This window comes from Virgibacillus tibetensis (assembly GCF_036026595.1).
In the GTDB taxonomy this organism is placed as follows: domain Bacteria; phylum Bacillota; class Bacilli; order Bacillales; family Amphibacillaceae; genus Virgibacillus_P; species Virgibacillus_P tibetensis.
The window spans coordinates 634,386-692,056 of sequence record NZ_JARZFX010000002.1; the positions used below are offsets into that span (position 1 = coordinate 634,386).

Sequence of the window (57,671 nt, forward strand, 5' to 3'; positions counted from 1 at the left end):
GACACTCCACTGGGACTCGACGAAGTACATAGTATAAGCTTAGGATATAATTCTATTTTTCCCTGTGTTTTTTGCAATATACAGACGTTTGTCAGCTTCATCTAGTACATTGAGGATGTTATGATCGTAATCCTCCACCTCCACAATCCCCCCACTTATCGTTAAAGCGATCGTTTTACCATGATATGAAAACTGATGCGATTCTATATTTTTGCGAATTCTTTCCATAACCTTGATCCCCTCTTGCTTTTCTACTTTTCTTAATACTAAGAGGAATTCTTCTCCACCCCATCGAACAACCGAAGCATCACCTGGTACGCTCTCTCTTATAATAGATGCAGCTTGCTTTAACATACTATCACCTAATAAGTGACCATATGTATCGTTTATACTTTTAAAATTATCTAGATCACAAAATGCAACTGTTACTGAATAATCAATAGCCTTTGCTTTCTTTATTTCCTCTAGCAGAAGTTTTTCTCCGGATTGTTTATTGTACAAACCAGTTAGGTAATCTGTTTTTGATTCACTGATAGTTTTTCTAAGTTGCATTTGATAAAATAAAACCCCAAACCCTAGTACAAAGTAACTAACGGAGTTAACACAACCTTGCAACCAAACTAATAGTTCTGGATCCTTTGTAAATGCAACATGCAAAAATGTAAATACAGAAGCTAATATTGATATCAACATGATACTACGCTTTTTAAATCTTTTCACACTTGTAGCGAACGTAGTAATAATTGGTAAATAGTACATAGGATAGAAAGGGCTTTCTGTATGACCAGAATGAGCGATGATAAGAAAGATAACGCTTAAATGAATAACACTAATAACTAAAATCAAAAGAAGATTATTAGGAAGTTTTACTAGAATAGCAGGTAATATCATAATTACAAGAAATAGAAAAGTTAGCCACCAGGCATGAGAACTACCCCAAAAATAAATCACCACAAGAAAATAAAGAATACTTTGCACTACCGAAAATATCCCCATAGCATTTCTTTCATTAATACTCATAAGAGACCCACCTACCCCAAAAAGTATAAACAACAAAAAAAGACTTGTTTAACCGAAAAAGCCTAGAGTAAGTCCCTATACAACCGGCATCCTAGCTACCTTAGTTCAAATGAACGTTAGGCCTATGGTTTTGCGTCCCAGACTTTCGTACTGGTTTGCCCTTAATTCGGTAGGTCTATTATATCATTTATTACTAATTTTTAAAAATTTCGAGATTGCATATGGTGTGAGTCTGAAAGCATTGTGGACTGCGATGCCTGTACCATGGCCCACCCTCCAAAAATCATGCGATAGTAAAATAGTACCAACAAACACAAAACATGGGGGTGATCTTTTGTATTGTACAAACTGTGGAACAAAACAAGGTGAAGGGGCTAGATTCTGTCATTTATGCGGAAACTAGAATCTAACGTAGCAAAGGAAAGTAATACGCAACAGCAAGTAGTACATAAAAAAGCGCAGGATGTTGTTCAGCTGGAATCTACTTTCCAGGCCTTTTCTCCAAACGAACAACTGTCCGATGAGGAGTTAGTACGCCATTATGTTGGTCCGAAAAAGGTAGATTACTATACGGAGAAGTTCCCCATTTCCTCGCAGTTTAATATTAAACAAACTTCTTTTTGAATAAATTCTTTTTGTTTCGAACTGTACTATTATTGAAGAATTTATAGTTTATAAAGTTTATTACAATAAACAACATAGCAAATATTATTAATGGGTTTGTGAAACCACCTCTTACAAGATGGAATATCCAAGTTGCACTTACTGCCCACAACATAAAATGCTTAATTGATAGTTTTTTGTCCAAGATAGCGAAGAAAAATCCAAACAAAATCAGGATTACTAAGCCAACTAAACCAAAGTTAATATAAGCATCTCCTATTATACCTGGAGGTACGGACATCCCTTCTATATCAGGTTCTAACCAACTAGCCACAATTTGTTGTGTGTTTTCAGGTTTATCCCTCCATATTGATCTTGGGATAACAGAAAATAATAACCTATAGTAAGATTGACCATTTAAAAAGTCGTTATATAAAGGAACGTAATTAATTACATCCAAAACTCTTGTCGAATAACCTATATCTCCAGACATTATAGATGATTCTAAAAATAACTTTAAATCAAAGTCGAAACTTTCAATGTTTTGGCCAGGTTGTAAAAAACCTCGAAAAAACCTTGAAGTTATCGCAAGAAGGAAAACTAAGACACCTAAAAATAAAGTAATGATTTTAGGTGACAAGTAATTTTTATATTTATTGTATCCATATAATCCACTATAGTAATATCCAACTAAAACCGAAGCTGAATGAACAACTAGCAATGACCTCGTTCTAAAGAGCATAAATATTAGGGTTTCCAACAAAATGAAAATTAATATCCACTTTAGAACGTTAGAATGTTGCCTTGCTTTTACAGTAAAGAATACTAAGAAAAACAAAATTGATGTCATATAAAAACCATAAGTAGCCAGTAGCCGAAAAATGCTGGGGTTTTTAAGTTCTAAACGACTTAAATTCATTATATTTAGTGTTCCAGCATCTATAAAACAAAAAATAACACTTACAAATGTAACAACCCCTATTAAAATAATAACTTTTCGAACTGCTACTTTTTCTAAGTATATTTTTTTTAGTTTGATTTCCTTTCCGACTAAGACACAATTACCTATGCAAAAAAGTAAAATCCCTAATACTGACATTAATGTTAAAGTTTTCAATGATTCAAAACTGTATTGATAATAGTGATACTCTATCAAAAGGTTGTATATGGGCTGCACAAAAAACAACATTAAATAAAATAGTATAAAGAAAAACGTTGCTGAAAATAGTTTTATATATGCAACCATATACATAATAACTGGAAACAATGCTAATAAAAATGTAAAAAGCAAGGTCTTTTCGTCATGACTGTTTAATATATACAAGGAAATTATCGATGTGTATATCACTAAAAAAATAAGCATATAAATTTTCTTTCTTGTCATGGAGCCACATCCTTTTAAATGAGGTATTTTATAATGTATTTAAATAGAAATACTTACATTATTCCTCTCTCTTCGTTACCACTACCTCATTCTGAGTTAAACTATCATTTTCAATATCGCTTATATGGACGGTCTTCACTAGTTGATGAAACCCAACTGGAAGTTAGGACTTTACATCGACTTACATAGGTCTGCATCCAGATGTTAGTTCCCCTTATATAAGATATTGGTTTCCTTACAAACTTATGAGCAGTAGCCGATAACCAATACGGAGTTCTTCAATCTTGACGGTTATCCTAGCCTAAATTAGCTAATAAATTTTAATTTGTATTTCTAAAATTAAAAATAAAAATTGAAATCATTATAATAAATTTTAAAAGGTTTACAATTAGAATACCTACGCAAAAACCTATTAATCCATAAAGATTAAAGAGTGTAAAAACACTTATAAGATATACAACTACATTGCTTCCACTAATTAATAATTGCCAATTTATATTATTAAACCTTAGAACAAACGGTTGAATTACCGAACTCATAACACCTAAAACAGCACTTCCAGTAGTAATATATATCAATTCTAGAGACTCTGCTGCCCAAGTTGGATACAAATAATGTAACAAAGGATGACTAATTAGTATAGTTACAGAATATCCTGTTATCCCTACAATTACTGTAACGGCAATAATATATTTAAAACTTTTCATTGATATTTTATGCATACGAGTAATATAACTTAAAATCACACTGTTTACTGGAGCTATCATCATTGATATTATTTTTCCAAATATTGTCGCCGTGTAATAAATTGATACTGCCGATGGCCCAAGTAAAGGAAATAATAACAACTTATCTGAATAGGAAAGTATCGTTTTTAAAAAAATAGAAATGAATAACACAAAACTCTTGTAAGAAGTTTTTTTAAATAACTTTGTAGTTGTAAGGGTTTCTTTTAAAAGATTCGAGTTACGTGTAATATAGATTAAACTTAACCCTGAACCTATAATGAAAATAGACTGCCAATATCCTGTTAAATAAAATACCACTACACCAACTAGATAACCTGTTCCAAGGACTAAGTTATTCAACAAGATGGCTTTATAATTCAAGTTTAACCTGAAAGTTACTATAGTATATTCCCTTAATAAATTAGAACAAGATATTATAACCATTAAGATAATGCTAACAAGTGAAAAAGTCCCCTCATAATATACTGTTCCAAGGGTAACAACAATAGAGCTTATAATTATAGCACCAATTAGTAGTATATTAAAATCACCAATAGTTTTATTTTGTTTATACTCATTATCTAACAATAGTCTTATATTATTTAAAACATTTCCGAAAGGAAGACTCAATAAAGTAAAGAGACTTATTAAAGTAACTACTAATCCATATTGACTCCCTCCCAAGGTAGCACCAACTACCGGAAGTGCAACTAATTGGAGTATTACTAAAGGAATTGCAGTTGCTATGATATTTAATAAAGAGTCTAGGATAAATTTTTTTTGAGGCATAAAAGGTTCTCCTTCATTGTAAAATATAGACATTAAAATTATATATGTGTCACTACTTAGAATCAGTAATCATTTTTGAATCTTCTAAGCTTAAGAAGAAATCGACACGTCTAAATGAATTAGAAATTCGTAACCATAAAATATGCACTCAAAAACTTTCTTGTATGAGAAGTAAATGAATTCAGTACATTTAATATTGCGCTTCTTAAGACTGTAAACCCATTCGTGGTTAAGTACCTCATTAGCTACTGACATTATGATCGTGTGTCATCAAATGTCAATCCTCCTCGTTTTAATGAGTATATACTAATAAGTTAAATAGATAAATATCTAATAATGAATAGTTATTATTACAAAGAGGCAACCTTCAGACTCTTCTTTAATCATATTACTTTTCAAAAGCCTCTGTTTCTATAGAACCTTAGAATGCCATGCTTTAGCGACATTTTCCAAATTAAGGTATTATCTAATCGCTCAACACATCAGCTATCCTCTTACTTGCAAGACCATCACCATATGAATTATTTGATTTACTCATCTTTTCATATTCATCTTTGTCTTCAAGTAATAGCTTGAAAGTTTTATATATAAATTCTTCATCTATCCCTACCAGCCTCAATGTACCTGCTTCTACACCTTCTGGTCTCGCTGTCGTATCACGACACGCATTACTAAAACTGGTTTACCCAAACTCGGTGCTTCTTCTTGTATGCCCCCAATATCAGTCAAAATTAAATATGGCCTCGAAAGGAAGTTATGAAAAATCCAAGACTTCTAATCGCTCAATAATGCTTACTCTTTCACAGTTTCTTAAAACCTCATTAGCAGCCTCTCTAACAATTGGATTCATATGAATTGGATATATTACTTTAATAACAGGGTGTTCACCTACAATTCTCTTGATAGCTTTAAACATAATTCTCATAGGTTTTCCAAGGTTTTCTCTTCTGTGGGCCGTTATTATGATAAGCTTGCTATCAGCTAACCATTCTAATTGTTCATGAGTATAGTCATTTCTAACTGTTGTGTTTAAAGCATCGATAGCTGTATTACCAGTCACATAGATTGATGAAGGTTCTTTGCCTTCGTATATCAAATTTTCTTTTGACATTTCCGTTGGTGAAAAATTATATTTTGCTACAATCCCAACAGCTTGACGATTAAGATCTTCTGGATAAGGCGAATATATATTATACGTTCTAAGCCCAGCTTCAACGTGACCTACCGGAATCTGACAAAGGTAGTAGATGTATCCCCATGGACGAGAACTATATCAGGCTTAACTTCTTCCAAAATTGCTTTCATTTTCTCAAGGGTACTTATGGTCACACCGAATAATGTTTGATTCGCTTTCATGATTGATAGGTCATGATCACGTACTACTTGAAACGCAGTCAAGACCTGGTCTAACATTTCTCTATGCTGACCTTGACACAAACCACAGTATCCAATTGATCACGTGTTTAGTTCATTAACTAAAGGACATATTTTAATAGCTTCTGGTCTCGTTCAAAACATCAGACAAATCTAATAAGCCCCTTTTCTATATTGTAAGTTTTATATATTCATTGAGCAGTTTTTCACTATTTTGCTCGTAATAATAGTCTGATTTTATCCTCCGGCAATTCTTTTGATATAAACCGACTAATTCATGTGAATTAATTAACTTTAATAATACATCTTTTAATTCTTCCTTATCCTCATTTATATTACTTCCGATTTCGTATTGCTCTATAAAATTTCCAAGTACAGTTTCTTTTGTTCCGATTATAGGAATCTCACAAATAAGTGATTCATATAGTCTATTTGGTAAAGCAATTTTGACATTGTTTAACTTAGTATTATAAACAGCATATGTGCAATCAATTTTTTCATATAAACTAACAATTTCTTTTTCGTAATTATATGGGCCATATATTTCTACGAATTCTTTATCTTTCGAATAATCCTTTATTTCATTGTAGTGCGGTCCACTCCCTGCAATAAATACTTTCATAGTCTTGTCTACTTCTTCAACAACATCTATTAACATTTTAAGTTGTTCAATATACCTAACTGACCCTATAAAACCTATTGTGAAACTACCCTGCTGCTTTTTTTCATAGTTGTTAAATAATTTCTTTGTTGGAGCATTTGGTATAAATAGATATTTGTCAGCTTCGATAAATTCTGAAAAATACTCTTTCCAGAAATATGGAGATGTTAAAATTATTTTCGATATACTTGATGTAAGCCTCTTTTCTATTTTTTGTAATAGTTTAGCGAGGATTGTCTTTAAAGAATTAGCTTTTTTGATAAAAGTATATTTAGGAAGATCTGCTACTTCATATATTATCTTTGAATTGTTATTAAAGATCTTCTTATATAGAGAAGCTATATACAGCATATCTAAATTCGCTGCATGAATTATATCTGGTTTTTCATATTTTAATGTAGCTAATACAGTAATCATATATTTTACTAGCGGAATTAGTCTTTTGGTAGGTTTGCCTTGTGGGGCTTTTATGTTTTTCTTTATAACCTTATGTTGAGGATTTATTTCAAAAGCCTCTTTTTCTAATTGACCTCTATCCCAATATATCAAAGTTACATTAAAATCATTCTCCACTGCTTTAATCCTTTTTAGTATCCTTGGATTAGGAATATGTGATATTAATACAGCTACTTTTTTCAACATTTCCACCTTCTAAAAGCTTTAGTCAATATACTTTCCAAATTATAATTTATATGCTTTATCTATAGCACAAATATTTTTCGTATCAAGAACTAGCTTATCCTTTATAAGTTCCATATTATTTTTGACATGATCATGTCCTACCATAACCACGACTATCTCTATTTCATTTATAAAATCCTCAAAATTCATAAACTGGTGATCTACAATCCTTTCCTTAACGAGTGGATCAAACACTTTAACACCAAAGGCAAGATGCTCGTCCATTCTTTCCAATAATTGAAGTGTAGGGCTTTCTCTAGTATCATCAACATTTTCTTTATAGGCCAATCCGTATAAACCAACTTTTGAAATGTCTTTTATCCCATGTTCTCTCATAATATCTCTAATTCGTCCAAGCACGTGCCTAGGCATAGAATCATTAGTCTTTCTTGCTGTCAAAATAAGATTTGTTAAATCCGGATAGTCTCCAACTAAGAACCATGGATCCACAGAAATACAATGGCCGCCAACACCTGGACCAGGCTGAAGAATATTTACTCGTGGATGTTTATTGGCTATCCTAGTAATCTCATATACATCCATGTTATCTGTGCGACAAATCTTAGCTAACTCATTTGCAAATGCTATGTTAACATCTCTATAAGTGTTTTCAATAACCTTAGACATTTCCGCTGATCTGATGTCCGTTAAAACAATTTCTGACTTACAAAAACCAGAATATATTTTTTTTACTTTTCCACTTATCTCAGGATCATCAGCACCAATTGTTCTCGAATTATGCTCAAGTTCGTATATCATATTCCCCGGAGTAATTCTTTCAGGAGCGTGAACTAAATGTATGTCTACTCCTATAGTAAGTCCCCTTCTCTCTAGCTCAGGGCGAATATATTTATCTATAGTCCCTGGCGCTATAGTCGATTCAATAACTATTATAGCTCCACTTTCACAGTTATCAAGGACACTATTCACTGCTGAAATAACATACTTTGGATCAAGCTTCTTACTTTCTTTGTTGAATGGTGTTGGAACGGCAAGAATATACGTATGTGTCTTCTGATATTCCGTTGAAAATTCAATTCCATTAGAAATGGCCTCCTCAAAAAGTTCTCCTAATCCCTTTTCCTCAAAAGTGAGCTTACCTTCAGATAATGATTTTACTAGTTTATTGTTGTTATCAGTACCTACCACTTTGACACCACTTTTTGCGATCATTAAAGCCGTAGGTAAACCTATGTAACCAAGACCAATAATGTTGATCATATTAATACCTTCCTTCTTTCTTCTGAATTTACGCTACCTCAGTAATTTAGGTCTATATTAAATTTCTTACTACATTTTTTTTCAAAAATACCGCCTCTTACAATTACGCAATTAATCTCATCTCTTCTTAAGTAATATAAGCTCCTATAAGCTTTTTTAACTACAATATCGCCATCTGTTGTAATACTACATAAAAGTTGGCTCTCATCATAAAGTTCAAACCCTGTTGAAATTATCTTAACTTCAAATGGAGTATGGAAATAAAACTCACAGAACTCCCCATCACCAAATACTTCATCAACAATCGAATAACCCACATCAGTTTTTTCAATGTTTCTAGTATGTTTATAACCATTTTTAGAAATCATCGTTCCTTTAAATTGGCCTGAACTACTTTTAATGTTCTTTGCCCTACTCCAGTCAAGAGTTAAAAAAGCACCCTTTTTAGTCATTTGCTCTTTGTTATCAAACTTCACGGTATTGTGAGCAGCAGTTAATGATAACTTTTTGCCTTCTGAATCTGCATATGAGTAACTACCAGCATCGCATAAAATATTTTTACCTCTATGCCATAAATCGATGTGGAGCTGATCCATATGTGTAGGCCTCGTTTTATTGTCTTTCAAAACTACCATCAAAAAACTATCTTCATCGTATCTTAACGTATATAGACCCGCCTTTGGGTAACCTATAGATTCACGGTTCATTTCTACTTTCGGGATTTCATTAATATTATTGATATTAGAAAACCATAATAGTTCTTCGTCATACAATCCTTTATTATAAACTCTTCGGTTATCAATTAGTGTATTAATCGTATTAATTACTGGACGGAAATCTCGATAACTACAAGCTGTAATTGGAAAAATTAATGCCCCATCATTAGCTCCTCGATTAGGTACATCACCATCAGTATTTTGTATTTGGTATAACTGGCGTGCACTCTTCAGAACTAGTGATTTACTTTTTTCAGAAATATCCAGTTTGGTAGCTTCTCCCAATTTAATCACGCACTGAATTATTTGAAGTGCGAACCTTTGGTAGTTAACCGAATTTTGAATATACCCGCCATCTTTTGAAAACTGATAATCTATTTCTTTATCTAGAAGGTCATATGCCTTTTTTAAGGATTTGTAATCTTCAGCACACCAGCTGCCAATAATTAAACCCGTAATTTCAGTTAATGTGTGATTATTTTTGATGCAGTTCTTAGCATAAAAAAAATTCGATAACACCTTTTTATAACTTCCTTCAACAAGCTTTTTTAAATTATTTCCATCTTTTTCGTCAACCATACCGAATTTAGAAAAAACTGAATAGCTTATTAACGCTGCAATAACTCTAAGGGTTGCTTCTTGGCCACATTTATAATTAGGACCGTACGAATAAGGGTTTTCATCTAACCAATTTGCTAATTGTAAAGAAAATGCTTGGTAATATTTTTTCTTCTTAGTTATCAAGAATGCTCGATTAAGATAGAAAAAATGAGTAAATCTCGATGCTTCCCAGATAGCTTTTATATCACCACGTTCAGGATCAAAATCAGGGATCTGATACCACTTTTTATTACTAGTAACTTTCTTTTTAGTGAGAGGATTATAATGCCAATTTATAGGATTCCCGTAGTTAAGTTCGATAGTTGAAAACCCCGTTATCTTACCTTCGATTGCTTTATCTGCGATCGTTATAATCTCAGTCTTCTGTTCATATGTTAGGCTATTCACGAAGTTATCTATTGCAGCAACATTAAAATTATAGATGTCTACCCTTTTTACATTAACTTTTTTTTCAAATAGTTTTTCGCTTCCTGGTACTGTTCTCATCAACTTTAACTTAACTGAATATAATGAGCGGTTAATAAGCCAGGGAAAGCCATAATCCGTAATTATTGATTTAAACATAGCGGGACCTCGTTTCTTTACATCACGAAAAAGCATTAATGATGTAAATAGTTCTATATAAAAACAAAACCATTAATAGATATTTTTTTATAGAATGAACCTTACCTCATAAAGTTTATTGCTTTTTACTATTAGATATTACCTCAAGAAAACTCTCTGTTATTATTTGCACAGTATGATGCTCTTCTACATACGCACGTCCATTTTTAGCAAACTCTCTACCAAGAGTATCAATATTGTTATATATGTGTAATATTGTTTCTTTAAGTTTTTCGGGCTTATCAGGTTCTATTGTAATGCCAGCGTTTGCTTTTGTTATTAAACTTCCTCTAACATTAGAAGCAAATATAATTGGCTTTTCTGCTGCCATGTACTCATAAAACTTATTTTTGCTTATACCATATTTAAATGCTTCTCTCTCCATTAATCCACAAATTAAAAGGTTTGATTTTTTTAGTATTAAGGGTATATGATTTTTTGATTGACTATCTACCATTAAAACATTATCTAATTTGTTTTCTTTTATAATTTTATTGAGTCTAGTTTTCTCTGGCCCACCACCAACTACAACTAACTTGATATCTTCATGATCTTTTAAGAACTTTGCCGATTCAACAAAAGTTGATAGTCCTTCACTTTTCGAAAGTGCACCAGTATAAGTAACACAGAAACAATCATTTAATACTTCATTCAGTTCTGACGGAAGGTTGTCTTCAGAAGTACCTGCTAGCTTATCAAACTCCTCAATATCAAGACCGTGAGGGATATGGAATACTTTTTTTCTATCAGTGCCATATTTTTGCTCCATATACTCGTACGCATATGGTGCTGTAGTTATTATTGCATCAGCTAAATTATAGAATTTTTTTTCTAAAGACTCAAAATATGAGAACACTACCTTTTTCTTTATTCCTGTGAAGTCTTCGTACATACTTAGCGGCCATAAATCTCTAACTTCTACAATGAATTTCGCATTATACTTCCGGCTAAGTTTATATCCCGCATCCCATGCTAGGGGATGTACCGAAGAAGCAATTATGACATCCGGATTTACATTATAATTGTCGTAACTACTTGCTTTCTTTTTGTAATTAACATAATTCAGAAATCTCCCTACTGAATTTGTGTATGCTGGTTTCGTTTTTATACTTACAAACTTAAAGTTTTCATTATATCTTGTTTCTTTTACGTCTTCATCAAATCTATATTCTCTCTTCTTGTTATCGTATGATGAAGCTAGAACAGTAACATTATGACCTAATTCTGAAAGTTTTTTCGTTAGGTCATAATGTCTACCACCACCAGTTGAATCGGGAGTATTTGCATGATGATTTAAAATTACTATATTGTATACCTTTTCTTTAATCATTTGGAACCCGTCACCGCCTATAGTTTACATATCTGTTCACGATTATTTTATAAATTATTATATGCTAAATCATTATTTCTGATTTTTTTAGCCGGAACACCTGCGTATACACTATTTTTATCAGTATCTTTTAAAACTACTGCTCCCGCGCCTATAATAGAATTTTCACCTACTTTAGACATTCCAGTTACAATAGTACTTCCCATACCGATAAAAACTTTATCCTCAATTTTTATTGATGCACCTACTCCTGATAGTGTAGAAATTAAACACGCCGAACCTAATGTAGAATGGTGAGCTATTACTACATTGGGACTAATAATACAAAAATCGCCCACCTTAACTTTTGTCCATATATAGACATTGGCTTGAATGTATACTCCATTGCCAATTTCTGCACTTGGACTAATAACAGCCGTAGGGTGGATTAAAGTAGGTGTACTTCCACCTAATTTATTAATCTTTGTCATAATTTTATTTCTAGTTTCATTGTGACCTATTGCAACAATAAATTGTTTCCCTTTTATTGTGTGGTCACATAAATCTGAAAACTTCTCACTTATTTTAACTCCCATTATAAAAGTGTTAAGTTTTTGGTCGTCCTCATCATAAAAACCTTTGACTTTATATCCGACGACTTCTGCCAATTCACACATTGCTTCACCATATGTACCTGCACCAACTACATAAATTTCCTTGTTTAGCATATTTATATTTTCCCTTCATAATAAATCTTCCAAATAACAAATTCTATAGATTTTTGTTAGGTGATCCTCTGAACTTTTTGGGTTGTGCTTCACTATTATGAATTCCTTCTCGTTTAAACACCTTTAAGATTGTTTGAATGATTATCTTACAGTCTAAGATAAAAGAAACATTTTCAACGTATTGAACATCAAAATCAAATTTTTCCTCCCAAGTCAAAGCATTTCTCCCATTAACCTGTGCCAAGCCTGATAGTCCCGGTTGTACATCATGTCTATGTTTTTGCTTCTTATTATAATATGGCAAATAATCTACCCTTAGTGGCCTTGGCCCAACGATACTCATATCACCTTTTAAAATATTAAACAATTCGGGTAGTTCGTCAAGTGATGTAACTCTTAACAGTTTTCCAAACTTCGTAAGCCTCACACTATCTGGTAGCAACTCTTCATTCGCATTTTTCTCATCAGTCATCGTCCTAAATTTATACATTGTAAAAATCTTCTCATTCCGACCAGGTCTTTTTTGTTTAAATAATATAGGACTTCCAAGTTTTATTCTTACTAGTATTGCCACTGTCAATAATAAAGGACAAAAAACAACAATGGCCGCTAATGATAAAATAAAGTCCATTGGCCTCTTTAAATAATTTCGATAAATACCTGTTTTTTTAGCTTTCATTCCACTCTCACCACAGCATTTTAATAGTATTTACAGTTCGTTCCAAGTCATCATCCGTCATCTTCGTATCACTAGGCAAACAAACACCGTTCTCAAACAACTTCTCCGAAACATCAGTTCCAATGAAATCATACTCCTCAAAGAACGGTTGCATATGCATTGGCTTCCATATAGGTCTCGATTCTATGTTCTCGGACTCTAATGCTTCAAAAACGTCAATCGGTCTAACTTCACCACTCAAAGTCATTGAGCTTAACCAATAGTTCGGCTCGTCCCATTCATTACTTGGCATGAATTGAACCCCTTCAAGTCCACCAAGTTCATTTTTATAAAACTCATAAATATACTTCTTCTTATTAACTCTTTTGTCCAGAACCTTTAGCTGCCCTCTACCAATTCCAGCAACAACATTGCTCATACGGTAATTAAACCCTAATTCGCTATGTTGATAGTGTCTTGCTGAATCCCTCGATTGAGTGGCCCAAAATCTGGCCTTAGCAATTCTCTCTTCGTTATTAGAAACAAGCATACCACCGCCAGAAGTAGTAATTATTTTGTTCCCATTAAATGAGAAGATACCATAGTCACCAAAGCTTCCAGTGTGTTGCCCTTTATAGTAAGTCCCTAAAGATTCAGCAGCATCTTCTATTAAAACAACATTATGCTTCTTACAAAGCTCTACTATTTTATCCATGTCTGCAGACAAACCATAAAGGTGTACTACAATTACCGCTTTCACTTCAGGATACTTTTCAAAAGCCTCTTCCAATGCGTTAGGACACATATTCCAAGTTTCATAGTCACTATCTATAAAAACAGGACTAGCGTCTTGATAGATTATTGGATTTGCTGTAGCTGAGAAAGTAAGTGTTGGACAGAATACAATATCACTTTCACCAACACCCGCTGCTCTTAAAGCTAAGTGAAGGGCTCCAGTACCAGAAGAAAGTGCAGCAGCAGCTTTAGAACCAACTTTAGCCGCTAGTTCTTTTTCAAATTCATTTACGTTTTCCCCAAGAGGAGCAATCCAGTTCGTATCAAAAGCTTCCTTAACATACTCCATTTCATAACCCTCATCACTCATATGTGGCGATGAGAGAAAAATTCTATCTCCCATATCGAAGGCTCCTTTCTCTGTTGTATATAATTACGACCCTCTCACAGCCATCAACGTCTTCTCCATAAATACAATCTTCATTAACTCATCCTTCAATTCAGTTAAAGAGAACTGATCAAACCGCTCAATCAAGCTAACGAGCATATCCGCGTCAACCTCAACCGTCCGGCCAACATAAATCTTGTCATAAACTTCACCAGGCAGAATCTCATCTTCACCCAGCAATTCTTCAAACAGCTTTTCACCAGGTCGAATGCCTGCGAATTCTATCGGAATTTCTTCTTCTGTATAGCCTGATAGTTTAATAAGGTTGCGAGCCAAATCAACAATTTTCACAGGTTCACCCATATCCAGGACAAAGATCTCTCCACCTTTTGCAAGTGTTCCTGCTTGGATGACGAGGCGGGAAGCTTCTGGGATTGTCATGAAGTAGCGCGTCATTTCCGGATCGGTTACGGTGATTGGACCGCCTTTTTCAATTTGCTTTTTAAATAATGGTATCACACTTCCTCGGCTTCCGAGCACATTTCCGAAACGTACGGCGACAAATTTCGTTTTGCTTCGTGTGCTTAATTCCTGGATGACCATTTCTGCAATCCGTTTTGTTGCACCCATCACATTCGTTGGGTTTACTGCTTTATCGGTAGATACAAGCACGAACTTGCTGACACCGTATGTATCTGCAGCTTCCGACACATTTTTTGTACCAATTATATTATTTTTCACCGCTTCATGCGGATTGTACTCCATTAATGGCACATGCTTATGTGCTGCTGCATGATAGATAATCGATGGCTTATGTTCGTTTACTATGTCGAATACACGTTTACGATCCTGCACATCTCCGATGACCGGAATGATTTCGGTACTTGTGTCACCATACTTTCCTCTGAGTTCCATATCAATCGTATAAATGCTGAACTCACCATGTCCCACGAGAACGATCTTCTTTGGTGTGAAACGCATCAGCTGTCGGCATAACTCCGAACCGATGGATCCACCTGCTCCAGTTACCATCACGGTATTGCCTGTGACATAATTGGAAATTGCATTTATATCAAGCTCAACTGGTTCACGTCCAAGCAAGTCCTCTACTTCGACATTTTTCAAATGACTGACAGATACTTTCCCTGTCATCAGATCCTCAATCTTCGGGATCATTTGCACCTTCGCTTCTGTTTTACTGCATTCCGCGACAATTTTCTCCAAGGAGCCATTACGTAAGGAAGGAATCGCGATTACGATATGTTCAATATCCATTGCCTTAACTATTTCAGCGATATGTTTAACTCTTCCTGCAACAGGTAAATTGTATAGTTGCATGCGCTGCTTCGATAGATCATCATCGACAAAAGCAACAGGATAGAGTTCTGCGTTATTATGTTCGTTTTTTAACTGCCTTGCGATCATCGCACCGGCTGAGCCAGCACCGACAATCAGTGTCCTTTTTTGCTTGCCTTTGTTTGCTATGTAACGATCACGGTAGATGCGCCATGCAAAACGGGAACCACCGATTAATATAATATGAAGCATCCATGTCACGAGTAAAGCGCGGCGGTAAATTGCGAAGTCATTCACAAGGTACATGACAATTCCCGCTGCCAGGACTGACAGAGTAATCGCCTGAACAATCGAGACTAACTCTCCTACACTCGCATATGCCCATACCTTATTATAAAGCTTGTACAGCATTGCAAAGAAATGATGAAAGAATAGAAGTGCTATTGCGCTAATAATAATAACTTCTGTCTGGTATATCCCTGTATAAGGGTAGACAATCCAGGAAGCTATGAATATGGCAGTACTGACTATTACGGAATCCAATAAGACTAGTAACGACAGCCTTGTTCGATAGGTCAATGGCTTGGCTCCTTTCTTGGGTGATATGTTAATTCATTGAGGTTCTCAATACCTTATTTCTTCTTTTTTCTCCACGTTCGATTAAATAGGGACTACTATAAACATTATTAGCACTATCTATCCCCTACACTATACTACTAGTCTATTTGTTTTTTAACCGTTTATTTAACAAATAAGCAATTAGTATGAGGGGAACTGGGAATTTATGCCGACATCAGCTCTTCCAGGAAAACGATAACGTTTTTTCTGCCTTTCATTTTCAATTTGCTGTATAAATGACTTACATGTACTTTTACTGTTCCTTCATTTACCTGCAGCTTTTTTGCTATTTGTTCATTCTTCAGACCTTGCTTCAGTAGGTAGGCGACTTCCGCTTCCCTTCGTGACAGGTTGATTTCATGCTGTTCCAACCGTTGATAAAATGTATTAATGGTATTAACTTTCAACTGCAGAATGTCTTCGATAAATGCCCGGGTTATTTCAACAGGCATCAGGTAACGCTGGCAGAGTACGGATTTCACTGCATCGACAATGGCAGCTTCAAGCTTGTCTGTCTTTAGCAGTAAACTGTCAAAGCAGGCTTCTATCATATGTAACAAGCAGGTATCTTTCCCATTTGGCAGCAGCCCAATTGTCTTCAGCTTCGGATTGTCTTCCTTTAACTTACATAGAAGGCTTGTTACGTCATCCGTAGGGATCCCGTCAACATCGACAATCAGTACATCAGGCTTTAGGATCTGTGTCACATCCAGTATATTTTCTGAGTATACAAGACATGCGACAGTCATGTTCTCCTGTCTGTCCAGGGGCGCCTGAATGGATGCTGTATCCGGGGCCATACTTACGTAACATATCTTTTCCATATCATTCTTCTCCTACTATTTATTTTGTACATTTAAATCAAGCGCGTTAGAGAGGCAGTCACAGGTCGCGGTGGGTCTCACCAGTGAAATCCATTTTATCCCATTACTTGGTTATATTTCGAAAAAAAGAAACCGTGTCTTTTCGGCTGTGGATTCCCAACTTGGCATATATTTGACTAATATAATTTTTGACCGTTCCTTCTCCAAGAAACAGTTTCACGGCAATTTGTTTGTTTGTGTTGCCCTCCGCTAATAAATAGGCAATGTCGATCTCTCGATTTGTGAACTGGTAGCCTTGGTTTTTTAGACTTCCTTCCAGTAATTCTTTCTTGTCTAGTGTCAGTTCACGTATTCGTTCAACGATAACTCGTGCAACATATCCCGAAAGGACAGTTTCTCCCCGATAAGCATCCCGGATCGAACGAACCAACGAATCTGCAAACAGCCGCTTCAGCAGAAATCCATCAACCCCTGCGCTGATTCCCTGTAACACCAGATCTTCTTTAGCATGCTGTGATAACATGATTACTTTTACATCTGGATAGGTTTTTTTTATCACTCTGGTCGTTCGGATGCCATCCACATCTGAACTATTAATATCCATTAATATGATGTCAGGTTGCTTTTTGTCGATTAATTCAATAGCGGCTTTTCCGCTATCTGCCATACCAACTACTTGTATGTCATCTGTACGTTGAATTAACGCTTTAATTCCTTCTCTAAATAATCGTTGGTCTTCAATAAGCATTACTTTAATCAACACCTGACCCCCCTTTTAAAAATGGCACGTTTTTTTTGTATATCACGCTATCTCTAATCTTCTAAATCTATCGTACTAAATACTCTATACAAAAAAACGTACAGCCTATTTCGTCAGTGGATTCTATCTTTAGAATAGTCCCAGTATCTTTTTCTTTTTAACAGGAATAGGTTCAGCCCGGTTTATATTTTGCCCTTCAATAAGGAGCTGTGCATTTTCTATTAATACGTAGCTTGTCTCATTGCCATGCTGTTTATTTATTTCCTGATAGGCATCCTGCATACAAAACCCACGGGATGTAGTGTTATGGGCATCAGATGCAATAAAGTGTGCCAGATTCGCTTCCAGGAGCTTGTGCGAGAACTTCTGAATATTTTTCCCGAATTTCCCTGCAATACTTGCAGCAGTGACTTGAGCCAGTGCACCTTTTCGAATAAATTCATAGAGCATGGAAGGATGTTCGGTCAGCTCACTATTCCGTTCCGGATGCACAATGATCGGTTTGTAACCAGCGACCTGAATATCAAACAGCATCTGCTTGGCATACCGCGGCACGTGACCAGAAGGAAATTCAACAAATAAATAATTCGTCCTATTTGCCAGTGTTACCAGCTCTTCATTTTTCAAATCGGAAAGCATGTCCCCATACAGTCTCGTTTCCTGCCCAGGTAATACCAGCAGCGGGATATTCTGATCCTGCAGGTAATTATTCAGTTCCTTTGTATGCTCTAAAATATCTTCCTTATTATTCATATACTTCCCATTTTGATGATGTGGTGTTGCAATTATCGTATGTATTCCATCCTCAACCGCTGCACGGGCCATGTCAGCGCTGTCCTGAAGACTTTGTGCACCGTCGTCAATACCGGGTAATATGTGGCTATGTATATCAATCATGTTGTCACTTCCTATAATGTTATTTATCTGAATTTTATGTTATAGCATAGCATAGGAAGACAGTATTTCTCAAACAATTCGGGTTATCAGCCAGCAGATTTCTGTGCACATAGAAATCTAAACATCCCAATCTATTCTCTTCCCTATTTACCGACTAAATATGCCCCATTTCTTTTTTGCTACTATTCGTTCAGGTGGGTCTTTTTGAATTGCCTGTCCACTTACTAGCAGTTCACTGTTCTCCATAAGCTGAAAAGCCACTGCATTGCCATAGTTCTTTTTAATATCCCTATACGCTTCCCGCATATAAAATCCCCTTTTTTTCAGGTCATGAGAATCGGAGGCTACAAAATGCGTCAGGTTAGCTGCAAGTAACTGATGGGAAAACTGCTGTACTTTTTTCCCGATTACGCCCATCAGGCTAGCTGCTGTAACTTGTGTCAGTGCACCGTTCTTCACAATCCGGTACAGCTTGTCCGGGTGTTCGATCAGCTCGTGGTTCCGTTCCGGGTGTACGATAATAGGCTTATACCCTGCAATTTGCAGATCGAACAGCAATTGTGTCGTATATTGCGGCACATGACTGGTAGGTAACTCAATAAATACATAGCCGCTCGTTACGTTCAATGGAAGGACAATCCCTTTTTCCAGGTCTTCCAGCATATCCCCGTATATTCTCGTTTCCTGTCCCGGAAGAATCTCCACCGGAATATGTTCTTCACTTAGCTTGCCGTTCAGATAATTAACTGCCCCTATAATATTTTCCCCTGTGTTATTGAATGACCCATTATTGTGATGCGGTGTTGCAATGATCTTATAGATTCCCTGCTTGGAAGCTTCACGTGCCATGGCCAGGCTTTCCGTTAATGACTTTGCTCCGTCATCTACACCAGGCAAAATGTGACAATGAATATCGATCATGTCTATTCCCCCTAATAATAGTTTCTATATCTCTATTTATCTGTATCTATCTGTGTCTATATGTATCTGTGTTGTAGTAAGTTAATTGGGTGTTAAATTGGTAATTTATTAGGTAATAATGCCCATTATCGAAGTATATCAGAATAAAGCGTCTTAAAGTTAAGATGTATAGTCACTTTTAAGTCATATCTTTGGGTAAAAAGTCATGTTTTTATTACATTACTTGTCAATAAGTCGCGGTAAAATGGTATTAATTAGGGGTTTTGCTGATAAACTTGGTAAAAAAAGGGTATGACTTTTCTGTGATCCGTGCATCTAATAAAGGGAGAAATCTTTTTCCTTTATAATTTCCACCAACTACGAGTATTTAAACATATATATATAAAATGGATGTGACAATCTTTTTAGAAAACAGTTTTAAATTAAGAAAAGTCGGTTTAAATCGGCTGGCCTTGAAAATTGCATTTCTTGGGGGGATGTGACGCTGATGTGGCTGGGCTTGTCGTATCTTTGGTGCTGGACGTGGAGGGGTGGCGATTACGGATAGCACTACTTATACAAAAAAAGTTCCCTATCATCTGTTGATAAGGAACTTTTTAAGATTAATTTTTTCCGTAATAGTAATAATAATTTGCTTCTTTCTTGCTGCGGTCATTTAAAATCGTACCAAGAATTTTCGCGTTAGCAGATTGAAGTGCTTCCACTGCTTTTCCAGCTGCTTCAACTTCCGTCTGCTTGCTGCGGACAACCAGGATTGCCCCATCACACACATTCGCCATAATCTGCGCGTCTGCAACAGCGAGGATTGGTGGTGTATCAAATATGATAATGTCATAGATTTGGCTGGCATCTTCAATGAACTGTTCCATTCTTTTTGACGCTAATAATTCAGATGGGTTGGGTGGGATCGGTCCACATGAGATCACATCAAGATTCTCCGTATCACTCTGTGCGACAACATCCTGCAGGAAATCCTCGCCTACTAAAATATTACTGAGTCCCTTCAGGTTATCCATCCGGAATGTATAATGTACGGTTGGTTTACGTAAATCCGCATCGACAAGCAAGATTTTCTTCCCTTGCTGTGCATACACTACTGCCAGATTTGCAGTTGTCATGGATTTGCCCTCTGAAGGTCCGGCTGATGTAACAAGCATTGTTTTCAATTCTTTATCAACTGAAGAGAATTGAAGATTCGTTCGAACGGTTCTGTATTGTTCAGAAATCGGTGAACGTGGGCTCAGCTTCGTAATTAAATATCGCATTTTATTATTTCTAGACTGACTTTTTCTGCGCGCCATCTAATTCACCCCTTCGATTTCTATTTACAGTTGGTAATGCTTGATCCATACGAATGTCGTCATCCTCTATATGAGAGATTACGCCAAGGACAGGCAGTTGTAATTTTTTTTCGATATCATTTTCCGACTTAATTGTGTTATCAAGGTATTCAAGCAAGAACGCAATTCCCACTCCAACCATCGCACCCAGCACAACCGCAATGGCAATATTAAGCATTGGGTTCGGAGCTACAGGCGATGGATTATCCGACAGTTGAGCCTCGGACAATACGGATACATTATCTACATTCATCAAATCAGGAATTTTATCCTGAAAAATAGAAACGGTCGTGTTGGCAATTTGGGTAGCTGTTTCCGGACTTGGGTCTGTTGCCGTCACCGTAACTACCTGGGAGTTATCCGCACTTTGAACCTGAATTTTATCAGAAAGCTGTGCACTCGATATATTCAGACCTAATTCTGTTACTACGTCCTCCAGTATTGCCGGGCTTTTAATAATAACGTTATATGTATTAATCAGCTCCACATTCGTCCGGATATCATTCGAATTAAACTGCGTATTTGAATCCTGGCTTTCTTGTGTAACCAGGAACTGTGAGCTGTTTTGATAGGTCGGCGTGAGGACAAAGTAGCTAATAACCGCAGCAATCAGCGCCGCCCCCAGCAAAAAAGCAATAATCAACAGAATTCGCTTCTTAACAACTTCAAATATTTCCTTCAGGGAAATCGTTTCTTCCATTTTTGTACCTCCAATTAGTTCTATTCCGCTTAGTAATTGTGCGAGTCTGCAGAACATGCTCATTGCATAGCAGCTCGCGGTCCGTACCCGTGTCCTGGTATGGTTACTCAGAGTTGATATTCTATGTATATATGCTTTCTATACTATATATCGACAATATAATCGAAATTATAACACATTTAGCCAAAATAGGAATAGTTATTTATGAAACATGGAAGGCCCGCGGTAATGAAATACATATGATTTGTAATATTTTTCCCCTATAAGTTCTATTAAAAACGGGAAAGTTTATCGTTATATTACAAATGCATTACAAATCCCCTATTAATCTATTATATTATGACAAAAGAATATATAATTAAGGCATTCCATGAAAAAATTGGAAGTTTTATAGATTGCACATAGTTATGTGAAGGGGGAAACATCGATTTGGCCAGTAAAAAAATTATTATGTCAGTTACTGCAAGTGCAGCAATTGCTTCGGCAATTTTTGTTGCTGATGAGACAGAAGCAGCGTCCTATAAGGTACAAAGCGGCGACTCATTATGGTCAATTGCACAGAAATTCAACACCAGTGTTTCACAGTTACGCACCATAAACAGTATTTCAGGAGATATTATATTTCCTAACCAGGTAATAGAGACAGATAAGGGACAAACCCAATCTACTACTACGACACAATCCAATAATCAAACTACTACATCTACTACATATACAGTTAAAGGCGGCGACACGCTAAGTGGCATTGCCTCTAAACATAATATTTCTCTAGCTAACCTAATGAAATGGAACAACTTAAACACAACACTTATCTATCCAGGCAATGTTTTCACTGTTAGTGCGTCTGGTTCCAGCAGTTCTACTGGATCGAGCTCAAGCTCTAGTTCAAGTAGTTCATCAAATACTAGTTCATCTAACCAGCAAGTAGGTTCTACATCTGTTTACGTTGTTAAGTCTGGTGATTCTTTATCCAGAATTGCATCACAGCAAGGTGTTACTGTTGCTAACTTAAAAAGTTGGAACAACCTAAGATCCGATTTAATTCTAATCGGCCAAAAGTTGAACATTGGCGGGACTGCTAGCACAAGTTCTTCTAGCTCTAGTAGTAGCGCGAGCGAGAAGCCAACTGCAAGTGTCAGCTATAATGTCAATAAACTTATAAGTACAGCTAAAAGCGTGAATGGCACAAGATATGTATGGGGTGGCTCTACTCCAGGCGGATTTGATTGCAGCGGATTCATCCATTATGCATACAAGCAAGCTGGCATGAACATAAGTCGCCTATCAAGCGAAGGCTATTACAACCGCTCATTCTACGTAAGCAAGCCACAAGTAGGAGACCTAGTATTCTTCTCAGGCACTTACAAAGCAGGAATCTCACACATGGGAATCTACTTAGGAAACAACGAATTCATCCATGCAAGCTCAAGCGGCGTGCAAATTACGAATCTAAATAACTCTTATTGGAAGAAACACTTTGAAGGATTTAAACGGTTTTACTAAATTGGGGCTTAGTTAATTAGTTTGGTTAATTGGTTAATTAAGGGCCGGTTATAGGGAACGCCAGCGTGGGCTGGCGTTCCTTTTTTTGTTGTGGTGTGGGGGTGGCCGGGCAGGTGCTGTCTCCCGTTTGGCGGGTGCTGTCTCCCGTTTCGGCGGTGCTGTCTCCCGTTTGAACGGTGCTGTCTCCCGTTTGGCAGGTGCTGTCTCCCGTTTGAACGGTGCTCTCTCCCGTTTGGCAGGTGCTGTCTCCCGTTTGAACGGTGCTGTCTCCCGTTTGGCGGGTGCTGTCTCCCGTTTGGCAGGTGCTCTCTCCCGTTTGGTTGGTGCTGTCTCCCGTTTGGTTGGTGCTGTCTCCCGTTTGGCAGATGCTGTCTCCCGTTTGGCAGGTGCTCTCTCCCGTTTGAACGGTGCTGTCTCCCGTTTGGACGGTGCTCTCTCCCGTTTGGACGGTGCTGTCTCCCGTTTCGGCGGTGCTCTCTCCCGTTTGGCGGATGCTGTCTCCCGTTTGGACGGTGCTGTCTCCCGAGTGGATGCAGCTCATTCAATAAATTTTAAAATTGGCACTTAATTAATTAACTAAGTGCCGGTTACATTTTGGATTTATGTGCCCAGCAGTCTTATTTAGACGTCCATCTTCTGTGCTGCTTATTGTATTGTAGTCCCATTTCTCTTAATAATTTTGTTGCGATATTTTTTGATTTAAAATTGAGCCAATACATACACTCCGAATTCGTTATCCAAGGCTTAATCAGTAATAAATAATCTTCCAAAGCACGTTTATGTGCGTTATGATATTTCTTTTGACACTTTTGGCATTTCCAGGCATCATGAATGCGTTCCATCCCCAAACGCCCGCAACCTGGGCATTGTACCCCCGGCAGTAAATCGCTTTGTTTGATATCAAATTGTGCCATGATATCCCTATCATATTCCTTGCATTCACTTAGAATGAGATGGCCTATTTTTTTTTGGTTCAATTTTTCACCACTACTTGCTAATGCAGCATTCATATCTAGTATCTTTTTAGGAATATACTCTCCATGAGCTACCACTTTGGCGATCTCTTCCTGATCGCCAATTACTTTTATAATGGTACTTGGTTCACTTATCGCAATGAAAAAATAGATGGGGATATTACGTAGGTTATGTTGTTGAAGCCAAAGTTCAAGCTTGAATTTATGAAGTTCAGCTTGTGTGATGGGGTAGCGGTATCCGGTTTCTTTATTGCGGTCATCACGGGTAAATTGGTTGAGGATCGTGTCAAAGGTGATCGTTCCATTGAAGTTCTTAATCTCAGGCATAAAGATTGCCCGCTCCGTAATGATGATTGTATCTATTTGAAACCTCTTGCCCTGGATTTCCAAGCATACATCATACAGAATCGTAAATCTGGTGGCCAGCAAATCAGTGTGGTAATCAATTTTCTTTTCACCTATATAGCCCTTCTTACTTTCGGCAGCGGCTGTTTTAATTTTTTCCAGCCTCGGAAAGCTCGGTCTCAACCGTGGAATGACTGCTTCAAACTTTGTTAGTATTCTTGGTTTTGGACGCCCTTTTATAATCATATTTAACTCCTTTTTAATCAACATTAGCATTTTTCTTTTAACCTGACTAAACAGTAAAATTGCACTTTCATATACTGTTTGTGAATAAATTCAATTTTTCCTTAGGAGAAAATCTAAAATTAGCCCTAATGCTTCCACCTATTTAGCAATTTTCACTTATTGTAATATTAAAAGTCGTATTTTGTTTGTATAAATACATGCTATAATAAGGGCATAAATAGGAGGTGATACACATGCAAAAGGAAGATCAAATTATTGGTATGTTAAAGCAAATCATAAGCAAGCAGGATGAGCATAACGTGAAACAGGATGAACACATAGAACAAATTCCAAACACAAAAGACTTTACACAGGACTACGAAGACAGTATTATATCTGTCCAAATAAAGCTCTTACGTGATGAAATTTGGGCAAACAGAGTAGATATACACCGCATGAAAAATACATTGGGACTTAAATAATACAATTTTTCTCCTTAATAAAACGCCTGCAATTTCATTTATACTTAAAGGATGTGTTACCATGTCAGCAACATTGTTAGTACATGAAGACCACACCAGGTATATACCCCACGACCAATTATTCAAGGAATTAATCCACACATTTTTTGAAGAATTTTTAGAAGCATTTTTCCCAGAAGTACATCATCATATCGATTTCACCTCTATTAAGCCATTATCAGGAGAAGTGTTTACAGATTTAATTGACGGTGAGAGCCGGAAAGCGGATATTGTCATAGAGGCTAAGCTTAAGGGTGAGGATACACTCATAATCATCCATGTAGAACCCCAAAGCTACAGCCAGCCTAATTTCCATGAAAGAATGTATCACTATTTCAGTCTTTTATATAATAAGTATAGGAAACCTATTTTACCCATTGCCATTTTTAGTTATGATGAAAAACGAAATGAGCAAAATGAGTTTACAATTGCGTTTCCTTTCTTTCACGTACTTACTTTCAACTTTCTATTGTTAGAGTTACGGAAAATGAATTGGCGTAATTATCTTGAATCAAATAACCCAGTTGCCGCAGCATTACTGAGTAAAATGGGTTATAAAGAAAACGAGAGAATTAAGGTGAAAATAGAACTTCTGCGAATGCTGACCAAAATGGAATTAAACCCAGCTAAAACAAGATTAATTCATAGTTTTTTTGAAAAATACTTAACGCTTAACGAACGAGAGGAGGAAGAACTTATGGATGAAATTAAACAATTGAAAGAAGGGGAACAAATACTGGAATTACCAATTTCTTATGAAGAAAGAGGAATTGAAAAAGGGATAAAAAAAGGCATTGAAAGAGGGATAAAAAAAGTAGCTGGTGAATTACTTAAAGAGGGTTCCTCTATTGAGTTTGTTGCAAAGGTCACTCATCTTGATAGAGAAGAAATAGAGAGTATTCGAGAGAATTTATAGAGAGGTTTCTTTAGGAGCCTAGCAATGAGGTTCTATTTTCTACATGTCTATAATGCCGAAAAATGCAATTAAACCCAGCTAAAACAAGATTAATTCATAGTTTTTTTGAAAAATACTTAACGCTTAATGAGCGAGAGGAGGAAGAACTTATGGATGAAATTAAACAATTGAAAGAAGCAGAAAAAATACTGGAATTACCAATTTCTTATGAAGAAAGAGGAATTGAAAAAGGTATTGAAAGAGGGATAAAAAAAGTAGCTGGTGAATTACTTAAAGAGGGTTCCTCTATTGAGTTTGTTGCAAAGGTTACTCATCTTGACAGAGAAGAAATAGAGAGTATTCGAGAGAATTTATAGATTAAGTTGTAAAAGAACCCGCTGTGGTTCTTTTTTAAGTTTTGTTGCTTTCTACCATCGGAGTTGATAGATGCTTGGACGTAATGGTAGGTTGAACTCTGCTACTATTGAGTGGCTTTTTGATTCCGCTATGGAAAATACACTACGCTTTCACCACTTTTGGGTACAAGTGCGACATCTCCGGAAATTCACGCTGTTCGTTTTCACGGTGTCTTCTTTGCCGCTGGGCGGTCTGCGAGCCTCCTCGAAGACCATAATGCGATGTTACGCTGTCGCAGCTTCCCCCTGCCCTATGGAAAATACAACAACTATTTTCGTTGGAAAAAGTAATCGCAGGGAAAAGCACATTCCCAACCCTTTAGATAATAGCCTTAATATATTATTGCATGATATATTAATTAACAGGTATAAATCAGTAATCACCGAGAAAGGACGAGCTAACATGCAGAAAAGCTTCCATTTAAAAACAGCGAGTCATTCAGAATTGATAGAAATAACCTCCACATTAGAGCAATGGGTGAAAGAATCCGGAGTCAATGACGGAATTCTAATTGTCTCTTCCTTGCACACAACAGCTGGCATTACAGTAAATGAAAATGATCCTGACGTGAAAACTGACATGCTAATGCGTCTTGACGAAGTTTATCCGTGGAACCACCCAGAGGACAAGCATGGCGAAGGAAATACTGCAGCACATTTGAAAACAAGCACAGTCGGCCATACACAGACTCTTGTCATTTCAAACGGAGAGCTGATGCTCGGCACCTGGCAGGGCATTTATTTCTGCGAGTTTGACGGGCCGCGCACCAGGAGACAATACCATGCGAAAATTATTGTGGGGTAGATCGTAGAGTGATATATAGGCCATATTGACACTAGTATCTACAGATAATATAGTAGAGGCAATCCGAACGTTAGTTTACAGATTCTATCCTTATATACAGTTCACGAAGTAAAATTAGAACCCCCGCTATTACGGGATCATTAGTTCCAACGGTGTTAGGTGTACTGGTCTTCGGTTTACCTCACTTATTAGAATGCTGGTTCTGTGATAGTCTGAAAAAAACATGAATTAGTAAAAACTGTCTTCACCTGCACTTGATCACTGGATAATTGACTTTTTATATGAAGGAAACTACATTATAAAAGCAATTTTCAATGTTAAAACCTAATTTTAGGAAATTGCACTATTTTAAAAAGAGTGGTATATTTTTTTGTAAGTCTATTAGCTAAAAGTTGAAAAATGCATTAGAGAAGGGAATGAGAATAGTGCTAACCGAAGAAATGTTTCAGCAGGTATTTGACGAATTAAAAGAAATTAAAACTGGTATGGCTACGAAAGATGACATCAGGAACATGGCTACGAAAGACGACATCAGAAACATGGCTACGAAAGACGACATCAGAAACATGGCTACGAAAGACGACATCAAGAACATGGCTACGAAAGACGACATCAGAAACATGGCTACGAAAGACGACATCAGGAACATGGCTACAAAAGACGACATCAGGAACATGGCTACGAAAGATGACATCAGGAACATGGCTACAAAAGATGACATTCAGCGCCTTGAGGAAAAAATAGATAGAAATTCAGATAAGATTGATCTCAATTACAAGCAGATTGTAAATAACTCTGAGGAACTGAACACTTTAACTACCAGCAGCAAACGACAGGAAAGGGCTATGGAGACCCTTGCTTTACGTTCGATTGAACAGGAAACTGAATTAAGGGATTCGCACCTCAAATAAGGAAGTATTTCAATATGTAATCAAGTATAATCCATCTATATTAGTTGTATCAATATTGCTGGTTAAACAACTCTGACAATGCATTTCGCGCTCTACGAATTTTGCAGGATCATCCCTCTCACTACTACCTTTCCAGCTAGAGAAATAACCCACAATTCCGAATGAATGAGAATGATTAGAACGAGCTACACTGGAGGTTCGGTATCACCGCCTTCTTTTAAATATGTGCATTTATCACTATCCGTTTGAGCACCGCGCTCTCCCGACCCAGTGTATCGCGACATTAATAACTCCTTTTGCCTACTGCGCAAAAGGAGTTCAATTCGATTATTTTTTTAATGCTTTAATTCCCTCTAATTCCGTCATAACAACTGGAATTAATGGATGAGTTGAATCTAGCTTGGACACGGATTGCAACGTTTTTTCATAGCCGTGTTCGGTTATCATTTGTTGTAGTTTAACTGCTTCTTCGTCTTGACCGTTTTTATATTCTAAGGCGGACGCTATTACTTTAGCAAGATAAACTGGCTGGTTACCAGTAACGTCCATATAGATACTGGCTGGTCGAATTAAACGATCATGTGGTCCGAGCTTGCGAATTGGGCCGCGCCCTACTCTGGTGACTTCATCAGAAATATGCGGGTTCTTAAATCGCTGAATAATTTTATTTATATATGTTTGATGTTCTTCTCTATCGAATTGGTATGTTTGAATTAGTGCTTCACCAGATTCATTTAATACGCCTTTGATGATTTCCTGAACATGTTGATCAAACATCGCTTCATTTATCGTTGCATAGCCCATATACCGGCCAATATATGCAGGTACGGCGTGGCCGGTATTTACAGTAAACAATTTCCGCTCAATATACGGTGTTAAGTCTTTTACATAGGTGACCCCATCAATCGTGGGTGTTTCACCTTTGATAGCTGATTCTTCAACGACCCATTCATAATAAGGTTCTACAGATACTTCCAGAATATCCTCATTTACTTGGTTGGGAACAATTCTGTCAACAGCTGCGTCAGGGAAACCATAAAGATCATCAAAGGCTTTTCGCTCTTCATCTGTTACATGTTCGTATACCTTTTCCTTTAATAGCGAACTGCCACCAACCATGTTTTCACAGGCAATAATGTTCAGGGTTTTCTGATTTGATTTCAATCGTTCACTTAACCCTTTAGCTATCAGTTCTGAAATAATAGCTAAAATAGTAGGACCCACAGCAGTTGTTACAAGATCCGCTTTAGCAATAGCCTCTATCACTTTATCAGGATCACTGACACTGTTAATGCCAGAAACATTTTTGACAGTTAACTTTTCACTATTTTCAGCAGCTAAAACAACATTGTACTGTTGCTTTTCGTTCAACTCCTGAATTACAGCTTCGTTTACATCAACAAAAGTTGTATGATAGCTTGCTTGATATAGCAAGGCTCCAATAAAGCCTCGACCAATATTCCCTGCACCAAAATGTACGGCTAACATTAGTTCACCTCGTCAAATAGACGTATGACTTCTTCTTTTGATTCAGCATCTACTATTTTTTGGACGTTTTCTTCTTCGGAAAGTACGATCGCAATTTTAGACAGAACTTCCAAATGTTCGTCTCCTTTACCTGCGATTCCTATGAGTACTTTAACGATATTTCCATCGCCAAATTCAACACCATCCGGGACAGTTACAACAGAAATCCCTGTTTCTTTAACTGCTTGCTTGGAATCTTCCGTACCATGTGGGATAGCGACATGATTCCCCATAAAAGTAGAAGTTAATTCTTCCCTTTCCAGCATTTTATCAACATAGGAAGCTTCTACATAACCATTATCTACTAGGATTCCACCAGTATAACGAATCCCCTCTTCCTTCCCACTTAAACTTACATTTAGATGAATATTATCTTTGCTTAAAACTTCTTTTGCCATAGATGATGCACTCCTTATTATAGATTCTTTTCCTGTATTAGAGGATGTTCAAGAAGTCCAGTAAATAAGACACATCGGATTCAACCGACCGAATCTTTTTATCCTTCTCTTTGAACTCCCACTATAAACTCCGAAAATTGTTCTGATAGGAATTGTTTAATTAGCGCTTCGTTTCCTGATTCAAACAATTTGATACTCTCTTGACCTTGGATAATAATACTGCTGAGAAAACTTAAAACTTCCAGCGCTTCTTGATGTATATTTTCAGGGGCGAGCATTAAGAGCATCTTATCCATTTCCATATTTTCACCATCCATACCATGAACAGTTACTGGATGACTTAATGAATAGATCGTAAAGCTAGGTCTGTTTACGTTAGGTGATCGCGTATGATAAAGCGCAAGGGAAGTATTTGGAATTCCCAATCCACTTATCTTTTCCCTTTTCAATAACTTTTTAAAAATATCTTCTTTGTTTACTATAATTTGACTAGTTTCTAATTCATCACAAGCCGAGCGCAGGATGGATTCAATCGATTGTTTTTTTGTGATTGGTTTAACTTTAAAAGCATGCAGCAGATTCAGTATTGTATTTGAATAATTTTGCATCGCTTCCAGCCATGGAATGAATTCTTCCTGTTGCGTTTTTTCTAGTACAGGTTTTTTTGTTACCTGTTTTGGCTTATAGATAAGTTTTCTTTTTCTAATTGATTTCTTAATACGATGAACTTCTGATTGTGTCAACATGGGAGAAGCAAGCGTATAGTCACCGTCAAATCCTTTTAGTGGGATCGTCGATACGATGATGTCATAGTCATCTGCACCCGAATGATCCAAATCAAACAATGATTTATTTTCCACGTGTTTAATTTCTGGAACAGATTGCTTCAGCCTTGTGGCAAGCATTTTCGCTGTCCCTATTCCACTTGAGCATATGACCAAAGCACGTAAATTGGAATCTATTTCCCCATGCAGCAGGAAAGCTGCAAAGTGAAGTACGAGATAGCCAATTTCATCATCAGGAAACTCCATATCAGGGAATTTTTCTCTAACACCGGCCTGAATTAAATGAAAAAGATCATTATAATCGCTCGTAATTTCCTCAATCATTGGGTTTTTGATATTCATTCCCTGTTTTAGCCGATAGATTGTTGGCTTCAAATGGGCTACCAAGTCACTTAGTAGTGGAGCATTTTCTGTAAAATCAACAGCAAGATGTGTGCTGACATACTGGATTAATTCTTTTGCTTTAAACGCAATATCCAGACTCGAATCTTCAATTAAATAATTTTGATCAACCCGCAATTTAGCCCCTAATAAGTGCATCGTTATATAGCCGATTTCATCATCCGGTATAGTCATGGAAAGGGATATTTCCAAATCGCGAATTATGTTACTGGCGATTTCATATTCCTTCGTTCCTTCGATTTGCTTCCTATACGCTTGATCAAACGTTATCTTATCACCTTTTTGGAGTCGTTCAATTGCTAATGCAAGATGAACGACTAATCCAACATAAGCACTGTCAGCTAAATCATGTGGTAATTCATCTCTTGCTTCTTCCACCCTTTTTTGAATCGTGATTAGCTTTTCTGGATTAACTAAACCCAATAATCGATTTGAAATAACAGTTAATTGATGTGTCGATTTTTTCTGGATGTTTTCTTTTAAAAGGGAAACGAAGTCAAATGGATCCACGTACTTTGAAATTAAATTACTTATCGCAGCACGTTTATCCGCTTCATCCCCTTCAATTTTCACTCCAAATCCTCTTTTTCTAATTAACAGGAGGTGAAAGGTTGCTAATTCTTCTTCCAGTTGATCCAGGTCATTACTAATCGTAGCTATCGTAACTTTCAACTCATTTGCAAGGGCGAACAATTTTATTGGTTCATTCGTCTCAAAAAGTGTTGATAAAATAATCGCCTGGCGTTCTTCAGGTGTAAAGTCAGGGGATACTGTATTCGATAGTGCCATCTCCAATTGTTGCTTGTCACTCGAATCCCCTGTAATGCGAAGACCTACCCCTGACTTCTTCAGCAGCTCCAAATTATAGTCAAAGACGATACTTTCAATACTTTTAAGGTCCCGGTGAATCGTTCGTTCACTTACTTCAAGAACTTTAGCGATTTCTTTAACTGTTACATCTTCTTCTGCATGTAACAAAAATTCTATCACTTTACGTACGCGAGCCGGCAAATACAAAGCTGTTCACCTCCACGAAATGAATGGTAAGCTGGCTTATTTCTTTAACCTTTCAATTAACTCCTCGTATTTAGGACTATTTAGGAAGTTTTCTACAGATATGTGCTCCGCACTAGGTATTTTTACTTTTGCACGATCTGTTAAATCCTTGTGAGTAATAACGATGTCTGCATCATCAGGTATTTCATTGATCGCTTTATTTGTAACAAACACATCAATGTCTGCTTTTTTAAATTTATTTTTTAATAACGACGATCCCATCGCACTTGAGCCCATTCCTGCATCACAAGCAAAAATGATTTTATTAATTTCATCTGGACTTTTTACCTCAACATCAGCTGAAGCTTTGTCGAATGCAGCCTCTTCAGCATTTTGAGTTAATGATCCAGCTACAGAGCTTTTCTTTCCTTTCATTTCTTCCATTTTACCAGCCGCTGATGATAAATCTTCTTCTGATTCTATTTTACTTGTTTTCAAAATAGATGCAGCTATTACGAAGGAAACAGTTGCTGCAACAATCACACTTAGAATTACACCCAGATAACTTCCTTGTGATGTCATCGCAAGCACTGCAAAAATACTTCCAGGTGACGCCGGTGCTACTAATCCTGCATCAAAAATAGTTAATACAAATACACCACTAACTCCCCCACCAATAGCTGCTAAGATCAATGCAGGTTTCATTAAAACATAAGGGAAGTAGATCTCGTGTATCCCACCGAAAAACTGAATAATCGCAGCCCCTGATGCAGAGCTCTTCGACATACCTTTTCCAAAAACAGCGAATGCAAGCAGGATACCTAGTCCAGGCCCAGGATTTGCTTCCAGTAAGAACAAGATGGATTTCCCTGCCTCTGAAGCCTGTTCAACCCCAATCGGACTTAATATTCCATGGTTAATTGCATTATTTAAAAATAAAATCTTTGCCGGCTCAATAATAATATTTGCCAATGGCAGCAACCCGGCATTAATAATTACTTCTACACCAGCAGCTAATGTTCTATTTAATCCTTCTACTACAGGACCAATTCCCAATACCGCAAATACAGCTAAAATTGCAGCTAAAATACCAGCTGAGAAATTATTATAAAGCATTTCAAATCCAGAACGAACTTTATCCTGAAACAATTCATCTATCTTTTTCATTGCGTACCCAGCTAACGGTCCCATTACCATGGCACCTAAAAACATTGGGATATCCGCTCCGACAATAACACCCATCGTAGCAGTGGCACCTACAACCCCACCACGTAACCCATGAACCATTCGTCCACCGGTAAACCCAATTAAAAGTGGCAATAAGTATAGAATCATCGGATCAACTAATGTTGCCAACTCCTCATTTGGCCACCAGCCATCCGGAATAAATAACGCCGTAATAATACCCCAAGCAATAAACGCACCAATATTCGGCATAATCATACCACTTAAATAACTACCGAAACGCTGTATCTTCGCTCGAAAACCCTTGTTTTCAGCCATATATAAACCTCTCCTCTTGAATTAAAAAAATATAATAAACTAACCATTCCATATCTTAATAGTACAGCGCTTGCACCACCCTTATCAATCTAATCAAAACACCATTTTGTCAAAGAACATGTTGACATAATTTAATAGCACGCAGCTTTTTAGTTTTAGGATAAGTAAGATGGTGGAAACTATACGCGAGGGGGGTGTTGATCGATTAGGTACTGTTGTCGATCGGTCCGGTGCTGTTGCTGATCGATTAGGTGCTGTTGGCGATCGGTCAGGGCGTACTACTGATCGATCCGGGGCTGTTTTGATCGGTTCGAGCTTGTTGTCGATCGGTTCGGTGCTGTTGTTGATCGGTCAGAGCGTGCTGCCGATCGGTCAGGTGCTGATGTTGATCGGTCAGGGCTTGTTGTCGATCGGTCCTGGTCTCTCCCGACTTGAAGGTGCTGTGTCCCGTTTGAGGCTGGTGTCTCCCGTTTGAACACTGCGCTCTCCCGTTTGAGCACTACTCTCTCCCGTTTGAACACTCCTGTCTCCCATTTGAGCACTACTCTCTCCCGTTTGAACACTGCTCTCTCCCGATCTGAGGCTGGTGTCTCCTGTTTGAGTACTGCGCTCTCCCGACTTGCACTACCATCAATCTATAACCAAACTAAAATAGCCTGAATACAGGCTATTTTAGTTTTTCTGATATAAGATAGGCGGATAGGATGTAACGGTCTGGTGCTGATCCGATGAAGTCGAAAGGATAGCAGGTGCTTACAGTCAGCGTTGCCCGTGGCTTGGGAACAATTACAGTTCGGTCATCCGCATCGACAATACGAACCTTTTGTATCTTATACGTAAATTCTCCAGCAGAGGTGGTGACAATCAGCTCATCACCCTCCCCCACCTCCCCCAGCCTCCGAAATACCGTATCACGGTGACCGGAAAGAACGGCATTATCGACTTCTCCCGGCAGCACGCTCCCAGCGAAATGACCTACGCCTTTTTCCAGTTCATCGTCATCTGTTCCGTGATAAATGGGAAGAACAGCATTTAATTTTGGAATATAGAGCTCTCCGATATGATCGCCAATTTCAGGGCGCATCGGGTACAGCTCTTTATCAGCATTTTTTCCAAGCTCCTTTTTTGCAGCCGGCAATTCAGTTTCAGCAACTGTATTATCATTCTTTTTCACGGCAGCTTCTGAGCTCCCCCCTCCCATCACATAGCCTTTAAAAAATGAATACCCATTGGCCATGGCGAACGACAGACCAAGAACAATTATTACCGCGGTAATAATTAGCAACACTCTGCGCTTTCGAGTACCGGTGCCATTTCTATATTTCATTTTATGCCTTCCCAATTTTACGGAACATAACTACTCCCGCCAAGGTAAACAACAACCAAAGCATCGCATTCGTTCCATAATCAGATGCTGTTTTAGGTAGTTTAGCTCCAGTAACTGTTTTTGCAGTAACTTTTTCTGCGTTATCCAGTTGTTTGAGTGGCTTTGCTGGAGCTGGTTTTTCAGTCAAATCGTTATTGATAGCACCGCCCACCTTGTGCAGTGCCTCCGAATCCACCATCTCGCCGGTGATAATTAAATCAGCAAGAAACTCATCTTCTAAGTTATAAATACTGATCCTTAAATCAGCGTTTACTAGTTCGTTCATTCGAAACAATTCCATAACAGAGAGCGATGTTTCTGAACCCGATTTAATAAGACTGAAGTCAATCTTTACTTGAAAAATAGACAGGAACTCTCTGTAGATTGAAATTAGCTCAATAATTTGGCCCTCTGTCAGCTCTGTTACAGCCTCAAAATCCCCAAAAGCTTCTAATCGCCATGCTAGATCAAAGAGTCTATCTAATGTATCTTCCTGCATCAGATCCTCTTCAATGCTTAGGAGATGTTCAATTAGTCGGTCGATTTCTTCGTCCGTTAAATCGTAGTCCTGCTGCAGCAGTGCCAACACCTCTGAAAACAGGTCTACTTCATCCCAATAATCCCAGCCAATAAAGGAAATTAAATCGTAATCCAAATCATGCATGAAAATATAATCATTCAAATTTTTCCCATTTTCCTTGAGAATTTCACGCAATTCTTGTTCAGTTAACTCGTATTCATCGTACAGGTAAACTAAATTTCCCAGATCCTTTTGAATGACTTCCCCCAGAAATTCACTTAATCTATCTATTGTTTTAAAGTACACAAGATCTCCCTCATAGACAGCCAATGCTTCTTCTAAGTGCTTTCGTGTTACCTGAAAACCTCTGATCTCACTTATTTCCTGAAGGTAGATTTCCAGTTTCTTATCAAAATTCGGATCGCGCTCTATCTTCTCTTCTACAAAAAAGTCTACCGCCTGCGACAGATCATCTATAAATACGTAATCCTCAAGGGTTTCACCATATTCCTCAAGCAATTCTATCAAACCCGCTTTATCAATCTGATATTCTTCGTATATAACCGTCAGATTACTATAATCCTTTTTAATAACCTCACCTAAAAAATCGCTTAATTCTTGAACAGTATCAAAATAAGTTAACTTGAACTCGTAAAGTGCCAAAGAATATTCAATATCCGCTTTTGTGACCGTAAACCCTCGCTCTTTACTTACTTGCCCCAAATATGTCTTCAATTTACTATCAAAATCCTTACTCTGTTGTGCATTTGATGCGTCTGGCATTACCCCAATTACTAATACAACTAAAATAAAAACGGCAATCCACTTTTTCATTCTTTCTCCTCATTTCACTAATATTGCGAATCTTAATGAAATGATTATATACCTGAAACCCCGGCATGGCAACGTTTATTTTTAATATTTGATAGTTTATTTTTGCTGGTCAGTTTGCCGATATGCCTGGAGATATAGTTAATGAGTTTAGTCAATGTAAGCAACTTAATTAATTAACTTCCATTGTGATAAAAGCCCAAAATAGATTATGAGGCAGTCCATGCGGAATCTGGATTGGGGATGGAGAATGCTCTCGGATTGGTTCAGCGTAGTTGGTCCAGCGAATATCCGGCTTTGCCCCGAGTTCTGAGCGCATTGCCGATCGGTCCGGTGCTGTTGCTGATCGGTCAGAGCGTGCGGCCGATCGGTTCGGTGCTGTTGGCGATCGATCAGAGCGTGCGGCCGATCGGTCCGAGCTTGTTGTCGATCGGTTCGAGCGTATTGCCGATCGGTCAGCTCTCCCGCCCCACCCCACCAAAAAAACAGGCCAGCGTATCACGCTGGCCTGTCCCAATATTATCATCTATCCAACACGTCAATCTGCATTTCACCAATGCACCAGTCGATTTTTTCTGGATCAATATGGCCGGTCTTTTCTTCCATTGCGTTCAGCACGCCCATGGACAGACCGAATTTAATGAGTTCTTCATCAACCAGTCCGCGAGATACTCCGGCCGCGAATCCAGCGATGACGGAGTCTCCGGAGCCAACGGGATTAATGGCATTCACTTTTGGAGCTCTTGCTCTGTAGAAAGTATCGCCATGCTTCACGATAGCGCCGTCTGCTCCAAGTGTGACAACCACCCATGGAATATCTTCAAACAGCTGGGTGTGCATTGCGTTGATAACTTCCGCTTCAGTCTCCAGCTTCCTGCCGACGAGATCTGCCAGTTCTTCCTGATTGGGTTTTATTAAATAAGGTTTGCTCGTGCCTTCTAGCGTACAAGCCAGTAATTCACCCTTCGTATCCAGTAGCACTGGTGTGTTATCCTCAGCGGTTATTTCAAGGATTTTTTTATAAAAGTAATCCGCAATTCCCTTGGGTAAGCTGCCGGAAATGGTGACAACATCCGCTTGCTGAATATGGGCAGAGAGGTTTTCCAGAAACAGAATTGCTTCTCCTTTATTGACGGCAGGGCCAGCCTCCAGTATTTCCGTTTGCTGCGCCTCATGAATGACCGCAATACAATTACGGGTATCTCCATCAATACCAACAAACAAATCACCAATGCCTAGCTTAGCGATTTCCACTCGAATAAAGTCTCCCAAACTGCCACCAAGAAAACCAGTTGCAGCAACGTCTTGCCCCAGCTGCCGCAATACCCTGGATACATTCAGCCCTTTACCACCAGCTGTTTTCGAGACATCATTGACTCGATTCACCGTATCAAGGGAAAGAGAGTCAAGCTTATAGCTAATATCAACAGATGGGTTTAATGTAATCGTTAAAATCAATCTTTCCACCACGCTTCCAACGAGGAGCGAGATCAGGACCTCACTCCCCTACTATATCTATGCTTTGCCATCACTCATGCAAATTTTAATTTTTTCAATTGCTGCTTCTTTCATGCTAGCTTTTGCAGGATTCATATATTTTCTCGGATCCGTTTCATCCGGATTCGCAAATAAATGATCACGCAATGCTGTTGAAAATGGGATTTTTAATTCGGTTGAAATATTTACTTTTGCACAGCCCAGAGAAATACATTTTTGTACATCCTCTTTGGAAATACCGGAAGCACCGTGTAATACGATTGGAATATCAACCAGATTTTTGATTGTTTCCAAACGGTCAAAGTCCAGATCAGGCTTTGTTTCGTACAGACCATGTCCAGTACCGATCGCCACTGCCAAGGAATCAATACCCGTGCGTTCCACGAATTCCACTACAGTATCAGGGTCCGTGTAGGCCGCATCCTTTGCCTCGACAATTAAATCGTCTTCCTGACCAACTAATTTACCAAGCTCCGCTTCAATCGTCGCACCTTTAGCATGTGCCAGATCTGCAACTTGTTTAGAAAGCGCAATATTATCTTCAAAAGTTCCATGTGAACCATCGATCATTACCGATTTTGTACCAAGCTCCAAGGATTCCTCAATGGATTCCACGGTCTCATGATGATCTAAATGCAAAGCGATTGGAATATCATTCTCTTTCGCCGCCACTTCAGCAATAGCCTGAATGTAAGCACGACCTGCATAGTTCATTGTTCCAGGTGTTGCTGCCAGAATTAAGGGTGATCTCATTTCAACTGCAGCATCGACAACTGTCTGGATCGTTTCCAGGTTATGAATGTTGAACGCAGGTACCGCGTACCCTTCTTTTCTTGCTTTAATAAGCATTTCCTTCGTATTGTGTACGTATCCCATAATGCTCCTCCTCGTTGAATCGTGTTATTTTGTAATGCGGTATTTAACTACTCCCTCAACAGCTGCTGCCTGTACATGTAAGTTATTATCCAGCACAACATAATCCGCTATTTTCCCGGGTTGGATGCTGCCTAATTCCTTTTCTTTTCCTAAGCTCATTGCCGGTGAAAGTGACCCGCGATGCCAGATTTCAGTCAATGGTTTGCCACTCCATTGCTGCAAATTTTTCACAGCCTCAATTAATTTCAAGGTGCTGCCTGCCAGGGAACCCGTCTTCGTCCGAGCAATTCCGTCCTGCATGATGACTGGGAATTCGCCAAGCTGATACTCCCCGTCCGGCATCAATCCTGCGCGCATGCAATCCGTAATTAATACAAGTTTGTCCTGCTTCGTCCGTAGTGCCATCGCAGCAACATCCGGATGGACATGAAAACCGTCACAGATCAATTCAGCAAAAGCATGATCCTGTGTCAGTGCCGCTCCGGCAACCCCTGGCTCACGGTGATGGAGACCTGACATGCCATTAAATAAATGGACAAAATTACGTGCGCCCGCGTTTACTGCATTCGTGCAGCATTCATAGCTTGCATCCGTATGGGCAATGCTCACCAGGATGCCTGCTTCACTCATCGAACGGATGAATTCCACTGAACCCTCGCGCTCAGGAGCCAGAGCAATTTTTACAATAGAACCTTCCGCCAGCTGCTGCCAGTGCTGAAATTCATCCATACTCGGATCACGGAAATAAGCAGGGTTTTGTGCTCCCTTATGTTTTTCCGTAAAATACGGACCCTCCAGAAAAATACCTTCCGATCGCGCACCAGGTAAACCACTGTTCACCGCTTCTGTAACAGCACGAATGGCTTGGTCTAAATCCGCTTTCGAAGACGTCAATGTTGTCGGCAGAAATCGCGTAACTCCAAGTGACAGTATTGCTTCTGATACAGCGTGAACTGCCTCAGGAATGCCATCCATCATATCGTGGCCATTGATTCCGTGAATGTGCGTGTCGAACAAACCAGGGGCAATGGTGTACCCGCTCCAATCCACAACCTCGGCTGTGGCAGGAACTTCATTAGTAAACAAACCAAATCGCCCATTTTCCACTTTTAAATAGCAATAATAATTCTCTTTTTGTTCCAACAGAAATCGATCTGCTTTAATATAATAATTCATAGCACATGCTTCCTTTTGAGTTAAAGTTACTTAAATGCCATCTGTATCTTTCTGAGCCGCTTTCGCTTTAACCTCGAATTGTTTAATGTTTTCTTTTCCATCTGTCAGCACTTTATCTACAAAATCCTCAAGCAGAAGCTCCCGCTGAAACAGTCCACTTAGCAGCATAGGTGAATTCGTCCCACCCACAACACGAACATTTTCCTTCGATGCAGCAATTCGTGAGCTTACATTAAATGGAGTGCCACCAGCCAAGTCTGTAAAGCAAACAACGCCAGAACCAGTGTCTACCTTTTCAATCGCTTTTGTGAGGAGCTGCTCCAGTTTATCGGCATCCTCCTCAAATGGGATTACCTCAATCTGCTCAACTTTTCCAACAATCAGTTGCACAGACTCAAGCATTCCAAATGGAAAAGAGCCATGACCTGATAATACAATTCCGATCATTTTCTTCATCCTTTCATGGTGTGGATTTCAATCAGTTAAAGGGAGGGACGCTTTCCAACCAAGTGGAAAAACGTAACCCTTTTACTGAAAGAAATGGTACTCAACTTACATGATGCCAAAGAAGGATCCAAGCAGACCTACCAGTACGGTAAGACCGATAAGCACGAGTGGTGAACGTCCTTTTTTCAAGAACCAATATACTAAAAGTGTATAAGCTAGCGGCAGCATTGCCGGCATGATTTGATCCATAATATCTGCCTGCACATTTAATTCTGCTTCACCTGAAGTCCAGATATAATCAATTTGAAACGTAACGTATGTTGCAATTAGTCCACCGACTACTGTTAAACCAACAATCGACGCAGCTCGTGACACATGTTTCGTTCCTTCTTTTAGTTTAGCAATTGCTTTAACACCCGTTTTGTAACCATAGCTCATTAAGCCAAAACGAACACCAAAGTGAATCACGTTAAACATAATCAGGAACACAAATGGTCCCATAATATTTCCCTCTACCGCCAGGGATGCACCAATACTTGCGGTGATCGGCAATAGTGTCAGATAGAACATCGCGTCCCCAATACCGCCAAGGGGTCCCATTGTAGCAATCTTAATTCCGCGGATAGCTTCCCGGTCTTCTTTCTTTTGCTCCATCGCCAGGATGATCCCCATAATAAAAGTAACCAGGAAGGGATGCGTATTGAAAAATTCCATATGGTCTTTCATCGATTTACTTAAATCTTTTTTATTTTTATGCACATGTCTCAACCCTGGAAGGATTGAGTACAGCCAACCAGCTGCCTGCATACGTTCATAGTTAAACGATGCCTGTAGTAACAAGGATCTCCATGCCAGATGACGCAGCTGTTTCGGTTGTAGGTCTTCGGCTGGCGACGTATCTTCGTACGTATATCGATTAGATTCCATCGGTTATTTCCTCCCCTCGGGGTGTTGGTCCTTGCTTGTTCTTATTTTGGTAAAAATCATACAATGCGATCGCTAACCCGATAAGAGCGATAGCTAAAATCGGCATTTGCAAATAAGCTGCCAGGATAAACCCGACAATAAAGAACATGACGTATTCGACCTTCATCATAATGCGCAGAAGCATTGCGAAACCAATTGCCGGCATAATTCCTCCTGCGATAGACAGTCCGTGAATAATCCACTCTGGAACTGACTCGACCAGGGTCGCAGCTGATTCTGCTCCTAAATAAATTGGTAAAAATGCAATAATGGCATTGAAGAAAAACAAGATTACCAAGCCGAGATAATTTATCCGTTCTATCCCTTTATAATTCGCGTCGAGGGCGAACTTATCGGCCTTATGCATGATCGGTGCAAAAATTGTAAAGAATAATGTGATCAATCCCTGTACAGCCACGGCAAATGGAATTGCCACACCAACCGCCACATTGGGATCCTGTCCGACGATAATTCCAAACGCCGTACCAATTACCCCACCGATAACCACGTTTGGTGGCTGTGCTCCCGCAAGAGGAACCATTCCCATCCAGATTAATTCCAGGGTACCCCCAACAATCAAGCCTGTTGTAACATCACCTAAAATAATCCCAACCACAAGACCAGTCACCACTGGTCTGTGAATATGTGTTAATCCGTTAAAAAGGTCAATACCGATAATACCGGCCCATAAAGCAATTAAAAGAGCCTCCACTAACATAACGAATCCCTCCCGTTCCTTTAAATTTATCTACTTGTATATTTTGTTTTTTTCGCGTATGGTTTGATGCTGTTGCTAAAATTGCGTTGTTGAACTTTGCAGTAGTATTAAGCAAGATTCTCTAACTGACGCAACTGGAAGATACTCGCTTTCCGTGGGCAACTACTCAGCCTCCTCGCTCGTTCCTCACTGCGGGGTCTTCACATGTTGCTGTTCCCACTGGAGTCTCGCATATTCCAGCTGCTAGTTGAGTGCATGTTTACTTCAGGAATAAATGAACAATTACCAGCGCAGGAAAATACACGTAGACTCCTCGAAAATTTAAACCGCAGTTTCAATGGTGCTGGTAACCGCAATCCCAACATCTAGAAAACAGCCATTTTAAAACAGGTCTAAAATATTCTGGCCTTTTTCATTAGGGACTTTTCTTAAATCGAGGTTTACACCTAATTCATCTAAACGTTTGAATGCTTCAATATCCTTGTCATCAACAGATACAGTGGATGAAACCTGCTTCTTGCCTTCTTCATAATGCATGTTCCCAATGTTCAGATGGTCGATAGGTACACCGCCCTCTTTTAATGCCAATGCGTCATGTACGTCTTTTACTACTAAAAAGATCTTTTGACGTGGGGAAGCTTTATGAATAACGTCAATTGTCTTTTCCAATGAAAAATAGCGAGCCTGAATCACATCCGGAAGTACCATATCCATCAAGTTTTGCTGTACTACATCCTTCGAAACCTTGTCATTGGCGACTACTACTAAGTTCGCACCAAGATGGTTCACCCACGTAACTCCTACCTGGCCATGAATTAAACGATTATCGATTCTTGTTAATAAAATATTTGGTCCTGACATGCTGATCATCCTTTCGTTTGCAACGCTAAATTTAGTCTTGCTGTATTTTTTTATTGTAAGGGTTATCATTCTTTGTACAGAGAAGCCAAGAGCTCCTCTTACTCTAGCTATCTATCACTATTCGACAAAATTCGGGAAGTGACAGGCACCTCCTCTATTTGTATATTGTTACGCCTTGGACGACGCGGTTTACTCGGCCGTCGGGGCTTGGGTTGTCTGGTGTGATTCCTAGCTGGATTGATTTTTTTAATGCGAGTGTCTGGGCGAAGATTACGTATAATAACGCCAGATAGAAATCGCTTGAAACGTCTTTTTTACTGTGGTTAACATGCAGTGTCCAGTCAGCAAGTGATTCTACTTCTTCGTCCTCTTTCTCTGTCAGTGCAACTACCTTCATTCCAGATTCATCTGCAGCCAGTTCACGCAGAATATCCATATCGTATTTTCTTGTGTATGGATCCTGTGACATAAACAGAACAACTACTAATTTCTCATTTAAAATAGACTTCGGACCATGACGGAACCCGAGGGATGATTCATGAATCGCAACAACCTGTCCCGCAGAAAGCTCCAGCATCTTGAGTGCAGCCTCATGCGATAATTGACCAAGTGCTCCTGATCCTAAGTAAACAATCCGATCAAAATCAAAATTGAGAATCTCGTCAATTGGACCGGTAACCGAATCAACCACACGCTCTGCATTCGCAATCAATTGTGTCGCATTATTGCCAGTAAACGCATTTACTGTAAATAGGCTATACGCTGTAAGAATCATGCTAGTAAAGCTGCTCGTCATTGCAAACCCTTGATCATGCGCCTTTTCAGGTGTTAAAACCACGAGGCTCTTTTCATCATTCTTACTGTTCTTTGCTAACTGTCCATCTTTGTTACATGTAATAACGACTTGATAAAAGTCATTGATCAATTCCTGTCCCATCGAAACAGCAGCCACACTCTCCGGGCTGTTCCCCGATCTTGCAAACGATACTAAAATAGTCGGAACCTCTTTAAACAGATATTCATTCGGATTGGAAACAATATCTGTCGTCGGAATCGCTTCAAACAGCACATGCTGTTTATTGTTTTGTTTACGCAATTCCGGCACTAGCGTATCGCCAACAAATGCGGAAGTACCAGCACCAGTGAAAATAACACGTACTTGTTCATGCCTTGTATAAATGGACTCAATAAATTCCTTTGATGAATCCTTACTGTGAAATAGCGTTGAAACAAGTTCCTTCCATACAGCTGGCTGTTGGTGAATTTCAGTAGCCGTTTTTATTCCCTTATTTTTTTCCAGTTCTTCTTTTGTTAGATTAAACATATTCATCCTCCAGTTTTTATTCTAGTTAGGTTATTTCATTATTTCATGTGGTTATGTTGTCATTACCAGTTACTCTGAAAATATACTCTATTAAGTCTTAACATTCGTTTTAACTTAATAGAGCTGTTAGGTTAATTCCACGGTATAGTCGAATTTGTCTCCTCGAGCCACACTAATCGTGTACTCAATTAATTCATTTTCATGAAAAGCAAAGCGTTTAATTAGCATTGCAGGATTATTCATCATCATTCCCAGGTGCTTTGCCTCTACCTCCCGCACACTTGTTGCGGAAAATCGTTCAATTGCTTTTGTCACACCAACCTTGTAATCATCCTGGAAGATATCATACATCGGTCGCTGGTCCATATCAGCCGCTGTTAGGTCAGGAAAGAATTTCTTTGGCAAATAGGATTTTTCATACATTAAAGGCTCCCCATCCGCCAGTCGCAGTCGAACAACCTGAAAAACCTCGTCCAGTGGCACAAGCTCCATTTTCTCTGCCAGCCTATCATCGACCGCTATTTCTTTAAATGATAGAACTTCTGTCGTCGGGGTTTTTCCCATTTCCTTCATTTCCTCGGTAAAACTGTAAAGCTTCACCAGATTCTGATTAATTGACTTTGGTGCAACAAAGGTCCCTTTTCCATGCAGCTTATAAATGTAACCTTCGCGTTCCAAATCCTGCAGTGCTTGCCTAACAGTAATTCGACTTAAATTATAAATCTCACACAGTTCACGTTCTGAAGGCAGCTTTTGATGTTCCTCGTAATCCTGTGCATCTATCTTTTTTATTAAATTCTCTATCAGCTGCAAGTACAGCGGAACTTTACTGTTTTTATTCAATTGTAGATTGCCACCTCCTAGATCTGATACTAAAAAATCTGTTGAATTTATAGTGGTTATAACCAGTTAAATTTATTATAAAATACATTTTCAAAAATGTAAAGGCTTTCTCATTAGAAAAGTTAGAGTAGCTTGTCCATCCACGATAAGCTTGGGGAAATTTAACAAAAACGTTCTTGCCTCAGATTAGTTGAACACTTTAGGAGAAGGTTAGCGCTGGTCGAGGAAAGTTCCTCAGTAAGATCACTTGTGCTGTGTACAATTTTTCATTGCATACCTCCGCCTGTTTTGTACAACTAAATTTATAGCATAAAAAAAGCGCCCGATCCATTATGATCTGACACTCTTTCGTATAACAAGTTTCGTCGCAATAACCACTCTCTTGGCAATCTTTCTGCCTTCCAGTCGTTCTACAAGTGTATCTACAGCTGTCTCTCCCATGATCTCCGTATATACTTTAATCGTGCTAAGTGAAGGATAGACATATTTGGAAACAGACATATCATTTATTCCGATGATGCTTACGCGTTCCGGAACAGCAACCTTTGCTTCATGAAGTGCTCGCAGGCTTCCAATCGCCATGACATCACTGCTCATAAAGAAAGCAGTTGGCAGCTCGTCACCAAGCTCCTCAATTGCCTGTTTCATTAAATTATAGCCTTCATCAACGGAAAAGGAGCCAATATAAACGAATCGGTTATCAAATAGCCCTTTTTCTTCCATGTACGATTGAAATGTTTTTTCACGAAGATCAACAAGTGGTTCTTTTTCACCTTTTAAAATCTCTCTGCCACCAATAAACCCGATTTCCTTATGAGCTGTATCGATAAAATAATCAATTATTTTATGGGTAGCTCTTTCAAAGTCAATAACGACGGAGTCAAATTTATCCCCATCCGGGCTATAATCCACAAAAACCACCTTTGAATTGATTTTCGTTAAAGCCTCTACCTGGGAATTACTGAATTTCCCCACAGCAATAATCCCCTCTATCTCCTCAGCAGGTATTTCATGTATGTTATCAAAGAAGTAAATTTCAGCATTCATATCTAATTCCTTGCAGCGCTGCTCAATGCCAAGCCGTATAGAAAGATAATATAAGTCACTCAATTCTTCTTTTTCTGTATACCAGTGGACAATAGCAAATCTCTGACCAACATATTTATTCGTAGACCTTTTTCGGTAAGACAACTCTTCCGCTGCTTCAAAAATTTTCTTTTTTGTTTTATCAGCAACAGATAAGGTTACATCGTAATTTAACACACGAGATACAGTCGCAGGAGAGACACCTGCTTTTAGTGCTATATCTTTAATAGTGGCCACTAAATCATCCCCTCTATACACTACCTGAATATATAAACTCTTCTATTTCTATTTTACCATTTTTCTGATGATGATCCTAATTAAGGGAAAATAAAGAAGACAGGATTACTACTGCCTTCTTTATTCAAGAAAACTTCTGATTTTTAATTAAAAAGTTAGAGGTGCTATCCTTGCCTTACCGTAATTGATAATGCTTGCTGATATCGATAACTTTCCCATTATCCAGCCTGGATGCTTCCGCAGCAAACGCCAGCAAATGGCTTTCCAGTGATACTGCTGCTGAAGACCTGCTTTGACCGCCATTATAGTTTCTAACCTCATTCAGAAAATCCCGGACAATGCCTTCATCACCACCGCCATGGCCGCTTAGTGGTTTATTTAAATGTGTAACAGTTTCGTTTTGACTTAGAAAATCAAAGACAGATATTGTATTCTCGTCCATCTTCCCTCTAATCTCACCCTTAGTACCCATAATTTGCACAATACGGGTCTGTTCTCTTGTAAAACCACACATACTGAAAGTTGCTGTAGCGCCAGTTTCGAACTCCAGGTTGACCACTTGATGATCAACGACATTATTATCCGATTGGTAAACACATTTCCCATATGGTGTCGTATTCAATGCATCAATTATGCCTTCTCTTGTATCATCCGTTGTAAACTTCCTTGCCCAGCCTCTGCCCTCTCCCAGATAATATCTACCTGCATGAAAAGGACATTCATTTTCTGCAGGACATCCATCCAGACAACGTAAAGGGGCACCTTCAGGGGCATTTTCCTTCTTAAAGTGCATGAGGGAACCGAACGAACTTACATACATGCATTTCTGATCCATTAAGTACATTAATATATCCATATCATGGCAGGATTTCTGTAGAATCATTGGACTTGATTTATCACTATTATTCCAATTTCCACGGACAAAGCTGTGAGACATGTGCATAACTTCTACATTCTCATTCAGCTGTATAGAAACAACATCCCCTATTGTTCCTTTTTCAATTATCTTTTTAATAGTTTGCCAGAATGGTGTATACCTCAGTACATGACAAATAGTTAATAGTTTACCATGCTCTTCTGCAGCTTTCACCATAGATATACATTCCTCGGGATCCGGCGACATCGGTTTTTCCAATAAAACATGATAGCCTCGTTTAATTGCTCTCACAGTTGGCTCATAATGTTCCCTGTCCAACGTACATACGAGAGCTACATCAGCATCAATGTTACAATCCAGCAGTTCCTCCCAGGAAGTAAAGCAATTATTTTCTGAGATTGAATGTTCAGTCGCGAAGTTGTTTCTTTTTTCTGTATTCGGTTCTGCTACCGCAACAAATTCCAATTCATGTGGATATGAAACAGCATAGGGAGCATAGGCCTTTGCACCCCTATCCCCCGCACCAATCAATACTGCCTTTATTTTTTTCAAGGTAATAATTCTCCTCTCTGAAAAGTAATATATCACTTTATTTAACCCAATTCATTGTAAAATAACAATAAAATTAAGGGCATTTGATACATAACTATGCCCTTAATTTTCTTCCCAGAAAAATCCGGGACCTGTATTATGTTATCCTTTCTTACCACTCATAGCGATTCCCTCAACAAAGGACTTCTGGAAGAACATAAATATTAGAATCAATGGCCATGAAGCCAGAAACGTTCCAGCCATAAGAATAGGGTAGTTAGTACTATACTGTCCCTGTAATGAAGCCAGACCTGCCGATAATGGCATCTTATCTGGTGAACTATTAACAATTAAAGGCCATAAAAAATCATTCCAGGACCAAATAATTGTAAAGATCGCCAAGGCTACCAGACCTGGTTTTGCGAGAGGGAGCATTATTTTCCAATAGATTTGAAAATGATTACATCCATCTATTTTGGCAGCCTCTTCCAATTCATCAGGCAATGTCATGAAAAACTGCCTTAATAAAAATGTTCCAAATGCACTGAATAGGCCAGGTAGAACTAGAGCAGTTAACGTATTAAGCAACCCTAAATTAGCAATAATCTGATATTGCGGTATCAAAAAGGCTTGCGGTGGAATCATTAATACTGATAAATATAATACAAAGAAAAAGTTTCTTCCTGGGAATTTTATACGTGCAAATGCATAGGCAGCTAAGGAACATAAGAACAGCTGTCCCACCGTTTTGGCTACCGTTGTTATGAAAGTATTCCAATAGAAACCAGCAAACGGAAATGACTCAAATACCTCAACATAATTACTCCATTGTAGAATAGATGGGAATATTTTAGGGGGAACTTGAGCAGCTTCTCCTACTGTTTTCAATGATGTTAATATCATCCATAAAAATGGTCCTACCATTATAACTGCACCTAAAATTAATAGTAGATGTATCAAATATTTTCTTGGTCTATTAATACGATCCATAGTATCCCCCTTTCTTAATCATAGTGAACCCATCGTTTTTGTAACCTGAATTGAATAATCGTCAGTACCAATATTATTGCAAACAAAACAAATGAAATTGCAGCCGCTAGACCTTTATCTCCAATTACAAAGGCATAATGGTAAAATAAGTAGATTACTGACTGTGCATTATCTATAGCAGGATTCGTTGGACTAACCATCATAAATATAAAGTCAAACACTTGGAAGGCAGATATGAAAGAAATTACTGCCACAAAAAATACGGTAGGCGATAGTAATGGCAACGTTATTCTAAAGAACGAATAGGTAACACCAGCCCCGTCCATTGAAGCCGCTTCATACAATGATTTCGGAATCCCTTGTAAACCTGATAATAGTATGATCATATTCGTACCAATAACGCTCCAGGTTCCTACTACAATAATAGATATAAGAACCCAATTTGGATCAGTTAACCAGTCTGGCCCATTAACAGAAAACCAGGCCAGCACTTGATTAATGATTCCATAATCGGAATTATATAACCATTTCCAAATCATTCCTATTGCTGCTGGCATAGTAACAACAGGGAGGAAATAAAGGGTTCTATATACAGTTAACCCTTTGATTTTCTGATTCAGTAACACTGCAACTAATATAGAAACCGCAATACTAAGTGGAACCATAACAAATGCATAAATCAGTGTATTCCTAAATGACTGCCATATTTTTGGATTATCCAACATAGCTTTATAATTTTCTAATCCTGACCAAGAATAATTTCCAAAGTCCCCCCAATTCGTAAAGCTATAGAAAAATGTTTGAAATAAAGGGAAAATATAAAATATGAGCAAGCCCAATAAGGTAGGTGCAATGAATAAATAGCCCCAGAATGTATCATTATTTAGTTTTTCCTTTGCTTTATGTGGCTTTTTTCTGCTTTCCAACTCGATTCACCTCTATTATACTGAGCTATGCATATTACTCACTCGCTAAAATTTCTTCCATTTCTTTATTAATAATCTCACTTGCCTCTTCTACTGTTAATTGACCTGCCCAGGCCTTAGCCAGATTATCCTGGATAATTGTTGCCCATTTTGACGTGTCTTTAGAAACAGGATAGGGTTCCGATACTTCTGCCATATCCAAAAATGCTTGTAAATTAAAGTTCGGAGTAGCCTCTACCCATGATTGCTGTGTACCTTCGTAGGCAGGAATTATTCCCGCTTCAGCCTGTATTGTTGCAGCTTTCTCAGAGCTTAGAAACTTAACAAATTCCCATGCCCCATCCTTGTTTTCTGAATTTGAAGCTATTACATTTCCTAAACCATGTATTACATTAGAACGTTTTTTAATAGTCGGTAATACTGCAACATCTACATTTTCGTTTGTATACTCATTAGCTTTAAATTGCGGAATCATATAGGATGCTTGGAACATCATAGCAACCTTTCCTGATTCAAACATACTTGTAGCGTTTGTAGTTTCCATTTGGACATGTGTTGGTGAAACTTCATGTTTATGAATTAAATCATGATATTTTTGTATGCCTTCGATGGTATTCGGGTCATCAAACCCTGATTGAGTTTTATCCTTAGAAATAATATATCCGTCAGCTGCTAGAATCGTATTGAAATATGTTGCTTGTGAATCTTGAATGAATGCCGCAATTCCATACGTTTCATCTTCAGGATTTGTTAGAGACTCTGCTGCAGAAACAAGGTCCTCCCAATCCCAGGATTCATCAGGGTAATCAAGTCCAGCTTCATCAAAAAGCTCTTTATTATACCAAAGCCCGATAGTGTCATAGTCTTTAGGTAATGCATACGTTTTATCTTCATATTGATAAAGACCTAGTAGACCATCTGGATAAGGTGAAGTATCCAAGTCGTCTTCAGATATACTTTCGTCAATTGATTCCAGCATGTCATTAGAAGCGTATTTTACAAAGTTCGGTCCATTCATCCAAAAAACATCCGGTAACCCTCCACCACTTGCTGCTGCATCCAGTTTGGTAAAATACTGATCATACGGTGTTAATTCTAATGTGATCTCGATAGTTGGATTATCTTTATTAAACTCCTCCACCAAGTCTTTTAACATATCTTCTTGATTTTTATCCCAATAAGCATATTTAATTGTTGTTTCTTCATCTCCTGAAGCACCTTCTTCATCAGAAGAACAAGCTGCTAACATGACCATTACTATCAAACTTATAAATAAAAGGTATTTTTTCATTGGTTTCCACTCCTAGCTATTTTTTAGTATCTATTTCGACAAGAAGATTCTGTTAACACCTCCTTAATTCTCTATGACAGGTCATGTAAATTTTTCATACCTTTTAAACCTGCCCCTACTACTCCAGAATCTTCTTTTAACTGACTAACTTGCATACGAGTCACTGCTTCTTGCTGTTCAGGTATTACATAGTCTTTTACTGATTCTTTTACTAACTCCAGTAAATGCGGGTTGTTATTTACAACGCCCCCACCAAAGACAATTTTATGTGGATCTAATAAACAAATTATGGAATACACACCGTGTGCAATGGACTCTGCAATCTCCTTCATTAATTGTTCCGCCTGCTTTTCTTTTTTTTCATATAATAAAAAGAAATCCTGCGTAGTTAATCTGGAATTACTTAATTGCTCTCTGGCCAGTTGCTGTATCGCTGGACCAGACGCAGCTTTTTCTAAGTTGTTTACCCCTTCTTTAGAAGTTCTGCTGATTACTGGAAATAACCCAATTTCTCCTGCAAAACCATCTCCCCGAAGAAAATCACCATTATGTATAATTGAGCAGGATATTCCCGTACTGACCGTCACATAGACAAAAGTATCCTTTTCATTAACTTCAGATAACTGCCATTCTGCGAAAGCCGCCATGTATACATCATTATCAATCTCAATATTTTCAATTGGAAAATGTTCAGCCAATCTCTCAACTAACGGAAAGTTTCGCCACGGTAAATTATTTTGAAATACCGCGATCCCTTTGTCTCGATCTACTTTCCCAGGGACCCCAACTCCCATTCCGTCTATATTGTCGATGGAAATATTTGAAGCTTCCAACAGCTCCTCGACACATAATACAACTTGATTGAACATTTCTTCCTTATCATCACCAACACTTTCTACCTGGTTTCGGTAATGAACGTTACCACTTTGATCCGTAATAACCGCAGCAATCTTTGTGCCACCAATGTCTACACCTATTGAAAATCCCAATACAGTCACCTCATAGTTTGTTTCTTCATGTTAGCGCTTACCTATTTGTTTTAGTAAAACAATTAATAAAACTTTTACTAATTATTTAATATAATAACATAGCGACTTTTACATGTCTACAAGTTTTTTAAAAATTTATATAAATTAAAAAATCTACCTCGAAATGAAGTAGATGCTGAATTTTAACTCGAATTGATATGCTAAGTTGTGCTGCTGATCGCTCTGAGCTGATGTTGATCGGTCCGGGGCTGTTGTTGATCGCTCTGAGCGTGCTGACGATCGATTCGGGGCTGTTGTCGATCGATTCGGGACTGTTGTTGATCGGTCCGGGGCTGTTGCTGATCGGTCTGAGCTTGTTGTCGATCGGTTCGGTGCTGTTGCTGATCGGCCAGAGCTTGTTGTCGATCGGTTCGAGCGCATTGCTGATCGGTTCGGTGATGCCGCTGATCGATCCGGGGCTGTTGTCGATCGGTCCGGTGCTGTTGCTGATCGGTCAGAGCGTGCTGCTGATCGATCAGGTGCTGTTGGCGATCGATCCGGTGCTGTTGGCGATCGGTCAGAGCATACTGCCGATCGGTCAGGTGCTGTTGGCGATCGGTTAGAGCGTGCTGCCGATCGGTTCGGGGCTGTTGTTGATCGGTCAGGTGCTGTTGTTGATCGGTCAGAGCGTGTTGCCGATCGGTCAGGTGCTGTTGGCGATCGGTTAGAGCGTATTGCCGATCGATCCGGTGCTGTTGGCGATCGGTCCGGTGCTGTTGCTGATCGGCCAGAGCTAGTTGCCGATCGATCCAGGGCTGTCGGCGATTGATCTGATCATGTTGTTCAGCGCTCGGAGCAGTTGGTCCAGCGATTACAGCACTTTATTCAGCGTTCACACGTTTTGGGCAATGAAAAAGCCCTGAATTCACCGCAAATTCAGGGCTTTTCAATGTTATATATAGAACCGTGCTGCCGCTCGCTTCGAACGTGTTGTCCCGGTCCAAAGCTTCCGCTCGGCAACACTAAATAGGCTGAAACAATTCCGTCAACAGCAATGAAACAGCGCCTAACAATGTTGCATCATTGCCTAATTCAGTTACAACTACCTGCGTCTGCTTAGCGTCTGGGGTGAGCGCACGCTGTTCGATGGTTTCATGAATAGCAGGCAATATAAATTGAGCACTTTTCATCACTCCACCGCCAAGTACAATTTTTCGTGGATTGACTAGGTGAATTAAATTAGTTAGACCAATTCCAATGAAAACGCCTGTTTCTTCCAAGATGTCTATATATGTTTTATTACCGGCTTTTGCCAGTTCAAAAACACTTTCTCCAGTCAGTTTGAATGTACCCAATCGTTCTAGCTCATCAATCTTTTTCCGAGCACGATCGGCAATTGCTGATCCTGTGGCAAAGGTTTGCAGGCAACCGCGGTTGCCGCATTCACAAATTTCCCCGTGAATATCAATGGTCATATGTCCAATTTCTCCAGCAATATCCTGTGCACCGTGAAACAGTTTCCCATCCACGACAATACCAGCACCAACCCCGCGACCGAGGTTTACTGCAACCATACTGTCTGACTCTCCGTGACCGCCAAACCAAGCTTCACCAGAAGCCATTGCACGTGCATCATTTTCCACTTTAATCAGGACCTGAAATTCTTTTTCAAGTTCTTCCTTTATTGGAATATTCGTAAGTCCCAGGTTTGGTGCAACCAGGGAGATCCCTGATTCGACATCCACAACCCCATGCATAGCAACTCCTATGCCCATAATCTCTTCTTCCTTTACAGGCGCATCCTCCACCACTTCATGGATGCCCTTTTTTAATAGAGAAAGAAACCGTTCATTTGTTATTGGCATGTCCAGTTTAATCGAACCCCGGCCCCTAACCACCCCGGAAAGATCGGAGAGAATATACTCTATCCGATCAGGTCCAGCATCAACACCAACGATATGAAAAGCAGTCTTATTAATGTGAAGCATGGTTGGTTTTCTGCCTCCCATTGATTGCCCACTGTCGCTTTCCATTACAATTCCCTGCTCAATCAGCTCTTTGACAATACTGCTTACAGTCGGTGGCGTCAGCTTTGTGTCCTTGGCAATTTGTGCACGGGAAGTCGGCTCGGATGTTCTTATTTTATTTAAGATAATTGATTTATTCACTGATTTCATCAGCTTAAATGTTCCTTTTTGCATCACAGTTCCTCCGAACAGTAGTAACTTAACCTTCATTATACCATGAAGCAATCTACAGTAAGCATAGATAGTCTAAATTAGACTACTGAAGTTATTGATGAGCTTGAATAATTTGCTCTTTTGCCTTTGTAACATCACTGATCTCTTTTGTTGAATATACGGAGAGTTTTAATTCTAGTGAAAAGGCTTCAAATTTACATCGATATTTATCCAGTTGATCCTGGCCACATGAATTAGAACCTAACCCATTTTGCTGATAATCTAAATGAAGAGTTATATAATCCCGCTTCACCAAATCAATCGTATGTTTTGCCTTCTCCAGGTCAGACACTTCGTAATGGCTTGCACTGAAATCAAAGGTCGCCTTGTTTCCAACTGCCATCAGCCCCGTACCTTGTCTATTTATCAGCCTTGCCCAATGTGTATCCGTCCTATTTCCATTTTCCTGCGGATGAACATAATTTGTAAATAACCCATCTACGCTTCGCTCATATACACCCATCAAATTAGCCTCTTTGGAATCACTGTACGACTCACCAGGACCTCTTCCATACCAGCGGACATCGTCACATTCTTTATTTATCTTCAACTCCACACCAATTCTCGGAATCATTGCTGGTGCATTTTGAATCATTCCGCCTGGTGTACCAGAAACGTTGAACAAAATATCGCCGTTAGGATAAATGCTGTATTGATACAAACACTCATAATACCAGGCAGAATTCGTTGTACCGTTTATTGTTTTAACGGTAAGTTGAACCATATCTTTATCCTGCTTGTAATCCACGCTCTCAACCATCTCATGCCATAGATGCATAAAGTACTTTTCTTTATAGTCTTTTAAAAGGTACATATCATTATCAATCGGTGCTCTCCAGAACTGCAATTTGGGGCCATTTTCAACAATCTCCACACCATTTTTCTTCCATGAAGTCATTTGGCCATTTACTTTATCAAAACATACCTCTACTTCTTCCCCCGCAACGGTTAAAGAATAAGGTGTTTCTGTTACCGTTAAGTCACCTGTTGGCAGGAAGGTAAGTGGTTCTGTTTTAATTGGCAGCTTAAATTGAGCAGTAGCCAGTTCCTGTCCATGTTTACTCCACTTGAAATCACGATTGGTGACATAAGAGAGGCTCAAATAATAATCTGTTCCCAGTTCTTTAAGGTTTGTTAAGTCATAATCCAATTCTATTTCCTTCATTGCTCTTGCAGGAATGTTGGTTAATGGCACAGTTCCGGTCTGTATAACCCCTCCATCTTTTTCTATCGAATAATGCAAGGTAAGATGGTCTAAGGAAATAAAATCATATTTATTCTCAATTTGTAACCTGCCATTAGCCAGATCAATAGATGTTGTATGGACTGGCTCTATTATTTTTTTGTATTCCAATAAAGCAGGTGAAGGGGTGCGATCAGGCATTAATAGCCCATCAATACAGAAATTTCCGTTCGTCGGTTCATCACCAAAGTCACCACCATAGCGGTAATAAACGTTTCCATTTTCATCCGTTGATTGTATACCATGATCAAACCATTCCCAGATAAACCCACCCTGCAGCTGTTCATACTGGTAAACCAGTTCCTGATACTCCTTTAAACCACCAGGACCATTCCCCATTGCATGCCCATACTCGCAATGAACATGAGGTTTCTCTGTTGTTTCCGCAATAGTTTTCAGCGTTTTTCTTTCTTTATCATCACTCTCGAGCCATGTATACATGGTGGAGTACACATCTGCAACCTCTGCCTTGGAATCACCTTCATAATGAACAAGCCGAGTCGGATCGATTTCCCTGCAGACTTTTGCCATTTCCCTGAAATTATGTCCAAAACCAGACTCATTTCCTAATGACCACATTATGATAGATGGATGGTTTTTATCTCTTTGAACCATTCTGATCAAGCGGTCAGTATGCATTTTCTCCCATTTGGGATCATCAGCAATCCAGTTATAATTATTCGTCAGTTCAAAACCGTGGCACTCTACATCCGCTTCATCAATCACATACATTCCATACTGATCGCAAAGCTCGTACAAAAATGGCGAATTCGGGTAATGTGCTGTACGGATTGCATTTATATTGTGCTGCTTCATGAGACGAATATCTTTTACAATATCCTCTTTAGAAACAACCCTGCCTGTAACAGGATGATAATCATGACGATTAACTCCTTTTAATTTGATGGCAATCCCATTTACTGTGAAAGTCTTCCCTTTTAATTCCACTTGGCGAAAACCGACCTGCTGTGGGATGACTTCAATTAATTGCTCATCTGATTGAACAGTTAATAATAATGTATATAAATTTGGATCTTCTGCACTCCATAGTTGAGGATCGTTAATCGTTTCACATATGGAAAAGCTTTCTTCAAGCTGCTGTTCGCCTAAAATAACCGTTTGTTGTTTATCATCAAGCAACTCATAAGCTAAGGTGAGTCCCGCATTTTTGCCACGGATATTCCCTGTAATCTTTAATTGACCAGTCGAAAAATTATCTTTTAAAACGGTTTCCACTTTAAAGTCATCCATTCCGAATTTTGGTTGTGTATATAATTCCACATCCCTGAAAATCCCACTTAACCACCACATGTCCTGATCCTCTAAATAAGTACCATCTGACCATTGATAGACTCGGACGGTAATTTCATTTTTTCCGGATTGTAACCACGAAGTAATATCGAATTCAGATGTGATGCGAGCACCTTTACTGTATCCTGCTTCTACTCCGTTGACCCAAATGTGAAAAGCCGAATCAACCCCATGAAAACGAAGAATAATATCTTCGTCAAACCATCCCTCATCAATAGTGAAGCTTCGTTTATAAATACCGGTCGGGTTATCGGAAGGCACGTAGGGTGGACGAATCGGAAAGTTGTACCATAAATCCGAGTAATGCATCTTTCCATACCCTTCCATTTGCCAATTGCTTGGGACCTGAATAGTATCCCACTCACGATTATCAAAACCGACCTTTTCAAAACCAACAGGTGAGTACTCCGGTGCTGGCAGAAATAAGAAGTCCCACATCCCGTTCAGACTCTTAAAATGATGACCGTATCCCGCGTCCCCTGCAAGTGCACCTTGCTTCGTTGGAAAAGACCGAAAAAAAGCTCTGGGCTTCATCCGGTTTATATCAGTTTTTGTGATATCCTCCCACACTTTATAATCTCGCATAATACTTCTCCTCTCCTATATGAAATCTATTGACCTTTCTGTATTACACGTCTTCCTTTATAATTAACAGCAATTATTCCAATCGCCACCAGCATCAAAGCTCCAATAATAAACAGATCCAATTGCTCTCCAGGAATAAACATCGCTGACAAAATAGCTCCAGAAACAGGCGTGATAAAT

At 38.6% G+C, this 57,671-nt stretch carries 52 protein-coding genes, 1 pseudogene and 1 riboswitch (1 of these 54 only partly in view); of the genes and pseudogenes, 9 read left to right on the forward strand and 44 right to left on the reverse strand.

The features are described from left to right. Window positions 1-39 precede the first annotated feature (39 nt). Window positions 40-1,020, reverse strand: coding sequence for a GGDEF domain-containing protein (locus QGM71_RS07755; RefSeq protein WP_327606948.1), 981 nt, complete (start codon window positions 1,018-1,020; stop codon window positions 40-42). Window positions 1,021-1,102: 82 nt separating this feature from the next. Beyond that, a riboswitch (cyclic di-GMP riboswitch) is annotated at window positions 1,103-1,190 on the reverse strand. A 220-nt stretch (window positions 1,191-1,410) separates the two neighbouring features. On the opposite strand from QGM71_RS07755, the gene QGM71_RS07760 reads away from it, so the two are divergent. Further along, complete coding sequence (locus QGM71_RS07760; RefSeq protein ID WP_327606949.1) at window positions 1,411-1,644, forward strand: hypothetical protein; 234 nt, start codon at window positions 1,411-1,413, stop codon at window positions 1,642-1,644. On the opposite strand, the gene QGM71_RS07765 is transcribed toward QGM71_RS07760, so the two are convergent. From QGM71_RS07765 to QGM71_RS07845, 17 genes and pseudogenes are all read right to left on the reverse strand, one after another. After that, window positions 1,625-3,007: an O-antigen polymerase gene (locus tag QGM71_RS07765; protein ID WP_327606950.1), complete on the reverse strand. Its 1,383-nt coding sequence runs from the start codon at window positions 3,005-3,007 to the stop codon at window positions 1,625-1,627. The two genes, QGM71_RS07760 and QGM71_RS07765, sit on opposite strands and share 20 nt — an antisense overlap. Window positions 3,008-3,327: 320 nt before the next feature. After that, window positions 3,328-4,524: a lipopolysaccharide biosynthesis protein gene (locus QGM71_RS07770; RefSeq protein ID WP_327606951.1), complete on the reverse strand. Its 1,197-nt coding sequence runs from the start codon at window positions 4,522-4,524 to the stop codon at window positions 3,328-3,330. Window positions 4,525-4,990: 466 nt separating this feature from the next. Next, a pseudogene (gene wecB, locus QGM71_RS07775) lies at window positions 4,991-6,018 on the reverse strand (non-hydrolyzing UDP-N-acetylglucosamine 2-epimerase). A gap of 49 nt (window positions 6,019-6,067) precedes the next feature. Then, window positions 6,068-7,198 (reverse strand): glycosyltransferase, encoded by a 1,131-nt coding sequence (locus QGM71_RS07780; RefSeq protein ID WP_327606952.1) that lies wholly within the window; start codon window positions 7,196-7,198, stop codon window positions 6,068-6,070. A 42-nt stretch (window positions 7,199-7,240) separates the two neighbouring features. Next, window positions 7,241-8,461 (reverse strand): nucleotide sugar dehydrogenase, encoded by a 1,221-nt coding sequence (locus QGM71_RS07785; RefSeq protein ID WP_327606953.1) that lies wholly within the window; start codon window positions 8,459-8,461, stop codon window positions 7,241-7,243. Window positions 8,462-8,499: 38 nt separating this feature from the next. Then, the gene (locus tag QGM71_RS07790) at window positions 8,500-10,362 is read right to left on the reverse strand and encodes a heparinase II/III domain-containing protein (RefSeq protein WP_327606954.1); all 1,863 of its coding nucleotides are present in this window, start codon (window positions 10,360-10,362) and stop codon (window positions 8,500-8,502) included. Between the two features lie 115 nt (window positions 10,363-10,477). Beyond that, window positions 10,478-11,731, reverse strand: coding sequence for a glycosyltransferase family 4 protein (locus tag QGM71_RS07795; RefSeq protein ID WP_327606955.1), 1,254 nt, complete (start codon window positions 11,729-11,731; stop codon window positions 10,478-10,480). 47 nt (window positions 11,732-11,778) lie between these two features. After that, window positions 11,779-12,438, reverse strand: coding sequence for a NeuD/PglB/VioB family sugar acetyltransferase (locus tag QGM71_RS07800; protein WP_327606956.1), 660 nt, complete (start codon window positions 12,436-12,438; stop codon window positions 11,779-11,781). A gap of 43 nt (window positions 12,439-12,481) precedes the next feature. Further along, entirely contained in the window at window positions 12,482-13,117 is a 636-nt protein-coding gene (locus QGM71_RS07805) for a sugar transferase (protein ID WP_327606957.1), read from the reverse strand. A 7-nt stretch (window positions 13,118-13,124) separates the two neighbouring features. Beyond that, window positions 13,125-14,234, reverse strand: a complete 1,110-nt coding sequence (locus QGM71_RS07810) for a DegT/DnrJ/EryC1/StrS family aminotransferase (RefSeq protein ID WP_327606958.1) — start codon at window positions 14,232-14,234, stop codon at window positions 13,125-13,127. Window positions 14,235-14,264: 30 nt separating this feature from the next. After that, window positions 14,265-16,094 carry a polysaccharide biosynthesis protein gene (locus QGM71_RS07815; protein WP_327606959.1) on the reverse strand — a complete coding sequence of 610 codons (1,830 nt, stop codon included), beginning with the start codon at window positions 16,092-16,094 and terminating at the stop codon, window positions 14,265-14,267. 203 nt (window positions 16,095-16,297) lie between these two features. Further along, window positions 16,298-16,957 (reverse strand): response regulator transcription factor, encoded by a 660-nt coding sequence (locus QGM71_RS07820; protein ID WP_327606960.1) that lies wholly within the window; start codon window positions 16,955-16,957, stop codon window positions 16,298-16,300. Between the two features lie 103 nt (window positions 16,958-17,060). Further along, window positions 17,061-17,717, reverse strand: a complete 657-nt coding sequence (locus QGM71_RS07825) for a response regulator transcription factor (protein WP_327606961.1) — start codon at window positions 17,715-17,717, stop codon at window positions 17,061-17,063. 129 nt (window positions 17,718-17,846) lie between these two features. Further along, a complete protein-coding gene (locus QGM71_RS07830) occupies window positions 17,847-18,614 on the reverse strand; it encodes a tyrosine-protein phosphatase (RefSeq protein WP_327606962.1) in 768 nt (255 codons plus the stop codon). Window positions 18,615-18,761: 147 nt separating this feature from the next. Continuing rightward, window positions 18,762-19,535: a tyrosine-protein phosphatase gene (locus tag QGM71_RS07835; RefSeq protein WP_327606963.1), complete on the reverse strand. Its 774-nt coding sequence runs from the start codon at window positions 19,533-19,535 to the stop codon at window positions 18,762-18,764. A 602-nt stretch (window positions 19,536-20,137) separates the two neighbouring features. After that, on the reverse strand, window positions 20,138-20,836 hold the full coding sequence (locus QGM71_RS07840; RefSeq protein WP_327606964.1) for a CpsD/CapB family tyrosine-protein kinase: 699 nt from the start codon (window positions 20,834-20,836) through the stop codon (window positions 20,138-20,140). Continuing rightward, window positions 20,811-21,575, reverse strand: coding sequence for a YveK family protein (locus tag QGM71_RS07845; protein ID WP_327606965.1), 765 nt, complete (start codon window positions 21,573-21,575; stop codon window positions 20,811-20,813). The genes QGM71_RS07840 and QGM71_RS07845 overlap by 26 nt, the downstream gene beginning before the upstream one ends. 429 nt (window positions 21,576-22,004) lie before the next feature. On the opposite strand from QGM71_RS07845, the gene QGM71_RS07850 reads away from it, so the two are divergent. After that, on the forward strand, window positions 22,005-23,078 hold the full coding sequence (locus QGM71_RS07850) for a C40 family peptidase (RefSeq protein ID WP_327606966.1): 1,074 nt from the start codon (window positions 22,005-22,007) through the stop codon (window positions 23,076-23,078). An 85-nt stretch (window positions 23,079-23,163) separates the two neighbouring features. Further along, window positions 23,164-23,646, forward strand: coding sequence for a hypothetical protein (locus QGM71_RS07855; RefSeq protein WP_327606967.1), 483 nt, complete (start codon window positions 23,164-23,166; stop codon window positions 23,644-23,646). 49 nt (window positions 23,647-23,695) lie between these two features. On the opposite strand, the gene QGM71_RS07860 is transcribed toward QGM71_RS07855, so the two are convergent. Beyond that, entirely contained in the window at window positions 23,696-24,643 is a 948-nt protein-coding gene (locus tag QGM71_RS07860; RefSeq protein WP_327606968.1) for a nuclease-related domain-containing protein, read from the reverse strand. A 233-nt stretch (window positions 24,644-24,876) separates the two neighbouring features. Between QGM71_RS07860 and QGM71_RS07865 the strand changes: the two genes are divergently transcribed. From QGM71_RS07865 to QGM71_RS07885, 5 genes are all read left to right on the forward strand, one after another. Next, entirely contained in the window at window positions 24,877-25,104 is a 228-nt protein-coding gene (locus QGM71_RS07865) for a hypothetical protein (RefSeq protein WP_327606969.1), read from the forward strand. A 61-nt stretch (window positions 25,105-25,165) separates the two neighbouring features. Continuing rightward, on the forward strand, window positions 25,166-26,059 hold the full coding sequence (locus QGM71_RS07870; protein WP_327606970.1) for an Rpn family recombination-promoting nuclease/putative transposase: 894 nt from the start codon (window positions 25,166-25,168) through the stop codon (window positions 26,057-26,059). Between the two features lie 149 nt (window positions 26,060-26,208). After that, window positions 26,209-26,415 (forward strand): transposase, encoded by a 207-nt coding sequence (locus tag QGM71_RS07875; RefSeq protein ID WP_327606971.1) that lies wholly within the window; start codon window positions 26,209-26,211, stop codon window positions 26,413-26,415. Between the two features lie 442 nt (window positions 26,416-26,857). Beyond that, window positions 26,858-27,259, forward strand: coding sequence for a secondary thiamine-phosphate synthase enzyme YjbQ (locus QGM71_RS07880; RefSeq protein ID WP_327607059.1), 402 nt, complete (start codon window positions 26,858-26,860; stop codon window positions 27,257-27,259). A gap of 416 nt (window positions 27,260-27,675) precedes the next feature. Beyond that, window positions 27,676-28,170: a hypothetical protein gene (locus QGM71_RS07885; protein ID WP_327606972.1), complete on the forward strand. Its 495-nt coding sequence runs from the start codon at window positions 27,676-27,678 to the stop codon at window positions 28,168-28,170. A 327-nt stretch (window positions 28,171-28,497) separates the two neighbouring features. On the opposite strand, the gene QGM71_RS07890 is transcribed toward QGM71_RS07885, so the two are convergent. The 22 genes from QGM71_RS07890 to QGM71_RS07995 all read right to left on the reverse strand — a co-directional run bounded on the left by QGM71_RS07890 (window position 28,498) and on the right by QGM71_RS07995 (window position 52,133). Next, window positions 28,498-29,658 (reverse strand): mannitol-1-phosphate 5-dehydrogenase, encoded by a 1,161-nt coding sequence (locus QGM71_RS07890; protein ID WP_327606973.1) that lies wholly within the window; start codon window positions 29,656-29,658, stop codon window positions 28,498-28,500. Beyond that, window positions 29,658-30,095 (reverse strand): PTS sugar transporter subunit IIA, encoded by a 438-nt coding sequence (locus QGM71_RS07895; RefSeq protein WP_327606974.1) that lies wholly within the window; start codon window positions 30,093-30,095, stop codon window positions 29,658-29,660. Before QGM71_RS07895 ends, QGM71_RS07890 begins: the two co-directional genes overlap by 1 nt. A 98-nt stretch (window positions 30,096-30,193) precedes the next feature. Beyond that, window positions 30,194-32,299 carry a BglG family transcription antiterminator gene (locus tag QGM71_RS07900; RefSeq protein WP_327606975.1) on the reverse strand — a complete coding sequence of 702 codons (2,106 nt, stop codon included), beginning with the start codon at window positions 32,297-32,299 and terminating at the stop codon, window positions 30,194-30,196. A gap of 36 nt (window positions 32,300-32,335) precedes the next feature. Beyond that, window positions 32,336-33,781, reverse strand: a complete 1,446-nt coding sequence (locus QGM71_RS07905; protein WP_327606976.1) for a PTS mannitol transporter subunit IICB — start codon at window positions 33,779-33,781, stop codon at window positions 32,336-32,338. A gap of 278 nt (window positions 33,782-34,059) precedes the next feature. Further along, complete coding sequence (locus QGM71_RS07910) at window positions 34,060-34,260, reverse strand: hypothetical protein (RefSeq protein WP_327606977.1); 201 nt, start codon at window positions 34,258-34,260, stop codon at window positions 34,060-34,062. Window positions 34,261-34,448: 188 nt separating this feature from the next. Further along, a complete protein-coding gene (locus tag QGM71_RS07915) occupies window positions 34,449-35,108 on the reverse strand; it encodes a class D sortase (RefSeq protein WP_327606978.1) in 660 nt (219 codons plus the stop codon). 1 nt (window position 35,109) lies between these two features. Continuing rightward, window positions 35,110-36,501, reverse strand: coding sequence for a processed acidic surface protein (locus QGM71_RS07920; protein ID WP_327606979.1), 1,392 nt, complete (start codon window positions 36,499-36,501; stop codon window positions 35,110-35,112). Between the two features lie 519 nt (window positions 36,502-37,020). Beyond that, window positions 37,021-37,956: a hexose kinase gene (locus QGM71_RS07925; protein WP_327606980.1), complete on the reverse strand. Its 936-nt coding sequence runs from the start codon at window positions 37,954-37,956 to the stop codon at window positions 37,021-37,023. Between the two features lie 57 nt (window positions 37,957-38,013). After that, a complete protein-coding gene (gene gatY, locus QGM71_RS07930; RefSeq protein ID WP_327606981.1) occupies window positions 38,014-38,871 on the reverse strand; it encodes a tagatose-bisphosphate aldolase subunit GatY in 858 nt (285 codons plus the stop codon). 24 nt (window positions 38,872-38,895) lie between these two features. Beyond that, a complete protein-coding gene (gene nagA, locus QGM71_RS07935) occupies window positions 38,896-40,047 on the reverse strand; it encodes an N-acetylglucosamine-6-phosphate deacetylase (protein ID WP_327606982.1) in 1,152 nt (383 codons plus the stop codon). Between the two features lie 30 nt (window positions 40,048-40,077). Then, window positions 40,078-40,494 (reverse strand): PTS sugar transporter subunit IIA, encoded by a 417-nt coding sequence (locus QGM71_RS07940; RefSeq protein WP_327606983.1) that lies wholly within the window; start codon window positions 40,492-40,494, stop codon window positions 40,078-40,080. A 105-nt stretch (window positions 40,495-40,599) separates the two neighbouring features. After that, a complete protein-coding gene (locus QGM71_RS07945) occupies window positions 40,600-41,421 on the reverse strand; it encodes a PTS system mannose/fructose/sorbose family transporter subunit IID (RefSeq protein WP_327606984.1) in 822 nt (273 codons plus the stop codon). After that, the gene (gene agaW, locus QGM71_RS07950) at window positions 41,411-42,178 is read right to left on the reverse strand and encodes a PTS N-acetylgalactosamine transporter subunit IIC (protein WP_327606985.1); all 768 of its coding nucleotides are present in this window, start codon (window positions 42,176-42,178) and stop codon (window positions 41,411-41,413) included. The genes QGM71_RS07945 and agaW overlap by 11 nt, the downstream gene beginning before the upstream one ends. A 381-nt stretch (window positions 42,179-42,559) precedes the next feature. Further along, on the reverse strand, window positions 42,560-43,039 hold the full coding sequence (gene agaV, locus QGM71_RS07955; protein WP_327606986.1) for a PTS N-acetylgalactosamine transporter subunit IIB: 480 nt from the start codon (window positions 43,037-43,039) through the stop codon (window positions 42,560-42,562). Between the two features lie 154 nt (window positions 43,040-43,193). Further along, complete coding sequence (locus QGM71_RS07960; RefSeq protein ID WP_327606987.1) at window positions 43,194-44,363, reverse strand: SIS domain-containing protein; 1,170 nt, start codon at window positions 44,361-44,363, stop codon at window positions 43,194-43,196. A gap of 126 nt (window positions 44,364-44,489) precedes the next feature. Next, the gene (locus tag QGM71_RS07965) at window positions 44,490-45,206 is read right to left on the reverse strand and encodes a GntR family transcriptional regulator (protein ID WP_327606988.1); all 717 of its coding nucleotides are present in this window, start codon (window positions 45,204-45,206) and stop codon (window positions 44,490-44,492) included. Between the two features lie 330 nt (window positions 45,207-45,536). Continuing rightward, complete coding sequence (locus QGM71_RS07970; RefSeq protein ID WP_327606989.1) at window positions 45,537-46,529, reverse strand: LacI family DNA-binding transcriptional regulator; 993 nt, start codon at window positions 46,527-46,529, stop codon at window positions 45,537-45,539. Between the two features lie 175 nt (window positions 46,530-46,704). Further along, the gene (locus tag QGM71_RS07975) at window positions 46,705-47,958 is read right to left on the reverse strand and encodes a Gfo/Idh/MocA family protein (protein ID WP_327606990.1); all 1,254 of its coding nucleotides are present in this window, start codon (window positions 47,956-47,958) and stop codon (window positions 46,705-46,707) included. Between the two features lie 141 nt (window positions 47,959-48,099). Continuing rightward, complete coding sequence (locus QGM71_RS07980; protein WP_327606991.1) at window positions 48,100-48,927, reverse strand: carbohydrate ABC transporter permease; 828 nt, start codon at window positions 48,925-48,927, stop codon at window positions 48,100-48,102. A 14-nt stretch (window positions 48,928-48,941) separates the two neighbouring features. Further along, window positions 48,942-49,853, reverse strand: a complete 912-nt coding sequence (locus QGM71_RS07985) for a carbohydrate ABC transporter permease (protein WP_327606992.1) — start codon at window positions 49,851-49,853, stop codon at window positions 48,942-48,944. Window positions 49,854-49,887: 34 nt separating this feature from the next. Further along, window positions 49,888-51,144: an ABC transporter substrate-binding protein gene (locus QGM71_RS07990; RefSeq protein WP_327606993.1), complete on the reverse strand. Its 1,257-nt coding sequence runs from the start codon at window positions 51,142-51,144 to the stop codon at window positions 49,888-49,890. A 71-nt stretch (window positions 51,145-51,215) separates the two neighbouring features. After that, a complete protein-coding gene (locus QGM71_RS07995) occupies window positions 51,216-52,133 on the reverse strand; it encodes an ROK family protein (protein ID WP_327606994.1) in 918 nt (305 codons plus the stop codon). 233 nt (window positions 52,134-52,366) lie between these two features. On the opposite strand from QGM71_RS07995, the gene QGM71_RS08000 reads away from it, so the two are divergent. Continuing rightward, entirely contained in the window at window positions 52,367-52,735 is a 369-nt protein-coding gene (locus QGM71_RS08000) for a hypothetical protein (RefSeq protein WP_327606995.1), read from the forward strand. A 399-nt stretch (window positions 52,736-53,134) separates the two neighbouring features. Here QGM71_RS08000 and QGM71_RS08005 read toward each other — a convergent pair whose 3' ends face one another. The 3 genes from QGM71_RS08005 to QGM71_RS08015 form a co-directional block, all read right to left on the reverse strand. After that, the gene (locus tag QGM71_RS08005; RefSeq protein ID WP_327606996.1) at window positions 53,135-54,313 is read right to left on the reverse strand and encodes an ROK family transcriptional regulator; all 1,179 of its coding nucleotides are present in this window, start codon (window positions 54,311-54,313) and stop codon (window positions 53,135-53,137) included. A gap of 91 nt (window positions 54,314-54,404) precedes the next feature. Continuing rightward, a complete protein-coding gene (gene ebgA, locus QGM71_RS08010; protein WP_327606997.1) occupies window positions 54,405-57,491 on the reverse strand; it encodes a beta-galactosidase subunit alpha in 3,087 nt (1,028 codons plus the stop codon). A 26-nt stretch (window positions 57,492-57,517) separates the two neighbouring features. Further along, a protein-coding gene (locus QGM71_RS08015; RefSeq protein ID WP_327606998.1) for a DMT family transporter crosses the window boundary here: on the reverse strand, window positions 57,518-57,671 show its end. It continues 782 nt past the right edge of the window; only the last 154 of its 936 coding nucleotides appear in the window; its start codon lies off the right edge, out of view; its stop codon occupies window positions 57,518-57,520.

Coding starts and splice junctions, on each gene's coding strand:
- QGM71_RS07915 (WP_327606978.1), bottom strand. CDS start 35,108: ATGAAATATAGAAATGGCACCGGTACTCGAAAGCGCAGAGTGTTGCTA.
- QGM71_RS07905 (WP_327606976.1), bottom strand. CDS start 33,781: ATGGCTGAAAACAAGGGTTTTCGAGCGAAGATACAGCGTTTCGGTAGT.
- QGM71_RS07760 (WP_327606949.1), top strand. CDS start 1,411: ATGCGGAAACTAGAATCTAACGTAGCAAAGGAAAGTAATACGCAACAG.
- QGM71_RS07785 (WP_327606953.1), bottom strand. CDS start 8,461: ATGATCAACATTATTGGTCTTGGTTACATAGGTTTACCTACGGCTTTA.
- QGM71_RS07895 (WP_327606974.1), bottom strand. CDS start 30,095: ATGGCAAAAGAAGTTTTAAGCAAAGATAATATTCATCTAAATGTAAGT.
- QGM71_RS07920 (WP_327606979.1), bottom strand. CDS start 36,501: ATGAAAAAGTGGATTGCCGTTTTTATTTTAGTTGTATTAGTAATTGGG.
- QGM71_RS07885 (WP_327606972.1), top strand. CDS start 27,676: ATGAGAATAGTGCTAACCGAAGAAATGTTTCAGCAGGTATTTGACGAA.
- gatY (WP_327606981.1), bottom strand. CDS start 38,871: ATGGGATACGTACACAATACGAAGGAAATGCTTATTAAAGCAAGAAAA.
- QGM71_RS07980 (WP_327606991.1), bottom strand. CDS start 48,927: ATGGATCGTATTAATAGACCAAGAAAATATTTGATACATCTACTATTA.
- QGM71_RS07835 (WP_327606963.1), bottom strand. CDS start 19,535: ATGATCGATATTCATTGTCACATTTTGCCTGGTGTAGATGACGGAGCA.
- QGM71_RS07865 (WP_327606969.1), top strand. CDS start 24,877: ATGCAAAAGGAAGATCAAATTATTGGTATGTTAAAGCAAATCATAAGC.
- QGM71_RS07870 (WP_327606970.1), top strand. CDS start 25,166: ATGTCAGCAACATTGTTAGTACATGAAGACCACACCAGGTATATACCC.
- QGM71_RS07880 (WP_327607059.1), top strand. CDS start 26,858: ATGCAGAAAAGCTTCCATTTAAAAACAGCGAGTCATTCAGAATTGATA.
- QGM71_RS07765 (WP_327606950.1), bottom strand. CDS start 3,007: ATGACAAGAAAGAAAATTTATATGCTTATTTTTTTAGTGATATACACA.
- QGM71_RS07845 (WP_327606965.1), bottom strand. CDS start 21,575: ATGGAAGAAACGATTTCCCTGAAGGAAATATTTGAAGTTGTTAAGAAG.
- QGM71_RS07875 (WP_327606971.1), top strand. CDS start 26,209: ATGGATGAAATTAAACAATTGAAAGAAGCAGAAAAAATACTGGAATTA.
- QGM71_RS07840 (WP_327606964.1), bottom strand. CDS start 20,836: ATGGCGCGCAGAAAAAGTCAGTCTAGAAATAATAAAATGCGATATTTA.
- QGM71_RS07945 (WP_327606984.1), bottom strand. CDS start 41,421: ATGGAATCTAATCGATATACGTACGAAGATACGTCGCCAGCCGAAGAC.
- agaW (WP_327606985.1), bottom strand. CDS start 42,178: ATGTTAGTGGAGGCTCTTTTAATTGCTTTATGGGCCGGTATTATCGGT.
- QGM71_RS07890 (WP_327606973.1), bottom strand. CDS start 29,658: ATGTTAGCCGTACATTTTGGTGCAGGGAATATTGGTCGAGGCTTTATT.
- QGM71_RS07830 (WP_327606962.1), bottom strand. CDS start 18,614: ATGATTGATATACATAGCCACATATTACCCGGTATTGACGACGGTGCA.
- QGM71_RS08005 (WP_327606996.1), bottom strand. CDS start 54,313: ATGCAAAAAGGAACATTTAAGCTGATGAAATCAGTGAATAAATCAATT.
- QGM71_RS07820 (WP_327606960.1), bottom strand. CDS start 16,957: ATGGAAAAGATATGTTACGTAAGTATGGCCCCGGATACAGCATCCATT.
- QGM71_RS07990 (WP_327606993.1), bottom strand. CDS start 51,144: ATGAAAAAATACCTTTTATTTATAAGTTTGATAGTAATGGTCATGTTA.
- QGM71_RS07755 (WP_327606948.1), bottom strand. CDS start 1,020: ATGAGTATTAATGAAAGAAATGCTATGGGGATATTTTCGGTAGTGCAA.
- QGM71_RS07800 (WP_327606956.1), bottom strand. CDS start 12,438: ATGCTAAACAAGGAAATTTATGTAGTTGGTGCAGGTACATATGGTGAA.
- QGM71_RS07810 (WP_327606958.1), bottom strand. CDS start 14,234: ATGGGAGATAGAATTTTTCTCTCATCGCCACATATGAGTGATGAGGGT.
- QGM71_RS07795 (WP_327606955.1), bottom strand. CDS start 11,731: ATGATTAAAGAAAAGGTATACAATATAGTAATTTTAAATCATCATGCA.
- agaV (WP_327606986.1), bottom strand. CDS start 43,039: ATGTCAGGACCAAATATTTTATTAACAAGAATCGATAATCGTTTAATT.
- QGM71_RS07790 (WP_327606954.1), bottom strand. CDS start 10,362: ATGTTTAAATCAATAATTACGGATTATGGCTTTCCCTGGCTTATTAAC.
- QGM71_RS07770 (WP_327606951.1), bottom strand. CDS start 4,524: ATGCCTCAAAAAAAATTTATCCTAGACTCTTTATTAAATATCATAGCA.
- nagA (WP_327606982.1), bottom strand. CDS start 40,047: ATGAATTATTATATTAAAGCAGATCGATTTCTGTTGGAACAAAAAGAG.
- QGM71_RS07805 (WP_327606957.1), bottom strand. CDS start 13,117: ATGAAAGCTAAAAAAACAGGTATTTATCGAAATTATTTAAAGAGGCCA.
- QGM71_RS07940 (WP_327606983.1), bottom strand. CDS start 40,494: ATGATCGGAATTGTATTATCAGGTCATGGCTCTTTTCCATTTGGAATG.
- ebgA (WP_327606997.1), bottom strand. CDS start 57,491: ATGCGAGATTATAAAGTGTGGGAGGATATCACAAAAACTGATATAAAC.
- QGM71_RS07860 (WP_327606968.1), bottom strand. CDS start 24,643: ATGATTATAAAAGGGCGTCCAAAACCAAGAATACTAACAAAGTTTGAA.
- QGM71_RS07960 (WP_327606987.1), bottom strand. CDS start 44,363: ATGTTTAATCTAACAAAAGAAGAACTGGAAAAAAATAAGGGAATAAAA.